Consider the following 44,128-nt stretch of genomic DNA (forward strand, 5'->3'; position numbering starts at 1 on the left):
ACTCATAAATTGTGCAGCAGCCTTGGCCGGAGCGCTCGTCTCCGTGATACTTGCTTTCGCGGGTTTTAAAGCCAACAGCTTTGCATGGGGCGCAGTTGCGTCCGCATGCACCGGTACGCTGATTTATCTTGCCGTCATTCGCAATTTTTCAATTTACAAGCCGTCGCTGAGCGATTGGCGAAGTGTTATCGGCTTTGGTGCCTACAGCAGTGCGACTGCAATTCTTGGCCGGATCGCGGAGGCCGTTCCGATCCTGATATTCGGCAAGTTGCTGACCGCCGCAGAGCTGGCGATCGGGCATCGCGCTATCCTTCTTTGCTTGTTTCCGGAGCGGCTGTTGCTCGCCGCGGTCGGAACGGTGGCATTACCCGAACTCTCACGCCGATCCCGCGAGGGTGGGGATTTGAAAAGCGCCTACCTCAAGGCGCTGTCGATCGTCACTGCCATATATTGGCCGTTCATGATCATGCTGGCGATATTCGCCCAACCGGTTGTTGAATTGATTCTCGGGCACCAATGGCTTGCTGTCGTGCCGTTGGTCCAAATTCTCGCACCGGCGTTGTTGCTTGCTGTTCCAATCGTCCTGCAGTTTTCGATCCTCGTTGCGGCCGATAGCGTGCATATCCTGCCGCGACTGCTCACGTTGCAAGCCGTCGTCACCGGGACGGCTCTCTTGGCGACGGCCGCGCACGGGTTGCACGCGGCCGCGTTGAGCATGCTCGTCGCCATGCCGATCAATGCGGGACTGTCAGTAATCACCGTCCGCCGCATCCTAAAATTCCGATGGGGTGAACTCATTGGAATTTGTCTGCGCAGCGCGACAGTTACGGCGGCGGCTTGTGTCGGACCGATCATGCTCTGGCTTGCGTCGCCAGATGAAGGGCCCTTCGTCGTTCTTGCGATTGTCGGCGTGCTCGGAAGCCTGGGATGGATTTCAGGGCTTCGCGCCACCAATCACTGGCTTTGGAACGAGATTTTACAGGTGATGGCTGCATCGCGCAGGTTGACGGTCTTTCGGCGCGAGCGCTCGGACCGCAGATAGTCAAGTGTGCCGGGAGCGCCGTGACGTTGCTTCTGCTGCAAAGGGCATCGTGCCGGTCCAATCAAGCACAACTTTCTTCAGCCGCTCGCGCTGGCTGGCTGACGTGAAGGTATGATCTGAATCTTCGAAGTGCTCGAGTACCAGTGCATCATCGAAGGGTACGTTCGGGAAAGCCTCCAGGAGCTGTTCGCGGTAGCTTTGACGTCCCTGCATCGATCCGCCGGTCAGGACCACGAGGAGTCGGGTGCCGCGTGTCACGAGCGCCTTGTAGACCCGTTCGAGTTCGCCGCGGATCTGGGGATCGATGACGCTTGATCGGCCTTCCTGCGGTCGTGCCGTGAACAACAGTCTTGCACGCTCGATCATGTCTTGCCAGATGCGTCCGCGTCCGCGAGCGAATGTCAGCCAGCTCCGCGATCGCATCAGCCGCCGACCGATGTAGTGGGCATAAAAACGAACAGTCGGCGGAATAGTCGGATCAAGAAGCACGAGCCCGACCACGCGTTCGTCCGAAGGCCCATAACGCAGCGCGATATCCGCACCCGAGCACAGGCCCACGAGAATGAACGTGCCGCCCAAACCTAAATCGCCAAGGTAATTGAGCGCTTCGGAAACATCTTCCAGACAAGCCGCAGTTGGGTCCAAGACGCCATCGCGACTGCGGCTATCGCCGATCCCTGAAAAATCGAAGCGCAGAACGGAGTGGCCGCTTGCCGCAAGCTGGCGGGCTAATGTGACATACATCCTATGATGTCCGACCCGGTGGATGATCCCGGTATTCAAGATGACGACCGTCGGCCGTCGAGCCTGGCACTCGGAGGCCGGCCGCACCAAGATGCCGACGAGAGATCTCGAACGGCCAAACATCAAAGCCTGCTCGGTAAACCCGTTCATCACGTCAGCCATTTCACGATTCCTTGCAGCGCTTCCAAGGGAATCGTGCCGGTTGCCGTCCGCTCCTCGATCCACGGCGAGACACCGGCGAACCGCGCAACGGAAAGGCGTTCCAATTTTTCCGATCGCGACGACGGCCCAGTCAGAACGACGAGCGTGCGTGGTGGCAAATCGTCGGCAAGCAACGACAGATCGAACTGATGAAAATCGTCACCTGACTGACTTTCGACGAAGAACTCTTGAGCGGCTGTCACAGGGTCCCAAAGAACGACATCGGCAACTTCATTGGGACACTCGACGGCAACGCGCGCGGCCATGTTCGCCCCGCATCTCAGTCCGACTAACGACACGTCGACAGCCTGAGTCATATCCTTGAGTTCAGCAATTGCGGTTCTGATGTCGTTGCACCATCCCGCAATGCTGCTGTCTCCGGTCTCGCCTGCCGAGTCCCCCGTTCCGTAGTAGTCAAATCTCAGAACATGAACGCCGACGGCCGACAGCCTGGAGGCCAGCTGCCGCATCGTGCGATAGGCGTGGACGTGTTCATCGCCTGAAGGATGACAGAACACGGCCGCCCGCACTTTGCCTGCGGGATTGCGGGCCGGATCGTACAGGCCGAACAAGCGCCGTTCCGGGCTACCAAAATAGAACGGTGTCATTGGTTCCAGATCTCAACGTCAGGTAGGGCTGCCGCGATTTGACGTAGTGTCTGGAAGAACAGAATGCGTGGATCCAAGCGCGTTCCAGTTCGCTTCTCGATCTGAGCGACGACGCGCAACGCCAGCAACGAGTGGCCGCCGACATCGAAGAAATTATCATCTGGGCCTACGCGGTCGATCTTGAGCAATTCACGCCAAATGCCGGCGATCAGTTCTTCCTTGCCGGGCGCCGGCTCGTCGCTCGCGCTCGACAGTAACGAGACACCCGCGAAAGGGTTGGGCAGAGCGTTGCGATCGATCTTTCCATTCGGCGTCAGCGGCAGGCGATCGAGCGTGACGATCAATGAGGGGACCATGTAGTCCGGCAGTTGCAGGCGAAGGTATCCGCGCAACTCACTGGTCGTTGGTTCATGGCCGCGCGCGTAGATGACGTAGGCAACGAGCCTGGTATCGGACGGACCAGCATCGCGGGCGGCGATGATCGCCTCGCGGACCGCAGGATGTGCGCGGAGCACAGTCTCGATCTCGCCGAGTTCGATACGGAATCCACGAATTTTGACCTGGTGATCCATGCGGCCCAGGTGATAGAGCCGGCCGTCTTTCCCCCAACGACCCAGATCGCCCGTCCGATAGATGCGTGCCGTCCCGCCCTTTACAAATGGATCGCTTTGAAACCGTGTGGCCGTCAGCTCCGGCTGTCCGTGATAGCCGATCGCGACCCCGTCGCCGCCGATGCAAATTTCGCCGGCACTCCCTATTGGCGCGGGGGTATCGCCGCTCAGGATATAAACGCGCGTATTGTCGATCGGTTTGCCGATGCTGATTGGATCGTCGCCCGTATGGATGCGCTCAACCGTCGACCAAATCGTCGTCTCGGTCGGTCCATAGAGATTCCAAAGTTCGCCAACGCGCGCAAGCAGAGCACTTGCCAGTTCCGGACGTAATGTTTCCCCGCCGCACAAGGCCCGGAATTGGGGACCGCCTTGCCAGCCTGCGTCCAAAAGCATCCGCCACGTTGCAGGTGTTGCCTGCATGACGGTGATGCCGCTCGCGTCGAGCAGTTGCGACAGAGCGTAGGCGTCGCCAGTTTTCTCAGATGGCACGAGTTCGATACGAGCGCCAACCAAAAGCGGGACGTAGAGTTCAAGACCCGCGATGTCGAATGAGATCGTGGTCACTGCCGCCATTGCATCGGTCGCGCCGAGCCCCGGCTCCTTTTGCATTGAGCAGAGCAGGTTGGACAGCGCGCCGTGCGAAACGGCGACCGCCTTCGGCTTGCCCGTGGAACCAGATGTATAGATGATATACGCGGGATCTGATGTGAGTGCGGAATGTGCGAGGCTCGGTGTGAAAGCGGTATCCAACGAGGCCGATGCCTCGGGATCGACGATCCTCACATGCGGCGGCAACTTGAATGTTCCGATTGTGCTGTCAGTCGCGATGATGAGATCCATGCCGCTGTCGGTGGCCATGTATTCCAGGCGCTTCGGCGGGAGCTGTGGGTCGAGAGGCACATAGGCGCCGCCTGATTTCTGGACCGCGAGAAGTGCGATCAACATCTCCAGCGATCGGTCAAGGCAAATGCCGATGACCGATCCCCGGCTCGCGCCAAGTATATTGAGTTTGTGGGCAAGCGCATCGGCCCGAGCGTTCAAGTCGCCATATGTCAGGGTGGTCGCCTCGAACGTCACCGCAGGCGAATTCAAGGATCGCAATGCGCGCTCTTCGAACATCGCGATAAAAGGCCGTTGCGGAGCCGGCGCGCTTGTTGCGTTCCAGGTTTTAAGCACGAGCTGGCGTTCGCCGGACGGGAGAATATCGAGTTCGGAAAGCTTCGTGTCAGGAGCCGTGACGGCGCTCTCGAGAAGGCGAAGATAGCGCGCGATAAAGCGTTCGACCGTTGCGCGCTCGAACAGATCGCTGTTGTATTCGACCGTGACGGTTCGAGTGACTTGGCAGTCAACCGACATGCTCAGTTCGAACTGCGCCCCCTGCCGGTCGATGAAAACCGGCTCCCACTTAATGCCGTCCAGATCGATGCCATGCATCGGAGCGTTCAGCATATTGAACATGACCTGGACTAACGGCGGACGACTGGTGTCGCGCGTCGACAGGATCTCCTGCACGATTTTGTCGAACGGTACATCCTGATGCGCGAACGCGTCCAGGGTCGTTGCGCGCACGCGCTGGAGCAGAGCACTGAAGATGGGATCGCTGGCAAGATCGACACGCAATGCCAGGGTATTGACGAATGTGCCGACAACATTTTCCACCGCACTATGCGTGCGATTGGCCACCGGCACGCCGACGGCAAAATCGGTTTGATTGGAAAGACGATGCAGCAACGTGGCAAAGCCCGCGAACATCGTCATGAACAGCGTGGTCGACTCGCGACGCCCGAGCTGCTCGAGTTTATCGAGAAGCTCGTAGGGAATCTCGCAAACGCAATAGCTCCCCTTGAGGGTTTGAATCCTCGGTCGTTGCCGGTCGCTTGGCAATTCGAGAGCGGGAACGTTTTTAAGGGTCCGCCGCCAGTACTGCAGGTGCGAGGTCATTTCCGGACCGTCGAGCCAAGTCTGCTGCCAGCGCGCGTAATCGAGGTATCGGATCTGCGGAGAGGGTAGATCGAGGGTATGACCGCTTCGCGCCGCGTTATAAAGGGCTGCTAGCTCGCGCCCGAGAATTCCAAACGACCACTGGTCGCCAGCGATATGATGGACGGTCGTTTGAAGCACGTGCTCATCTGCGCTTATGCGCATAAGAACGCAGCTAAAAACGGGGCCTGCGGCGAGATCAATCGGCGCGGCGGCGATATCGTTCGCGCGTCGCACGGCTTCCGTTTCGGGATCATCAAACCCGTGGGTCAGATCAATGATCTGGAGTGGCTCGCGTTTCCAATCCTGCACGCGCTGAACGATCGTTTCCTCAGCGATCTCGTATGTTGTTCGCAGAATTTCATGGCGGTGACGCAGCAAGTTGATGGCTTCGGAAAGGGCCGAAACATTGAGATTTCCGATGAGCTTCGTCGCGCCGGACATGTTGTAGGCGGAGTTGCCAGGGTCAAGCGAGTGGATGAGCCACATACGATGCTGCGAAAACGACAATGGCGCGGGTTCGCCATCGGCGACACGACTTATCGCTAGCGGAGGTGCCGAGTCGCCTTTCTCCTTGGCGGCCGCGTCGATGCGCGTGGCAAGAGACTCCAATGTCGGCGCTTCGAAGACAACACTGAGCGGTAAATTGAGCTGGTAGACCTTCCGGACGCGCGTCATGAGCAGATTCGCGAGCAGGGAATCGCCACCTATGTCGAAGAAATCATCACCTTTGTTGACCGTTCGGCAGTGTAGAATGTCGCGCCAAATTTCAGCGAGACTGATTTCCGTGACCGTGCTTGGCGGCGCTGTGCGATGCGCGTCTTGTCTCTCGATCTGATTTTCGCTTGGAGTTTGACTGACGCCGTCTGGTTCCCTGCTTCCGAGGAGCGCCGCCGGTGTCCTGACGGCGCTGACAGGTTCGTCTCCGGCAAGCGATGCCACTTCGGTCAGCAGCTCTATGAAGCGATTGCAGTGAGCTGCGACGTCGTCCTCGCTATAGTGTGCGGAATTTGCGATAAAATCTATCCGCAGGCCTGAAGGATGGCGGCCGCCGTAGAAAACGATCTGCATGTCTTCCACCCACCAGTTGCCAAGTGGGTTGCGCAGAATACTTGCGTTTTCGAACGTCACGTCATCGTCGAGCGGCGTGAAATTGACGAGAGTACCGGCAATCTCGCCGTCGCGCGGGCCAAGGCCAAGGTCGCGTCGCATATCCTCCAGGCGATAGCGCTGGTGGCGCATGGCCGAGCGAATGCTGCGAGCCGATTGCTGAACGATATCGCCGATCCGATCGTCAGGAGAAATCGATAATCTTAACGGCACGGCATTCGCGGCCATTCCGACGATCGAACGCATTTTAGAGCCGACCCGGGCTCCGACCGGCATGGCCAGCATCATGTCGCGAGCGCCCGTTACGCGATGCAGGTAGATGGCGGTCGTTGCGAGTAGAACGGCCGGTGCGTTGGCACCATAGCGCAGTCCCGCATCGTCCAGATCGAGCGAGTGTGGAATCCAGCCGACGATCTTTTGGAACCCAAGGGGTTTGCGTGCCGGCTTTCCCGAGAGCGTGACGCGTGGCGGCAGTCCGGCGAGTTGGGTCGTCCAGAAAGTCCGGTCGCGCCGGTAATGACCGGAATTTCTATAGGCGAGTTCCTCGGCAAACACGTCATTCCAGGAGCCACCGCTTTCGATATCGATCGGCATGTCTTTCGCGATCGCTGTGTATGCGGCGGCAACCCTGCCAAGGAGGAGCCTCCAGCCGACTCCATCGTTGATGAGGTGATGATTGACTGCATACCAAAGGTAGCGATTGGAGGAAATTTTAAGCAATACGAAGCGGTAGAGCGGGCCGAGATCCAGTAGGAACGCGCGGGCCATGTCCGTGCGCATCCACGTTGCCGCCGCAGCGTCCGGGTCGGCGGTGGCGCTGAAGTCGATATCGGTCAGCTCCCAATTTGGTTCGTACTTAAAGTATTGGCGGGGACCGCTTTCGGTTTCGACAATTCGCAGGTGAAGCGCATCCGTCTTCTCCACGACGTGGCGAAGCGCCAGCTCGAAGCGCTGGGGATCAACGGGTCCAAGGATCTCGACGCATTCACCGATGTTGAATGCGGGACTTTCCCTATCGAGCATCTGCGCCAGCCAGAAGCTCAACTGTCCTTGAGTTAAAGGAAACAGCTGAGTGCCCTCCAGCCCTTGTCGCGGGCTGTCAGCTAGAATGTTATCTGGCGAGCGAGACATGATATTCATGGGTGCTTGATGAGGCCCGCTCGGCTATTCGGCTTCCATTCAAGATGTCGAATTTGCGTAACCGACCTGCTGCCGACCGCAATCGCCAGCTGTAAATTACGATTCTTGAACGTGTTGAATTGCCAGCGTTCAGGAATTGGCTCGCAGTCTGCGCGACACTGGAGCGATATTCGTCCGTTGTCGTTCGCCAATTCGAATTTTTGAGGCGAGAGGCTGAAGCCCGTCCCGCGAGCTTTGATGTAGGCCTCCTTAAGTGTCCAAAGTTCGAAAAAAGCTTCGCGTTCTTGGTGAGAGCGGCGCGAAAGCCGATGCAGCTCGCGGCTTGTGAAGACCATTTCTGCAATATCGGAGATCTCTACAGGTCTATCGACATTTTCGACATCAATTCCGATCTCCGGAATCAAGCTGACGGCCATCGCGATTAACCCCGGCGTGTGGGAGAGATTGAAATGGATATTGCGGCAAGTGCGCGGCCAATCGACGGCAGGGCGGCCGTGCTCGTTGCTGACAAAGCGCCACGACGAGGCCGGTACATTCGCATACTGCGAAAGAGCGTGGCGAATTAGCGAGCGGCCGACCAGGAAATGCTGTCTCCGTTCAGCGCTTCGCATTTTGCGATATCGTGCGAGATCGCTTCGGCTCAACGCGGCGACATAATTGCGGATCTGGCCACGCTCGATTGAATTCGGATAGCAACGCCAGATGTCGACGCGATTTGCGTCGAGCCGCAACGGTCGAAAATTTTTCCCGTGCCGTGTGCCCCCGGCCGCAATTGCTACTCTCACGTATTCAAACGCCCATCACGTCCAAGGGTTAATCGTTAAAGTGTGTGGCAGCACTCCATCCAAATTTTCCCCAAATTCTAACTTGGACGTTAGCCCTTTCCGGCGAACAAATATGTATGCGGGATACTCGTGAGGTTTCGATAGCGGGGGTTAGATATTCAGTGCGGATAGTTAGCCAATTGCTACCGCAAAGGCGCAAATTGCTTTGGCTGATAAGCAAAGTTAACGATGTCTATCGAGGGGCGGGTAAATAAGGCCGCGATTGTCTCGTTCCCATCCGATCCCATCGACAGCATATGGTTTCGAAGACGCAACCTCAGTGCGATTGGGGGTGTTCACCGGTATTCGTTTTGTTCTGTTGAAATGATCGAAATGAGTGCTGTCCTGCCGAGATGGAACGCTGCACCAATGCGTCACTGCCGTGGGCTGGATGAGGCTTTCCCATGTGTACGCACAACGCAATTGTTCGATGCTTCATCCCCACGTGGCGTCTAGCAGACGAACCCAACTTGAAATAAAATGCCGGTCTTGGGTCGCCGGTTGGGAAACAACAGGGGGTCCGCTCGAATTCTCAGAACAAGGGCAGGGGGCCGTTCGTGAGGCGGATGGTTCAACTCGTCGATAATATCGTCGAACGGGTATTGCCGAGAATACGGCGCAACCCTGTGCTCGCTTATCCGATTGCGGTGGTGATCTTTGTCATCGCGGCGCTTCTGCGCGCCTTCTTGTCGAACTGGCTGCCGACAAGCTTGCCGTTCCTGACATTCTACATCGCAGCGCTGATCGCGGCCTTACTTGCGGGAACGGGACCGGGCCTGCTCGTCATTGCCGCATCCCTGGCGTTTGCGTGGCGATTCTATTTTTTTGCTTCTCATCAGTATTCCGCATTCGAGACGGCGCTCGCTCTTTCAGCGTTTGCACTGATGGCGGGGCTGATCGTGGCGGTCGTGCACCTGCTCAACAGAAAGGTTGAAAGCCTGCTCTACGAGCGCGACCGCAATGAAGGCTTGCTGCAGGACAGTGCGCTCGGGGAGCTGCATTTGGAGCAACTGAACGTCGAGCTGCGTCACCGGCTGAAGAACACGTTCGCGGTCATCGCCGGGCTCGTCAGCCAGTCGGCGCGATACAGCAGCGACGTTCAAAGCTTCGCCAAGTCCTTGTCCGGACGGCTCGCCGCGATGGGCACGGCCATGGATCTCGTCGCGACGCGAAGCTTTCTCGGGGCTTCGTTGAATGAATTGGTCGTCGATACGCTGAAGCCGCTCGTTCCGCCTGGAACGTTGCGGATGACGATCCAGGGGGCAGATGGGATCGTTCCCGGAGACGTCGCGAACGCGCTGGCGCTGACGCTGCATGAGCTTGGAACCAACGCGATCAAGTACGGAGCCTGGTCAGGCGAGAAGGGAATCGTCCGGGTATCCTGGACGTTCGATCGGCTGAACGATGACGACGCGCAATTCGAACTCATGTGGGAAGAGCGCGGCGGGCCGGCGGTATCTCAGCCGGAGCGGCGAGGGCTCGGCTCCCTCCTGATCGACAGTGGATTTCCGAGCGCCAAAGTCGAGCGCGAATTTTCCGCCGACGGCGTGGTTTGCAGAATGAAGGCCGTCATCAAGCAGACGACGACCGGCAGGACGCGCGGACGACGCGCGGTTCATTCGAAATCGTGATGTCATGCGCGACGCTGAAGCGTTTCTGCCGTTTGCGTCGTCGTCGGGTCGGCGGCGTCCTCCAGTCGCGCCGGATGTGGTGACGGAGCCCAGGCATCGTCCCAGCGGCGCGACAGATTCATCGCGGAATTGATCAATCCGGCCATGGAATAGGTTTGTGGGATGTTGCCCCATAGCTGGCCGGTTGCGGGGTGCAGATCCTCGCTCAGCATTCCGAATGCATTGCAATGCTCAAGTAACTCGCCGAACAGGTCTCTCGCGTCGTTGGTCCGGCCGATGAGTGCGAGGGCGTCGATGTACCAGAATTGGCAAGCCAGGAACGCGGACTCGGGTAATCCGAAGTCGTCCTCGGCGGCGTACCGCAGCATCAATCCGTTGCGCATCAACTCGCGGCCGATCGTTTCGCACGTCTTGATAAAGCGCGGGTCGCTCGGTGCAACGAGGCCAAGCTCGGCGAGGAGCAGAACGCTCGCATCGAGTTCGTGGTTGTCGAATGCGCCTGTGAAAGCACCGCGCTTTTCGCTCCATGCGCGTGTCAGGATTTCCGAGCGAATTTTATCGGCCGATTGCTTCCAGTAGACGGCGCGCTCCTGAAGCCCGAGCAGACCGGCGATCCTCGCCAGGCGATCGCAGGCGACCCAGCACATCGTCGCGGAGTGCGTATGAATGCGCTCGCGTCCGCGATACTCCCAGATGCCGGCGTCGGGCTGAAGGTAGAGCCGCCGAGCCTGCTGGCCCAGATGCTCGAGCTCGTGAAACAGGCTGGCATCGCCCATCCGCGGCAGCCGCTGGTCGATAAACATCTGCGCGGCGCCGAGAATGACGCTGCCATAGGCATCGTGCTGCAGCTGTATCGATGCAAGATTGCCGACGCGGACAGGCCCCATGCCGAGAAATCCCTGCAAACCTGGCGCGATACGCTCATCGATCGTGTCGTTATGAACAATTCCGTAGAGCGGCTTCAGCGGGTTCTCGGTGTCGGCGATAATGGTGGTGATATAGCCGAGGTAGTTTTCCATCGATTGCGTCGCGCCGAGGCGGTTCAGCGCGCGGATGACAAAATATGCGTCGCGCAGCCAGCAGAAGCGATAATCCCATGTGCGCGGCGTATTCGGTGCTTCGGGTATCGACGTTGTGAGCGCCGCGGTGATGGCGCCGGTTTCCTCGAACGTGCAGAGCTTCAGGGAAATGGCGGCCCGTATGACGTCGGGCTGCCATTCGTATGCGATGGCGAGCCCGCGCACCCACTGTACCCAATAGTCGCGCGTCTGGTCGAGGAATTCGCGCGACATCGCGTCGATCGAACTTTCTATCGGCTCGTCGCTGCCGAGGACAAGCGTGACGGGATGCGTCAGTGCAAATGGCGTCTCGTGCACGACGTAAGATACGGCGAGGTCGGTCGTGACACGAATGGCCGTTGAGCCGGGACTGCTATAGCGAACGTGGTTGGATCCTTGCGAAGCAGATGCGGTCGACTCGCCATATCCGAATGTCGGCCGTACGCGGCAGGCGATACGAGGCAAACCGTTCAACGGCTCGATGCGGCGGATGAGTTGAGTCGGATGAAACGACCGGCCAAAGCGCACAAAACGCGGCGCGAAGTCGGTGATCTTGACGCGTGCGCCGTTGCTCGCGACGAGGATGGTTTCAAGGATGCAGGTATTGCGCACGTAACTCGATGTTGCCGAGACTTGCCCATCGAGCTGGATATCGCAAAATCCTTTGTCTTCGTTTCCCGAGAGCAGGCGGCAGAAAACCGGATCGCCATCAAGTCTCGGAAAGCACCACCAGACAATGCGGCCACCGGATTCGATGAGCGCCGCTATGCGGCCGTTGCCGATGGCCGCGACGTCGAGGGATGAACGGTAGGGCGTGGCGGTTTTCAGAGTGGTCATCGGATCGATCCCCCCGCGGGAAAGCACATCAACGCAAAGTCAATTAACGTGCGATCGGAAATATTTGTTGCGATCGTCAGTCTAGAGAGGATTGCCGTAGTCATCGTTCGGCGCGTCAAGTAAAGGGCGTCGCGTCAAGCGACCTGGTTTGCGTCGTCGTGCGATGGAGCGGCACGTTCGAAGGCTTGACGCTGAAGTTCCGCGACGAGATCCTTCACATCGGCGGGATTGTAAGGCTTGGTCAGATGCGGATAGTCACGCAAAAGCGGCGGCATGAAAATCAGGTCATTGTAGCCCGTGGTAAAGGCGAAAGGAATGTGTCGCCGATCCAGGATTTCTGCGACCGGCGCGCTGTTGTCGGCTCCGAGATTGATGTCGATCAGGGCAATGTCGAATTCGGAATCTGCCGCGACGCGTAGTGCTTCCGAGAGTTGCGCGATCGGTCCGATGACCACGTGCCCATATTCTTCAAGGTCGAGCTTCAGCTGCATCGCGATCAGGGCTTCGTCCTCGATAAGAAGAATCTTGCAGCCTGAGGACTGCGGTGCCGCGGCGGTGGCCGGAGCGGTTCTTGGTTTCTGCACGATCGAGATATGGCGCTGGCTGACCATCTGCGTGCGCGCCGAGAGGTCGCCTTCGAAGCTGAAATCGAACCCTTCCTCGGACAATTCCATGTTTGCTTGACCGCCGCATTCGGATGAGGCGCTGCGGATGACCGTCAGGCCGAAGCCCTTTCGGATCGGCTTTGCGCATGGTGGGCCGCCGCGTTCCTTCCATCCGAATTTAATCTTCTCGCCGTCGGGTGTGTTGACGCGCGACCAGCCGACGGAAACCCTGCCGCCGGATGCCGATAGCGCTCCGTGTTTCACGGCATTGGTTGCGAGTTCATGCAGAACGAGCGCCATCGACTGAGCGAACTTCGATGTCAGGCGCACGCGCTCGCCCTCGATCACGATGTCGTTGTCGGTCCGGGACCTGAAGGGTTCCAATGCGCCGGCAACCAGTTTGTGGAGATCGACACCGGTCCAACTGCTCTGGCGCAGGAGATCGTGAGCTGCCGACATTGCGTGAATTCGCCCATCGAGAGCCGATGCGAAGGTGTCGATCGATGTGGCGTTGGAGCTTGAAAGCCGGGCAATCGCAGCGACGTTGGCGAGGATGTTTTTTACGCGATGATCAAGCTCGGCCATCAGAAGCTGTTGATGGCTATCGGCTGACTTCCGTTCGGTAATATCGAGGAGCGTTCCAATGACGCGCGTGGCCCCGCCGCTGCCAGTTTGGAACGCGCGTGCGCGGGTGAGAACCCAGGTGACACCGCGGATTCCGTTGATCCGGAACTCAAGCTCAGCGGTCGTCTCGGCGAAATTCGCCGCTCTGAAATAGCTGCGCACGGCGTCGCGATCATCGGCATTTACGAGATCGATGAAGTTCTCGAAGCGCTGGTGTTCAGGTACGGAAACATGGAGAATTTCAGCTATATTCTGCGACCATTGAAGATCCTGCTCGGACTGGTCGTATTCGAAGGTCCCAAGGCGCGCTGCCTCGCTGGCGAGGCGCAACCTCTCTTCGCTCTGCTGCAGCATGGCATGGGACTGTTCAAGCTGTTCGGTACGCTGCCTGACGCGCGCCTCGAGTTCGGCGTTGAGCGTATCGAGCTGCCGGCTTTTGCGGTGCAATTCGACGAAAATCTGCACTTTCGCTTTGAGAATTTCGGGAACGACGGGGACGGGCACGTAATCGACGGCGCCGGTGCGATAGCCCTCCAAAAGATCGTCGGTTTCGAGGCGAACGGCTGAGATGAAGATTACCGCAGTTTTTTCATGGCGAGGATGGTTACGGATCATTGCGGCAAGTTCGAACCCGTCGAGGTCGGGCATGCAGACATCCATCAGGATGACGGCGATTTCGGTTTTGAGAAGCGCTGTCAATGCTTCTTCGGCGGTTGTGGCCTTGATGAGGTTTGCGTTGACGCCATCGAGGATGGCTTCATAAGCAAGAAGTTTTCCAGGCTGGTCGTCGACAAGCAGGATGTTGACGGTTTCATCGAAAATTTCTAAAGCCACGGTTGTCCCCCTCACCGATGTAGCCACATGCGCAACGCCGACAACAGTTGTTCCGTATCAACGGGTTTTGCGAGATAGTCCGAAGCGCCGGCTTCAAGGCATTTCTCGCGATCGCCTTTCATCGCCTTCGCGGTCAGCGCGATAATGGGCAAGCGCTGATGTTTGTCGCTGCCGCGAATGCGCTGCATCGTCTGATAGCCATCCATTTCCGGCATCATGATATCCATCAGCACGATAGATACATCCGTCGAATTCAGCGTTTCTATGGCTTCGCGCCCTGTCGTCGCCGTTAAAACGTTCATTCCCCGGCGTTCCAGCAGGCTGCTTAACGCAAAAATATTGCGGGCATCGTCATCTACGAGCAGAACCTTACGCCCGACGAGATAGTCGTCGGTGCCGTGCAGCCGGGACAGAAGCTCACGCTTTTCGGCGGGAAGAGCCGCGATCACGCGATGCAGGAACAAGGCCGTTTCATCCAATAGGCGTTCGGGCGATTCGACGCCTTTGACGACGACGGTGCGCGCCAGCTGGCGGATTTTGTGGTCTTCCTCGTTGGAAAGCTCGCGACCGGTAAACACGACGACGGGAATGTCGCGCATGGCGGGTGATCCGCACATTTGCTCGAGAATCTCGAAGCCGGACATGTCCGGCAACTTCAGATCGAGCACGACGCAATCGATAGAATGTTCCTTCAGCGCCTTGAGCGCGTCGGCGCCATCGGCGGCCGTCAGGATTTCGACGTCATCGTTTTTCAGCAACTCGGCGATGCTCATGCGTTCGGCGGAATCGTCATCGACGATGAGAAGCCGCTTGCTCGGGGCCTTCGCAAATTCCGCGATGCGCCGCAACGCGGCTTTCAGTGTCTCAGGCTGAAGCGGCTTCGTCAGATATGAGAAGGCGCCGCGTGCGAGGCCGTGGTGGCGATCGTCATCCAGCGTCACGACCTGTACCGGGATGTGGCGCGTCAGTGAATTGTGCTTGAGCTGGCTCAAAACCGACCAGCCGAGAATGTCTGGCAAATGGATGTCGAGAGAAATTGCGGTCGGATTGTAATCCGTCGCGAGCGACAGGGCATCGACGCCGCGATGGCAGACAATGCCTTTGAAGCCCGTCTCGCGCGCCGCGTCGATGAGAATTTTTGCATACCTCGGATCGTCCTCGACGACGAGAAGAACTTGATCTCCGGCGACGATTGCGTCGCGATCGTCGTCGATCGATTCCGTCTTGGTCGGCTGAATTGGAGCCCGCGCCGGGGATGTTTGATCCGCCTTCGATCGCGTTTCGACGGCGGGAGCGGCATAGCGAAGGGGAATATAGAGTGTAAACGTGCTGCCTTTGCCGGGCTCGCTGCGCAGCTGGATTTCGCCGCCGAGAAGATGCGCCAGCTCGCGGCTGATCGCGAGGCCGAGGCCGGTGCCGCCGTATTTGCGGCTCGTGCTGGCATCGGCCTGCTGGAATGCTTCGAAAATAATCTTCTGCTTGTCTGCTTGAATGCCAATGCCAGAGTCGTCGACCTCGAAGGCAACGACGGTCTGCGCGTCGGCGAGTGTCGGATGATCCGGCCCCCATTTGGCCGTCGCTGGCTTGACCGACAAACGTACGTAGCCTTGGCGAGTGAACTTGAATGCGTTCGACAGCAGGTTCTTCAAAACCTGCTGCAGGCGCTTGGAGTCCGTATAGAGCGTCCGTCCGAGATCGGGGTCGAAGTTCATCTCGAAAGCAAGATCGCGGCGTTCGGCCTCGTGACGGAAGGGCCGCGCGATCGCTTCGAGGACGCCATTAAAACTTACTTCCTCGGCGTCGACGGAAACCGTTCCCGACTCGATTTTCGAGAGATCGAGAATGTCGCTGATCAGGTTCAGAAGGTCCGTTCCGGCACCGTGAATGGTGCGAGCGAACTCGACCTGACGTTCGGAGAGGTTGCGGTCGGGATTATCGCTCAGCTGCTGGCCGAGGATGAGGATGCTGTTCAGCGGCGTTCGAAGCTCATGCGACATGTTTGCGAGGAATTCCGATTTGTAGCGCGATGTCAGCGCAAGCTCGGCTGCCTTTTCTTCGACGGCGCGGCGGGCCTGGTCTATTTCCTCATTTTTGCGTTCGACTTCGACGTTGCGCTCGGCAAGCTGCTGGGCTTTCTGGGCCAGCTCCTCGTTGGTTTTTTGCAGCGCCTTCTGCTGCTCTTGAAGCTCGCCGGCAAGCTCCTGCGATTGCGTCAGGAGTTCTTCGGTCTGCATCGTCGCCTCGATACTGTTCAAGACAATACCGATGCCCATCGTCAGTTGTTCGAGGAATGTCAGGTGTGCCGGCTCGAAGTCGTGTAGCGAGCTCAGAGAAATGACGGCCTTGATTCGATCCTCGAACGTGATCGGCAAAACGATGACGCTGCGAGGAACCGCTTTGAATACAACGGTGTCGATGGGAACCGCAGTCTCCGGAATTTTACTCAGCAGGCGGCGTTGTTTTTCGAGTGCGCACTGACCGATGAGGCCCGATCCGAATTCGAGCCGATCGGGGTAGCCGGAACCCAAATCGTCGGCATACCTCGCGAGCAGCTTCAGCTGATTTTCGGTGGTCGCATCGAACTGATAGATCACGCCCTGGTGTGCGTTGACGAGAGGGACAAGCTCCGAGAGGAGTTTCTTGCCGACCGTTACGAGATCGCGTTGGCCCTGCAGCATGCTGGTGAAGCGCGCGAGGTTTGTCTTCAGCCAGTCTTCTTCCGTGTTGCGCTCCGTCGTGAGACGGAGGTTGCCGATCATCGTGTTGATGTAGTCCTTCAGTTCGGCCACTTCGCCGCGTGCTTCGACCTGGATGGAACGGGTGAGGTCGCCTTTCGTCACGGCCGTCGTCACCTCGGCGATGGCGCGCACTTGGTTGGTGAGATTGTCGGCAAGGAGATTGACGTTGCCGGTCAAGTCTTTCCACGTACCTGCCGCGCCTGGAACGCTCGCCTGTCCGCCAAGGCGTCCTTCGACGCCGACCTCGCGCGCCACCGTCGTTACCTGATCGGCGAAAATCGCGAGCGTTTCGGTCATCGCATTGATGGTATCGGCGAGTGCTGCAACTTCGCCCTTCGATTTGACGGTGAGCTTCGGCTTCAAATCGCCTTCGGCGACCGCGGTCACGACTTTGACGATGCCGCGAACCTGTTCCGTCAGATTGGCCGCCATCACGTTGACGGTATCGGTCAAGTCTTTCCAGGTGCCACCAGCGCCGGGCACCGTGGCCTGTCCGCCGAGGCGGCCTTCGGTGCCGACCTCGCGGGCGACGCGCGTTACCTCGGACGCAAAGCCGTTCAACTGATCGACCATCGTGTTGATGGTGTTCTTGAGTTCGAGGATTTCGCCTTTGACGTCGACGGTGATCTTGCGCGAGAGGTCGCCACGCGCAACTGCGGTCGTGACTTCCGCGATGTTGCGGACTTGCGTCGTCAGGTTGGCGGCCAGCAGGTTGACGTTGTCCGTCAAGTCTTTCCATGTTCCGCCGACGCCGGGCACGACGGCCTGTCCGCCGAGCCGGCCTTCGGTGCCGACCTCGCGAGCGACGCGCGTGACTTCGGCTGCGAACGAGCGCAGCTGCTCGACCATCGTGTTCAGCGTTTCTTTCAATTGCAGGATTTCGCCGCGCACGTCGACGGTGATCTTTTTCGAAAGATCGCCCGAAGCGATGGCGGTCGCGACCTCGGCGATGTTGCGCACCTGTGCGGTCAGGTTGCCGGCCATGAAGTTGACGTTGTCGGTCAGGTCTTTCCAAGTGCCAGCAACGCCCGAGACCTGCGCCTGACCTCCGAGGCGGCCTTCCGTTCCGACCTCGCGTGCGACGCGCGTCACCTCGGATGCGAATCCGTTCAGCTGGTCGACCATCGTGTTGATGGTGTCTTTAAGCTCCTGGATTTCGCCTTTGACGTCGACGGTGATCTTGCGCGAAAGGTCGCCGCGCGCGACGGCGGTCGTCACTTCCGCGATGTTGCGGACCTGTGCCGTCAGGTTCGAGGCCATCGAGTTGACGTTGTCGGTCAGGTCTTTCCATGTTCCCGCCACACCCGGAACCTGCGCTTGGCCGCCGAGCTTGCCGTCGGTTCCAACTTCGCGGGCAACGCGCGTGACTTCGCCAGCGAACGCGTTCAACTGATCGACCATCGTATTGATGGTTTCCTTCAGTTCGAGCACCTCGCCGCGCACGTCGACGTCAATCTTCTTTGAAAGGTCGCCGGATGCGATGGCAGTCGATACCTCGGCGATGTTGCGCACCTGCGTTGTCAGGTTCGAGGCCATCGAGTTGACGCTGTCGGTAAGATCTTTCCATGTCCCGGCGACGCCACGCACGTCGGCCTGACCGCCAAGCTTGCCTTCGGTTCCGACCTCGCGGGCGACGCGCGTCACTTCCGACGCAAAGCCGTTCAGCTGATCGACCATCGTGTTGATGGTTTCCTTCAGCTGCAGAATTTCTCCGGAGACGTTGACGGTGATTTTCTTCGACAAGTCGCCGCGTGCGATGGCGGTCGCGACGTCGGCGATGTTGCGGACCTGGCCCGTCAAGTTGCCGGCCATCGAGTTGACGTTGTCGGTCAGGTCTTTCCATGTGCCAGCAACTCCGGGCACGGTTGCCTGGCCGCCGAGGCGTCCCTCGGTTCCGACCTCGCGTGCGACGCGCGTTACCTCGGATGCAAAGCCGTTGAGCTGATCGACCATCGTGTTGATGGTGTTTTTCAGCTCGAGGATTTCGCCTTTGACGTCGACCGTGATCTTGCGCGAAAGGTCGCCACGCGCGACGGCGGTCGTCACTTCCGCGATGTTGCGGACTTGCGTCGTGAGGTTGGCCGCGAGCAGGTTGACGTTGTCGGTCAAGTCTTTCCACGTACCGCCGACACCGGGCACGACGGCCTGTCCGCCGAGGCGGCCCTCTGTGCCGACTTCGCGCGCGACGCGCGTGACTTCCGCTGCGAACGAGCGAAGCTGCTCGACCATCGTGTTGATGGCTTCCTTCAACTGCAGAATTTCGCCGCGCACGTCGACGGTGATCTTTTTCGAAAGGTCGCCGTTGGCAACGGCGATCGTTACCTCGGCGATGTTGCGGACTTGCGCCGTGAGATTTGACGCCATCGAGTTCACGCTGTCGGTCAGGTCTTTCCAGACGCCCGTCACCTCGCGGATTTGTGCCTGGCCACCGAGCTTGCCGTCCGTCCCGACCTCGCGCGCCACGCGCGTCACCTCGGACGTAAAGATCGAGAGCTGCTTGATCATCGTGTTGACGATCGTTGCCGAGCGCAGGAACTCACCTTTAAGAGGGCGTCCATCGACGTCGAGCCGCATGGGCCGCAGCAAATCGCCTTGCGCGACGGCGGCGATCGTCCGGGTCACCTCGGCCGTTGGGCGCAGCAGATCATCGATCAGCGAATTGACCGAGTCCTCCATTTCGCCCCAGGCGCCATGGGCGAGCCCGAGCTTGACGCGCTGGTTCGTCAACCCTTCCTTGCCGACGACCTGGCCGACACGATCGAGCTGGCCGGCCATGCGCTGGTTGGTCGATACGATATCGTTGAAGACGTCGGCGATCTTGCCCGGCAGTCCTTCCCAGTCGGTTCGCAGCCTGACGGTGAAGTCTCCTCCTCGTACGGCTTGCAGGGCGTGAAGCATCTCTACAAGCACCGCATTGGATCCGGTTACGACGTGTTCGACTCCGACCGTACCGATCTGATCCGACATTCCTTATTCTTCCCCTCAGAACCGCAGCCTAAACGTTCTTGAACGCCCGTGGCGCGGATTAGTTCCCATGCGATTTTAGGTATACTCAGTTACGCCGACAGTATTTGTCCGGCGGCTGGATAAACCTTGAAGAAGGCGGCGGCAGTGGGGCTTATTGGATATTGTGATAAATGCGTATTTTGCCTTGCTTAGCGGCTTGAACTTTTGGCCGGGGGCGTATTTCCGGGGCGATGTTGCTCCGCATGTTCTTTCATCGGCGATTGTCCCGACGTCTCGTCGACCAGTCGGCTTCTGGCGCGATTGACCCGGCTTTTCATTGTGCCCACCGCGCAGCCGCACACGCGTGCAGCGTCTTCATATGAGAAGCCCTCCGCCGTAATGAGCAACAGTGCTTCCCGATGATCGGGGGAAAGCCGCATCAACGCGCGACGCATGTCGTCGAATTCGAGCTGAGTGAGCTGTGTCGGCGGTACGCTGGCGTTGAGCGCGGCATGATCCTGGTCCAATTCCTCGCGCTGAGATTTTCGATAATGCGTAAAATATGTGTTGCGCAGAATGGTGAACAGCCAAGCCTTGAGATTTGAATCGGGCACGAAGGAATCCTTGTGCGCCCAAGCTTTAAGCAGTGTTTCTTGAACGAGATCGTTCGAGAGCTGAGCGTCGCCACAGAGGGAGTGCGCGAACGCCCGCATATTGGGCATGGCCGCGATCAGTGCATCTCCGAAGCTTGGAGTTTCCGTCACTCGGACGCCTCCTTGGCTTCGAGCTGGCGGATGAGATTGAGGAGGTCGTCGGGAACCGGCTCGCGCACCATCGAGGCATACATGGTGCGCATGCGCTCTCCGATGAGTTGCGTCGCGATTCCTGGCAGACGGGTGATAGCATCCCGTGCTTCGGGCTCGGCTGGTGGTTCCTGCTCGCAAAAAGTATCTTGGTTTCGCGTCGGTCCGTCCGGCGCGCTCAAGCGCTGTTGCATCATCAAAAACCTGACGTCACTGATTTTTCCGGCCTCGCTAGAGACAAAGTTGTTTCCCATATTCGAGGCGCTCCTGATTGGCCAACTCAAGCCAGAAGAATTTGTTCCGCTTCGGAACTATCGCTGCGGACAGACGTTGAGGTAGTGGTGCAGTTTGGCCGCGGGAACGGATCGGTTGATCCGGCTCTTCACCTGTAGGTCGGCTCGGGAGGTGCAGTGTTATGTCGATTGCCCAAACAATCCGTCCTCATTTGCCATATCTCAGGCGCTTCGCGCGGTCGCTGACGGGAGCGCAGGAGAGTGGGGACGCTTATGTTGCCACTTTGCTTGAAAGTCTGGTGTCGACACCGTCAGATTTCCCGACGCACGTGCCGCCGCGGGTAGCGCTCTATCATTTGTTTCTGAGGGTGTGGAATTCCGTCCGGCTATCGCCGGCGGACGCGGAAGAAGCGCAAGCGTCGGTGGCTGTCGCGCAGCGCCGCATCAACTCAATCAGCTCCTTGCCGCGCCAGGCCTTTCTTCTCGTTGCGGTCGAAGGGTTCACCGCGGCGGAAGCTGCGACGATTCTGGAAGTCGGAGAACGGGACATCGAGAGCTTGCTCGATATCGCGGGCCAGGAAATCGCGCATCAGGTTGCGACGAATGTCCTTATCATCGAGGACGAGCTATTGATCGCGATGGATCTGGAAACGATCGTTACAAGTCTCGGCCATTCGGTGCAGGATGTCGCGACCACCAAGACGGAGGCCCTTTCAGCCGTCAAACGTCAGAAGCCTGGGCTTATCCTCGCGGACGTCAAGCTTGCGGACGGCAGCAGCGGCCTCGACGCGGTGAAAGAAATCGTCGCGGAAGGGGAAGTGCCCATCATCTTCATTACGGCGTATCCGGAACGCGTGCTGACAGGGGCGCGACCCGAGCCGACGTTTCTGATCTCGAAGCCGTTTCAACGGGAAACCGTAATGGCGATCATCAGCCAGGCTTTGTTCTTCGATACGAAGGCACATCTGCGCACGGCGGCGGCGTAATTCGCGCCGAACCGTCCTTCCATAACCGTTGTTTCGCTAGGCCATGATGACCTTCTCGCCGCCTCGCTAGGCGGTCACGCCGGCAATGACGGATCTGTATTTTTTTTCACGACAAAGTCGGCAGAGCCGCCTCCTGCCCGCAATCTGCGAATTGTTCAGTCGCGGCAATCGACGGTGGATTTCGATTCGCGAAACGGATGCCTGGGAGAACTTCGCAGCGAGCTCAGCCGAGATCTTTCCGCGAGGGTGGGGGAATTTGGCAACTTCGTGTCAGCGCGTACAGGGCGAGAGCCCGATTGCGGTGGAATCTCTTGAGGGCGCTCACAAAAGCGGGTGCCGAATTGCCGCTTGACGCGTGTTTGACCGCAAGCTCCAATGCGGTCTGCGCAAGGCGCAGACTCGGGGGATTACGGATAGATGAATTGTGCGCGGGGGGAAGCTCCGGGCCCGGTGATGGGTCTGGCTTTACTATGGATTGGGCTTCTTGCCCTAACATTCGTTCCATCGGCATCGATTTCGTCCGAGCGCATGTTCGGTGCATTCGGCCCCGAGGGCTCGCGCATGCGCGAGCAGCTTTGGGTCTTGCCGAGCGGCGACGCAAACGTTGCGATGCGCGCGACAGTCTTCCGTCCCGATGCCGATCCCTCCGGCGAAGATAAACGGCGGCCGCTCGTCGTGATCAATCATGGCACGGATGAAGCGACGCGGCTCTCGGTGTCGATGCCCGTTTATTATTATTTGTCGCGTTGGTTCGTCGATCGCGGTTATGTCGTCGTGTTGCCGCAACGGCGCGGACACGGCGCGACGGGCGGACCATTGGCGGAGGCGATCGGCAACTGCGCGCATCCCGATCACTACGCGTCGGGAAATGTCGCGGCGGATGATATCGAAGCGGCGGTCAACTACATGACCGGGCAGCCGTTCATTGCGCGTGACGGCGTCATCGTTGTTGGCGTGTCGACAGGCGGGTGGGCGTCGCTCGCGTTGTCGGCGCGCAACCTGCCGCAAGTCCAGGCGATCGTGAATTTCGCCGGCGGCCGGGGCGGTCATGCTTATGGTGAGTTGAACGCGATCTGCGATCGGGCCGCGCTGCTCTCGGCGGCGCACCGCTATGCAAGCCATGCACAGGAGCCGACCATCTGGTTCTACGCCAGGAACGATAGTTATTTCGGTCCTAAGCTTGCGGAAGATCTGGCGCGAACGTGGAGCAATGCGGGCGGCAGCGTCGAAGAGCACATTCTTCCGCCTTACGGCAACGAAGGACATTCGATCGCCGACGATCGCCAAGGCTGGGACATCTGGGGGTCGAGCCTCGATAGCTTTCTTCAGCGCGTGCGCGATGAGGCGCCGAAGAGCGTCGAGATGGCGGCCGATCCCGGTCCGCGAGCGCCGTCGATGATCGAAACCTCGACCATCACGCCAAGCGCGAAATAGCCCGCGTATCGTTCCGATTGCGCGGTTGCTCGAAGGCATGCACCGCGCGGTCTATTTCGGCTGGATCTGCTGATTGCCGCCGGGCTCGCCTGGTGGAACGATCACCGGCATGCGATCGCCCGTCTCGGCAGGCGGGTCTATGTGGATCTTGGGATCAACGCCGCTGGGTGGAACCAGCACGCCCTCGTTCTTATCCAGCTTCTCGCTGAGCGGCTCGTCGGGTTTAGCGGGCGTTTGCTGTTCCGCAGCTGGGTTATGCGCATCAGGCGATTTCGGGCCAGGAGTCTGAGCCAGGCTTACTGCCGACGCCGTCAACAGAGCGAAGCCTGCGAGCGTGGTCGCAAACGTCCATCGAAAATGGTTCTGCATGATCTGCTAGCCTTTCGGAACGACACCGCAGGCGATGCGCGCTTTGCCGCCGCCGTTCTCGGGATGATCGGTGTAATTGTCTCCGCCCTCGTGCACCATGAGAGTGCGGCCACGGACGTCGGCCAGCGAAAGATGGGGTGCCGATACGACGACGTTGATGCCTTTATCGGTCGCTGTCAGAAATGGCAGATCGCCCTTGTGACCCCTGCCCGTCGGACCTTTGTGGCTCTTTGAGGAAGCGGGATCATAGTGAGGGCCAGCAGCAAGTCCGGCCTGCGCTTTTCCGTCTTTTGTCTGCGCTGCGCAGTCGCCGGAGGTGTGAACATGGAAGCCATGCTCTCCGGGCGTTACGCCAATCATGTCGACTTTGATTTGAAGTCCGCCGCCTGACTTTTCGGAAATGGTGGCTGTGCCGAGCTTTTCCCCAATGCCGCCGGGTGTGATTTTATTGATATCGACGGTGACGTCAGCGGCATAAGCGGCAGCTGGAAGCGCGATGGCAAGAACGCTTGCAAAGACGATGGGGCATGCGTGGCGTTTCATCATTCCTCCAAAACTGGCGACCAAGATCGCGCAAAATTCGCGGCCTTTCCCTTAAAGAAAGAACTGATGAAACAGTCGCGAGTTCCAAGGTGAGGCCAGAACGGGCTACTTAGGTTTTTGACGTATGATTGAAACCCTTTGCGCCGCTCGCCGGTATCACACCAGCCACAGCACGCACTTCCCCTGAGTGCGACTGCCCCCAATGCTGTGGTGAAAAGCAGGAGCGCCCCGGTTTCGCAGGGATCGGGATCGGGGTAGCTCCGCTTTTTTGCCGGCCGTTATGGCTTGGCGGGAAATAGCTCCCTGATCTCCTCGCGTGCGATGCTTGTTCTGCGGTTTCATTGTAATAAAGTAACGCGGTTGTGAAGCCGCGTTCTGGCGCTTTTCTCGTAAGAGCGAGCGAGCAAAAAAAATGGGAGTGGCACGATGAAGTTTGTTCAGGGCATCGCGGTTGCCGGTGTTGTGGCGCTTGCGGGTGTGTTCTCGGGTCTTCCGGCTGCGAACGCCGCCGCCGTCGCAGTCGGTAAAAAGCTCGAGCTCAAGGTTGATCCCAAGAAGATGGATGAGGAGCGGACGCGGCTCTGGACGCAGTTCGGCGGATGGTGCGCGTTGAAGGATTGGCATCCGGCCGTCGCCAACTGCGAGGAAAGCACGGAAGACGGCGCGAAGATTCGCGTTCTGACGTTGAAGGACGGCGGCAAGATCAAGGAGAAGCTTCTTGATGAAAAGCCGAACTTCTATCGCTACGAAATTCTGGAAAGCCCGTTGCCGGTCAAGAATTATCAGGCTCAGTTCGCGCTGACGCCGGATGACGACGATGAGGACGAGATCAATTTCGCATGGTCGGCGACGTTCGATGCCAACGGCAAGACTAACAAGGAAGCGCACGACGTCATCGAGGGGATTTTCAACGCAGGCCTCGACAACATCAAGGCGACGGCTGGAACCAAGTAAATCGTTTTGCCGTGAGTTCATTCCGGCGCCCGCATCCCTTTTCAAGTTTTGGAAAGGGGATGCGGGCGCCGGTTTTTTGAACGTCAGGTTTTCAGCGTTTCGATGGCGAGACGGATAAGGTCGGCTGTGCGGTCGACGCCGAGCTTGACCTTCATCTGCGTGCAGATGTTGGCAACGGTCTTGTAGGCGATGCCGAGACTTTCCGAGATGGCCGTCATGCTCTTGCCCTGACCGAGCATGCGCAGAATTTCGACTTCACGGATCGACAAGGACTGCAGCGGATCGTCGGTTGAGATCTGGCTGACGGCGATGCGCGAGGCGAGGTCGCGGTCGATATACTGTTCGCCGCCACGCACCTTCTTTATCGCAGCGATGAGTTCTTCGACGGGCGCGCTTTTGCTGACGTAGCCGCGGGCGCCGCCGCGGAGCGCGCGAACCGCATAGATCGGCTCATGGTGCATGCTGAACACGACGACGCGCGCGCCATTGTCGATCGATTGCACGCGCCGCAGCAACTCGAGCCCTCCGGCACCTTCGAGGTTCAGGTCGAGGACGACGATATCGGGACGTTCGCGCGCATAGATGGCGAGCCCTTCTTCGATTTCCACGGCTTCAAAGACCTGCGCATCGAAGTGCGCGACAAACAACCTTTTCAGGCCTTCGCGCACAACGCCGTGATCGTCGACAATGAGTATTTTCATGCTGCACTCGTAGCTTTTTTGTTGTCATCTGTTTTTGCGCGGCGCTCCGCGGGAAGCGGGATTTTGGCGATCAGCATGACGCCCTTTTCCTCCTTTGAGGTTGTGATTTCCAACGTGCCATCGAGAGCCGCAACGCGTTCGCGCATTCCGACGAGACCGAACCCGCGCTTGGCGCCAGCCGTGATGCCGGTCCCGTCGTCCGAGACGACGATGCGCAGCGCGCCTTCCGGCGTGCGGTTCGCGTACAGGCCGATTTTTGACGGTTTGCCGTGACGAATGGCGTTGCTCGTGCCTTCCTGCAGAATGCGAAACGCGGCTTCTTCGATGTGCGCGGAGAAGCGCGCGTCGTCGATATCGGTGTGGAAGGCAATGGCGGGGCGGCGCGTGCGCCAGAAGGCCACGAGGTGTTCGATGGCGTGCGTCAAACCCTGATCGATCAGCATTGCGGGACGCAGGCGGCTGAGAATACCGCGCAGATGCACCTGCATGTGCTGGACCGATTGCCGAATCGCGCCCGCCCGGCCTGCAACGTCGTCGGTGGCATTGCGAGCGAGCAGAATCGGAATGGACTGCGCATCGACGTCGACTGCGAACAGAAACGGCCCGATCTCGTCGTGAAGGTCGCGCGCGATCTCGGACCGCTCTTCCTCCTGGACGGTCGAGAGCTGCTCGTTGAGCCGTTGGTTCTGTTCTTCCGATGTCCGCAGTCGGTCCGCCATGCGATTGAAAGCGCGATAGATCAGATTGAGATCTTCCGGTCCTTCCTCGGCAACGTGGGCGGAATAATCGCCTTCTCCAACACGGTTCAATGCCGCCGACAGATCTTCGAGCGGTTTGAGCGCCCGCCCGAGGCTCGCATAAATCAGGGCGAGCACGACGCCGCAGAAGCCCGAAATTATGAGAAACTTGAGCTGCAGATCTTCCCACACCTCTCCGACCTCGTTGTGAGGATCGGCTTCGAGCGTGATACTCCCGAGATGGCGAAGGTTATCCGGCAGCGTGAATGTTTGAGTGTGAATGTTTCCCTCAAGCAGTTTGTAGAGCCAGGCAGGCGGCGGATCGACCGGGGCCTTCAGGTTTGACACCGACTTCACCGTGCCATCCGGAGCAACGAGGCGGGCAACAAGGTGGCGGTCGCCATCGAACGCGCCGACGATGCGGATGACTTGCGTTGCCGGATCGCTGCTCGTCTCGATCGATGAGAGCGCGTCCATGACGGCGCTGCTGCCAACTGCAATCGCCGACGACATTTCGAGCTCGATTTTGCGCAGGCCCGCCCAATACGTCAGCGCACCACCGACGAGAAGGCAGGCTCCGAGGACGAGCGCGACGAGGACGAGCAGGCGGCGTCTCAACGGCATCGGTCAATGCTCACCCACGTAGTGTAATAATGTAACTTTTTGGAGCAGAGCCTTGATGGCGTCAAGGTTTGTGGCCGTTCGTTTCGATATTTGGCAAGCATCCGCGCGGCCATGAGGGAGCCGAGAGCGGTCCGTCCGGCAATGCTGGATGTCCGGATCCAAGAGGCGAGCCTTAGGCAGATATGGCTTGCCGAGCTTATCGATCGTCCCGCAACGCATCTGCGTCATAGCGAAGTATGGCCTTCTTTCGTGGTTCATGCGCCGAGCGGACTTCCGTATGCCGAAAATCGGTCGACTGCGAACGGCAGCCATGGCTCGCGCAGCCAACCGCTCTGGGCGTCCGGCATCCTGGACGTGGTGTCGATTATAGCCCGGGAGATTTTTCCGGATCGGCGCTCACACCGGTGCAATAATCCGACCGCGTTCCGGGCGCCATCCGGGAATTTTTCCCGCCAAATTTCTATTGGGGCGAAGCGCGGCGATGTTTTGCGAAGCGCCAGTGATGCGCGGCTGCCGCCGCGACTGTGGAATGAGCAGCAGCTTTTGCAGCAAAACCGGACGCCGGTCGCGGAGGAGGCGCGCAGGTCTTTCTCGGCGAGGGCTCGCGGCCATCATGCCCCACACGATCGCAAGAAGCAGGTAGAAGTGCCGCCAGTGATCGCTGTCGATCAGCACGCCCTCGCAGATATTTCCGGCGAGTGCCGCGAACGCGACGAGGAAGAGCGGCGACGTCGCCGATTTCCTGAATGCGTGCCGCAATCCGGCGATGAGCGTGCCGACGCACGTCATCAGATAAAGAAGTCCGCCGATCCAACCGGAATTCAGGAACATGCTGAGGTAGACGTTGTGAACTTCCTCGTGATGATAAAAGCGCGTGAAATTTGCCGAGCCGATGCCGAGCGGATTTTCGAGCGTCAACGCGATCGCCTTTGCCTGTCCGCCGAAGCGACCGTCGGGACCTTCGTCGTAGGACTGAGTAAGGGCGGCGCGCTGTTCGAGGAGATCGGAGATTGCGTCCGACTGCAGCGCGGCAGTCAGGATCACTCCCAACGCCGCCATGCCGAACAGCACGAGCGCGGCCAGCTTCACGCGCTGGCGGTTGGTGTCCGCCGTGATCGTGTAGACGTATCCGTAGATCAGGACGCCGATCGCCGCCGCGGCCCACGCGCCGCGCGAGAAGCTGAATAGGATGCCGACGGCGAGCAGTCCTGCAGCCAGCAAAGGAAACACGCCGCGCCGCAACGGCGAGACGAGCCAGAGATGCAAGGACATCAGCAGAGGCGCGACCAGGAAGGGTCCGAAAACGTTCGGGTCCTTGAATGGCCCCGACGCGCGCCCGTAACGGGTGAACAGGTCGAAGGCGCCGGGAAAGAGATTGAGATAGCCCGCGACGCCGCACAGCGCCGCGAGAATGCCCGTCAGAAGATAGGCGTTGAGGATGAGGCGGGTGTGCTTCTCCGGTTCCTTGGCGACGAACGCCGCGAACAGAAAGCACGCCGCCACCAGGTACAGTGAAACCGTCATGTGCGATACGGCGATGCCGGTTTCACGCGCCATCGCCGCGCTGATCTCGCCGCATGCCGTGATCGTCAGGAGCACCGCGAAGCCCGCCCAGAGCATTGGCCGGGCGTCGACCAGTCCAACGGCGGGAAGCAGAAACATCAAGCCGATCGTCAGAGCATCGACGGGAGCGGGTTCGGTAAAGACGATCGAGCTTGCGACGATCGTCAGCCAGACGAGCGCCAGCGCGATCCGGTGCGCGGCGCTTTTGCGATGACCGGTTCGCAGGTTGAAATTTTGGAAGGCTGGAGCCAAGGCGGTCATCGTCGAGGACATTTGAGCCGTATTTCCATTTCGTCGGGACTGATCGGGCGGGCGCGCAAAACCCTCAGTATGCGCGCTCGGTGTCGAGCAGGGCGAACGGCGTCTTGAGCAGAATGTAGAGATCGAGAAACACGCTCCAGTTTTCGATGTAGTAGAGATCGTGCTCGATGCGCTTCGTGATCTGCTCTTCAGTATCGGTTTCGCCGCGCCAACCGTTGATCTGGGCCCAGCCGGTGATGCCGGGCTTGACCTTGTGGCGTGCGAAATATCCGTCGACGACCTCGTCGTAGAGATGGCCAGCGGCCTTCGCCTGAAGCGCGTGCGGGCGCGGGCCGACGAGGGACAGGTTGCCTTTGACGACGTTGATCAGCTGCGGCAGCTCATCAAGGCTCGATTTGCGCAGGAAGGCGCCGACGCGGGTGACGCGCGGGTCGTTCTTCGTCACGAGCTTGGAGGCTGTTGCATCGCAGCTGTCGACGTACATCGAGCGGAACTTGAAGACCTCGATCAGCTCGTTATTGAAGCCGTAGCGCTTCTGGCGGAAGAAGACCGGGCCACGGCTGTCGAGTTTGACCGCCAGAGCAACAAGCAGCATCAGCGGCGCCAGCGCGATCAGCGCGAGCGTGCCGATGATTTTGTCGAACAGCCATTTCGAGACGTAGTCCCAATCTGCGATGGGCTTGTCGAAGAGATCGATCATGGCAACGGATCCAACGTGAGAGTACGTCCGTGGCGAAAAGCGCAAGTCGGTTGCGCGGGCGGGCATTTTCACGTCCGCAGGAAGAACCGACAGACGGCCGGCGACGCTCGAGAGGCGATCCTCGGCGGCGAGCGGCAAGGACACGACGACGAGGTCGAGCTGCTTCGTGCGGCTCATGGTGATGAGGTCGTTCAATCCGCCGACGCGGGGGTAGCCTGCGATCTGATAGGGAGCGCGGGGATCCTTGCGGTCATCGTAGATGCCGGCGATGCGGACGATCGAATTGCTATCGGCTTCGAGGTCCTTGATGAAATTCTCGGTGAGGGGGCCGGCGCCATAAATCGCGACGCGCTGATAGAGGCGCCCCGAGTTCGCGGCGTTGCGAACGTACCATCCCGCGACGAGCCGGCCGGTCATGATGGCGGCGGCGCCGGCAACAAACCAGACGGCGAGCCAGACACGGGAAATGTCTTCGCCGATTTTCAGAAAGAAGATCGCGGCTATCAAGGTCGCGAACGCGGTCGTCCAGCCGAGCATCACGGCAGGCAAAGACTTGATGGACGCCGACAGTGCGCGAAGGCTGTAGAGATCGAGCAGGCCAAATACGAGGATCGTGGCGGTGCCGACGAGCGTGGTCGCGAAGAGGTAGGCCGGGTGGCCGAGAACGGTCGTCTCTTTCACGTACAGGTGTGCGATCGCGAGGCCGAGCAGCGTCGACATCAGCAATTCCGCGCAGCGAATGCTACCGCTCACCAAAACCGGCGAGAGCGTGCGCGCATGATCTGCCCTGTCGGCCAGCTTGCCGCGGACGAAGGCTAGCGGGCGCGTGACGATCCCGGCATCCGCGATCTGATCTGCCGGCGAATTCTTGAACTGGAGGGTCAATGACATGGCTGCTGCGCGTCCCGTTTGGATAACGTGAACGCTTAGGAAGCAGGCTTCATGCCACCCGGGTTAAGCTCCGTTAACCGCGATGGTCGCGCAGAGCGGGGACCGCATAGGGCGCGCGGGCCGCCGTAGGGGAGGGCGTGGCGTAGAAATCCAGAACCGCGTCGGTCATGGCGGCGACCGTGAACTTTTGGGCGACGGCGTTTTTGAGCCGCGCAGCGCGGGCTTTCGCGAGGCCTGGCGCGTCGAGGGACGCGGCGAGCGCTTCCGCCAACTGGCGGACGTCGTCAGGAGCGATGAGCCCGGTGTCGGTGCCTGCGACAATTTCCGGGATGCCGCCGACGTTGGTCGCGATCAGCGGCAGTCCGGCGGCGGCCGCCTCGAGGACGACGTAAGGGAAGCTCTCGGCGCGGGATGGAACAACCATGACCCGGCCGAGCGAGAAAGCGTCCCGAATTGGCAAGGCCCCCATGAAGCGCACGCGTCCGTCGAGGTCGAGCGACGAACTCAAGGCCCGGAATTTCGCTTCGTCCGGACCCGAGCCGACGATCGTCGCAGTGACGGCGCGCTCGTGCAGTTCCGCGAGCGCTTCGAGCAGAACGTCGACGCCTTTGAGATCGCGCAGCTCGCCGACGAACAGGAGATCCGTTGCATCGCTCAGTGGCGTTGCTTCGGAAAAGTCGGACGGTCTGAGACCGTTCGGGATGATGCGTTGCGGTGCGCCGCTCGCGCGAATGCGGGCGCGATAGGTGCGTGCGGCGTAGGCGCTTTCGAAAATCAATCCGGTCGTGACGCTTTCGAGACCGCGCTCGACCCGCATCAGGACGCGTTGTTCGAGCGAGCCCGGCTTCAAATTCAAGCTGCCGCCATGTGGCGTGTAAAATGACTTTATGGATCGCCCCCGGATCGAAAGGCTGCGTGCCGCCAGTCGGGCGTAGGCGCCGCCCTTGGCGCCATGGCCATGCAACACATCGAGGTTGAGCTTTGCAGCGCGGCGGCGAACCGCAGCAACGGCTGCAAGATCGCCAAGGCCCGGCTGGCGGTGCATGGGGATGCGCGCGATTCCGAGTGTCAGTTTTGGCGCGATTGCGGCGAACTTCGATGCCGTCAGCCTGTCTTCGGCGTTGCTGTCGGCGAGGATGCCAACGTCGTGTCCGCGACTGGCCTGTTCCTCAGCGAGATCGAGGACGTGGCGGAACAGACCACCAACGGGAGCACGAAGACAGTGGAGAATACGCATTCCGGACATGTCTGATACGCGGGCCTGAGAGTTGGCCTGATACGGCGGGAAAGGTCCGATGCTTCTCAGAAATATCTCTCGAAGACGTAAACGGTGTCGCCGGGCCGGACCGCCGCGATGCCCGGGGCTTCGATTTCCTGCACGACGCCGTCGATCTTGCGCGTGATGCGGAAGCTGCGATCGCTGGCGCGTTCGGTGTAGCCGCCGCCAATGGCGACCGCCGTCTCGACCGTCATGCCGGAGACATAGGGATACTGTCCGGCATTGCGGACTTCGCCGAAAACGAAGAAGGGCCGGTTCTGCTGGATGTCGACGGACACCTGCGGGTCCTTGACGTATTCGGAGCCGAGGCGCGAGCGGATGATGCCTTGCAGTTCCGTCGTCGTCTTGCCGCGCGCCGAGATCGTGCCGATGAGGGGCACGGAAATCTTGCCATCGGGATCGACAATGTAGAGGCGCGACAGGCTTGGCTGGCCATAAACGAAGACACGGATGCGGTCGCCTGAATCGAGCCGGTACGGGCCATTGCGCTCGGCGAGCGTCTCCGACATGACGGCGGGAATGACGACCGCCGGGCCCCAGTCGCGCGGGCTTGCCGAAGCGGTGGTTACGGGAACCGGGTAGCCGTCGACCACGGCCCCGTCGATCTCGCCTTGGATCTGGGGTCCAAGTCCGGAAGCGCAGCCCCCAAGCATCAGCGAGGCGGCCGTCGCGGCGAACAAAAGGTGGCGTAGCGACATCGGCGCAAAATTCCCGCATGCGAATTGACGTCCGGACGTTAGGTGCGTCGAGGTTAAAAAAGCCTAACGCCGCGTCTTTTTTTGATCCGCTTAAGGAGATGCTAACCGCGCTGGGAGATGACTTAGCTGTTTGAAACCCTTTGATTTGAGCAAAGTGATGCAGTCACGCGTGCACGCGTCGCCCGACGACATCGACATGAGTTCGGTGTTCGTCGCCCTGAAACGGAGTCTGCGGTGGCTCATTCCGCTGGCTTTGCTGCTGGGCGGCCTGACTTATACGGCGCTCTCGCTGATCGCACCCCGATATCAGAGCGAAGCGGAACTGGCGATTGTCGCGAAGGGCGTAGACGGCACGTTCTCTGACCGGAATGCGGCAGGCGGGCCGGACCTCATCACGACGCGCATGGACAAGGAAGCGATCAACACGCATGTCCGCGCGATGCAGTCGCAGGAACTGCTCGAAAAGATCGCCAAGGATCTGAAGCTCGAGGATCGTCCTGAATTCAACAATGCCCTCGGGCCGGTCGATAAGCTCGACGCGATGATGCGCATGGTAGGTCTCGGCGGACCGCGCAAGGGCGAGACGACGCGTGACCGCGTGCTCGATGCGCTACGCGCCCGGCTTGAGGTTTATGCCGCGAAGGAAAGCCGGTTCATCGGCGTGCGCGTCACGTCGAATGATCCCGCGCTTGCCGCAAAAATCGCGAACGCGCTTGCCGAAACCTATCGCACTTCGCTCGCCGAACACGGCGTGACGGAAGTCGATGATCTTCAGGCGGTGCTGCAAGGCAAGATTCAGAAGCTGACGGCGGAAGTCGCCGACGCTGAAACGCAGGTCGACCGTTATCGCGGCAAGATCGATGGGTTTCGCGGCGGGGCGCAGAATACGGGCCTCAATGAACAGCAGATGTCGGAGTTGACGGCGGAGCTGACCAAGGCCAAGGCGGCGCGCGGCGAGGCGGACGTGCGCGCGAAATCGGCGCGCGAGATGATCGCGCTCGGATCGGCCGATCAGCTGGCGGATATCCAGAAGTCGCCGCTCATTCAGAATCTCGTGCAGCAGCGCGTGCGCATCGAACGGCAGATCTCGGAGCTTTCCGCGACACTGCTGCCGGGCCATCCGCGCATGCGCCAGCTTAACGCCGATCTCGCCGGACTCAAAGTCCAGATCGGGAAGGAAATCGCGAAGATCGTCGATAGCCTTGAAAAAGAGGCCACGGTTGCGAAGGGGCGCGAGGACAGCATCGCGCAGAGCCTTGCCGACATCAAAGCCCGGGTCGTGACCAATGCTCCGGAAGAGGCGCAGCTCCGGCAGCTCGAAGCGACGGCCAAGGCGAAGCGTACCGAGCTCGACAACATCCAGGCGCAGCTTGAATCGAACCGCAAGAAACTGGATGCGCGGGCGCAACCCGTCGCGGCGCAGATCATTTCCAACGCACAGCCGGAAAGCGTTCCGGTGTTCCCGCGCAAGGGTGCGCTTTCGGCGCTGATCGCGATAGCATCGCTGATGCTCGGTACGGCATGGGTCGTCACGAAGGCCTTGTTCCAGGGTGCGCGAAGCGGGTCGCAGGCGATGGCGTCGCGTCAGCGGTCGAAGCCGCTCAGCTTGCAGCGGGAGCCGGATTTTCCGCCTTATCGCGAACCGCTTCTGCGTGAGATCGTTGATGATGAAATTGCGTCGCCATCCTACACGCCGCCACAACCACAACCACAATCACAGGCGCCATCGCACGAGGCGCAGCGTCAGCCGGCAGCCGTTGCGGCCAGCGCGTCGGATATCGGAGCGCTGGTGTTGCGTCTGATGCAGAAGCGGCCCCAGAACGGTGGCCAACGCACGATCCTGACCGGCGAGACCGACAACATCGACGCGTCAAAGGAAGCGCTGGGCCTCGTCAAAGCGCTGGCGCAAAGCGGCGAGCAGGTCATTCTCGTCGACTGGAATCCGGACGGGCAGGATCTGGCATCGTCGATCGGTCTCAATCCGAGCGCCGGGCTCAATGATTTGCTGCGTGGCGAGGCGAGCTTCGGCGAAATCATCCAGCGTTTGCCTGGTTCCGACGCCCACGCGATTGCCAGCGGCAACGCGCTCGATATTCCATCGGCGCCGGTCGACCCGGATCACCTCAATCTCGTGCTCGATGCGCTCGACGAAGCTTACGACTACATCGTCGTCACGGGGCGGCATGACGCGGCGCGCCAGCTTTTCGAAACGATCGAAGGCCGTTTCGATACCGGCATCGTGGTGGTTGAGCCCGTTAAACAGGCCCCGGCCGTCGCCGATCCGGCCAACACGTTCCTTGGGTTCGAGGTTGCCGATATCGATATCGTGCGTTTCGAGCGGCGTATCCCGACTGCATCGCCCGTGCAGCAGCGCATCGCGCGCGCGACGCTCGTTCGATCCGCGGAAGCGGCGCGTCCGACCTAAGCACGCGTTCGCCACAACCGAGGTTCGTTTTCGATGTCCCGGCGTACGACCAAGGTTCTGAAGGTGGCGCTTTCGGCGCTTCATTACAGCGGCGCTGATCGTCTCGCGGCGCCGTTCACGCGCGGCGACGGCGTGATCTTCATGCTGCATCAGGTGATGCCGGGTGCGCGGCGCGAGTTCGATCCCAATGGCATCCTGAAGGTGACGCCGGAGTTTCTCGATGGCGTCATTCGCCAGGTGCGCGACAGTGGCTTCGAGATCGTTGCGCTTGATGACGTCAAAGCGCGCTTGCGCGGCGGGGCGGTCTCGCGCAAGCCGTTTGCGGTCTTCACGCTCGATGACGGTTATAAGGACAATCGCGACTTCGCTTATCCCGTGTTCAAGCGCCACAATGCGCCGTTCACGATCTATGTGCCGACGGCCTACGCCGACGGGCATGGCGAGCTTTGGTGGCTGGCGTTAGAAGACGCTTTGCGGCGGCTTTCACATGTCGAAGTCGAGCGCGACGGAGTCGTGCAAAGCTATTCGCTCGCGACAGATGCGGAGAAGAGCAGCGCGTTTTACGACATCTACTGGTGGCTGCGGAAAATTCCGGAAGATCGCGCACGCGCTGTCGTGCGCGAGCTGGCCGCGAAAGCCGGGTTCGATGTCGCCGCGCTGTGCCGTGAATTGGTGATGAGCTGGGACGAAATCCGGTCGCTTGCGGAAGATCCCCTCGTTACGATCGCAGCCCATACGACCAACCACTTTGCGCTTGCCAAGTTGCGTCCCGAGGAGGCGCGACGCGAAATCGCCGACAGCGTCGCGCGCGTCGTGAAAGAGCTTGGCAAGCCCGTCAGGCATTTCAGCTATCCTTATGGCGATGACGGCAGCGCTGGAGAACGCGAATTCGAGATCGCGCGCGACCTCGGCATTGAAACAGCGGTGACGACGCGCAAGGGTTTGCTGCGTGCGGCGCATGCGGATGCCATGACGGCGCTGCCGCGTCTCTCGCTCAACGGCGACTATCAAGATGCGCGCTACGTGAAGGTGCTGCTTTCGGGGTTGCCGTTCGCGCTTCGCGACGGTGTGAAAGCGATCCTGCGGCCGCTCGCGGGTAGCGGCGACGGCAAGCCTTCGCGCGCACTCAAGTATCCGGCTTCTGCATCCACGAGATGAGAAGACCCGCCGGCAACACCCAGAGCAGACCGGCGACCACATAATAAATCAGCTCTGTGAATTTGCTCGCATTCTGGACCTGGAGCACAATGGCCACGCCGACGGCGATCACGGCATAGACCGCGATCAGCAGAATAAGGGCGATCGTGCCTAGGAGTTTGCGTCGGCGCTGGGTCATGCTGGCTCGGGTTTTATGGTTGATTTCGGCTGGCAACCGCGCCGCAAAGGCGCATTGTTCCCTGCGGGGGATTGCGTATCACACCGCCGGTGCCTTCGTTTAGGGATATTTGCCGCAAATGACGTTGCTCCGTGCCGCAGTTGATCGGCAAAGCACATCCGACGCTCGCCGTGTTGCCGGAGACCGTGCCGTCGCCATCTGGCTATGGCTGGTCGCGGCGCTCGTCATCGCGATGGTCGTTGTCGGCGGCGCGACGCGCCTGACGGAAAGCGGGCTGTCGATCACGGAATGGCAGCCGCTGCTTGGTGCGATACCGCCGTTGACTCATGCCGACTGGATCGCCGCTTTCGAGAAGTACAAGCAGATCCCGCAATATCACATCATGAACCACGGCATGTCGCTCGAGGAGTTCCGGGCGATCTATTGGTGGGAGTGGAGCCATCGCTTTCTCGGCCGGATCATCGGCGTCGCCTTCGCGGTTCCGTTGATTTTCTTCTGGCTCACTGGACGCCTGAAGCGCGGCAGCGGCGCGAAGTTTCTCGGTGTTCTGGCGCTCGGCGGTGTGCAGGGCGTCATCGGCTGGTACATGGTGAAGTCGGGGCTCGTCGAACGCGTCGACGTTAGCCAATATCGGCTGGCGTTGCATCTGACGACGGCGTTCGCCATCCTGGGTCTGCTCGTCTGGCTGGCGCTTGAAGAATGGCCGGATGTGGCGCGGCGTGCGCCCGGCTCCGTCACGCCACTGATCCGGTGCATGGGTGCGATCATCGTCGCGTTCGTGATCCTGCAAGTGGTCCTCGGAGCCTTCGTTGCGGGTCTCAAAGCAGGATTCATCTACAACACCTGGCCAACGATGAATGGTCAGTGGTTTCCGAATGACTATTGGACGACGCCTGCGTATCTGACTTTCTTCGAAAGCCACGCCGCGTCGCAGTTCAACCACCGGATCATGGCCTACATTGTCGTGCTGATCGTGTTGACGGAACTTTGGCTGGTGATGCGTTCGTCCGTCGACAGCCGCACAAGGACGACCGGGGTTCTGCTCGTGCTGGCGGTGTTCGCGCAGGTCGCGCTCGGCATCGTGACGCTGCTTGCGCATGTGCCGCTCGAACTTGGCGTCGTGCATCAGCTCGGTGGCGCGATCGTGTTCGTGCTGGCGGTCGTGCACCTGCACGCGATCCGGCGCGCGGCCGTTTCGGCATAGACCGGCAACGTCAGCCGAGGCCGAGCATCAGCTTGATGTTCTGGACGGCGGCGCCGGCCGCGCCCTTGCCGAGGTTGTCGAGGCGGGCGACGAGCACGGCCTGATTCAAGGCCGCTTTGCCGAAGACATATAATTCAAGCTTGTCGGTGTTGTTCAACGCTTCCGATTCGAGACGCGCGATGTGTGCCGACGGCTCGTCAATGACGCGCACGAGGTCGCTGCCGCGATACCGCTCGGCGAGCACGCGCTCGAGATCGCGCAGGCGCGGCTTGCCGGGAAGCGTGTCGAGGTGTAGCGGAACCGAGACCAGCATGCCCTTGTGATAGTTGCCGACGCTCGGAACGAAAATCGGCCGCCGTTCCAGACCGGCGTATTTCTGCAGCTCGGCGACGTGCTTGTGCTCGAGGCCGAGACCATAAAGTTCGAACGACGGGGCTTTTCCGGCCTCGTAGGCTTCGATCATGCTGCGGCCGCCGCCCGAATAGCCCGAGACGGCGTTGACGGTGATGGGGTAGTCGGCGGGAATGATGCCGGCATCGATCAGCGGCCGGAGCAAAGCGATGGCGCCTGTCGGATAACAGCCCGGATTGGAGACGCGGGTCGCGCCGCGAATGGCATCGGCCTGGTCCGGCGCCATTTCGGCGAAGCCATAGACCCAGCCGGGGGCGACGCGGTGAGCGGTCGACGCGTCGATGATTTTGGGCGCATCCGTTCCAAGGGTGTCGGCCAGGGCCACGGCTTCTTTCGCGGCGTCATCGGGCAAACAGAGAACGGCGAGGTCTACGCCGCGCATCATGTCGGCGCGCGCCGTCTTATCCTTCCGACGCTCGGGATCGATGCTCTTGACGCTGATCGCCGGGATGCCGGCGAGCCGCTCGCGGATTTCGAGACCGGTGGTGCCGGCCTCGCCGTCGATGAAGACCGTCGCGGTCTTCGCTTTTTGAGCCACCTGTGTCGTCATCTCAGCCGCCAATTCCAAGCCTGTGCTTGATGCCCTGCCATATCGTCTCCGAGCAGCCGACGCCATACTGCGCGCAAACGATGCGGTGGCTGTCACGGTAGATCATGTCGAGCGCGACATAGAGGATGATCAGCAGGCCGACCCAGGCGATCCATGGATAGCGCGCCAGAAGCTTGGCGATGTACGTCGATGCGACGGCCATCAGGATGATCGCAATGGCAAGGCCGATGACGAGGACGAGCGTCGATTCACCGGCGGCACCGGCGACGGCCAGCACGTTGTCGAGCGACATCGAGAGGTCGGCGAGGATGATCGTCCAGAGCGCCGACCAGAAGGTTGTTTCGTTCGGGTGGGACTCGGTCGAGGCGAGGTTTTTCTCGACTTCGTGGATCGAGTGCGTGTCGGCTTCGACGATCTGTTTATACATCTTCCAGCTGACGAACAGCAGCAGGATGCCGCCCGCCAACGTCAGTCCGATCACCTGCAGCATCTGCTGGGCGATGCTCGAAAAGATGATGCGAAGGACAACGGCGCCTGCGATGCCCCAGAAGATGACTTTTGCTCGCATCGATGGCTGGACGCGCGATGCCGCCATGCCGACGACGATGGCGTTGTCGCCAGCGAGCGTCAGGTCGATCATCAGAATGTTGAACAGTGGAACGCTGTGGGTCCGCCACCACTCGGGCGACGTGAGATAGCCGATGTCCAATACGAGCGTTGAAAACAGCTCGTGAAGGCCGTTCAGCAGCCAATCCATTTCTTTCTCCGAATAACCGGCTGCGCGTCGTTACGGCCGTGGGGCAGGACTAGGGCGGTATTTGGCATCGCGTCGTCGTGTCGACAACCCTTTGGCGGCCACAAACACAAACAAAAACAGCCCGCCGAGGGGCGGGCTGTTTGGCATTTCGTGCTGTTCCCGGCTTAGCGCTTCGAGAACTGGAACGACTTGCGAGCCTTGACCCGGCCATACTTCTTGCGCTCGACGACGCGGCTGTCGCGCGTCAGGAAGCCCTGCTTCTTCAGGACACCGCGAAGCTCGGGCTCGTAATAGGTCAGAGCCTTCGAGATGCCGTGGCGGACGGCGCCGGCCTGGCCCGAGAGACCGCCGCCTGCAACTGAAATACGAATGTCGTACTGCGTCGCGCGGTTGGCGAGGTTGAGCGGCTGCTGCAACAACATCTGCAGAACCGGGCGGGCGAAGTACGCCTTGAAGTCTTTCTTGTTGACGGTGATGAGGCCCTTGCCCGGCTTCAGCCAGACGCGTGCGACGGCATTCTTGCGCTTGCCGGTGGCATAGGCGCGGCCGAGCTTATCGAGCTTCTGTGTGCGAACGGGGGCCGCTTCAGGCGTCGGGCCTTTGACGGCCGCGAGATCAGCGAGGGTCTTGGTTTCGGTGGTCATCGTCTTAGACCCTCACATTCTTACGGTTGAGTTTCGCAACATCGAGCTTCTCGGGATTTTGCGCCGTGTGCGGATGTTCGGTGCCTTTATAGACGCGCAGATTGCGCATGATCTGGCGATGAAGCGGACCGCGCGCGAGCATACGCTCGACGGCTTTCTCGACGATGCGCTCGGGATGCTTGCTGTCAAAGATCTGGCGCGGTGTGCGCTCCTTGATGCCGCCCGGATAGCCGGTGTGCTTGTAGTAGATTTTGTCTTCGCGCTTGGCGCCGGTGAAGACGACTTTCTCGGCGTTGATGACAACGATGTTGTCGCCGCAATCGACGTGCGGCGTATAGATGGCTTTGTGCTTGCCCTTAAGGCGCGTCGCGATGAGAGCGGCGAGGCGGCCGACAACGAGCCCTTCGGCGTCGATGAGCACCCACTTTTTCTCCACCGTGGCCGGTTTGGCGACATAGGTAGACATTGGAATTCAGGCTCCTTGGCGGAATGAATGGCACGAGACGGCGACATGCGCCGCCAGCTTCAGCCTATCCGGAAAGTGCAGGTGATACTGAATCCATTAGATTATGGCAAGGTCAAACATGCATATTTTTAAAAACTCATCTTTTTCAATGCAGTAGAATTGAGGTATTGGGTTACCGTAAGGAGGTATTATAATACCTCCTTGGTGAAATCCATCGTGGCGTCATGATACTTCAACCAGATAGCGCGGGGTTTCCCAGACGCGGATCGTGGGCTTGATGCCGCCTTTGACTGCGATGCGGTCGCGGAGCCAGAGGGCCAGAATTTCGCTCGTCGGATTGTCGAGACCGGGGATGTCGTTCAGGCAGCGATGGTCGAGTTCGTCGATGACCGGCTGCACGAGGGCATCGAGCTCAGCGTAGTCGAGGACGAAGCCGCGTGCGTCCAGGCCGCCCGTCACGGAAACGTCGACGCGATAGTTGTGGCCGTGAAGACGGCGGCATTTGTGTCCCTCGTGGACCTTGGGCAGGAAATGCGCGGCTTCGAACGTATAGGTCGCCGTTATGCGGATGGTCTGTCCTGCCGTCTCGGTCGCGTCGTGGATAGCGGTCACGTCCCAGTCTCCTTTGCCGGTCGATGCGGGGGCATTGCCGTGTCGTGAAAAATCGTCGTTCCGTGGCGCGGGCTCGGCTCGCCCGGCCCTCGCGGCTTCCGGGCGTATCCGGGGCCGAACGGCAATCCCGGAATTTTCGCTCCGCAGATCGCCATTTACTCCGCCGCATCACGTCGCGCCTTAACATTTCTCGACGCCTGCGGCCTCCCGGCCGTGGCTTGGAAGCGGCCAGGCGGGCTTTTATAGCTGATCGTCGCGCGAGATTGAGAGCTTGCAGCCGGATTTCTCCGGTTGTCCGTTATCCGGTGGTCCAGCGTGACCGCTCGGGGTAAGGGAGGCCTCGCGCGCCATTTCCTTGTGGCGATTTAATCTCTCGGCCTATCGCTTTTCTTAATCTTGTCTTAGTCGCAGTATCAGTCTCCCGCCGGAATGGGTTGGGGTGGGTTCAAAGCGGAGAAAGCCGATGCTGGTCTCGATGGCCAAAACGACGGGGCGTGTTGGAGTGGTTCTGGTCGCCCTGTGGGCTGGGCTTGCGGCCGCCAACGCGCAAGAGACCCCTGCGGCGCCCGCCGCTGAAGCGCAAGATAAGGCCGCACCCAATGCTGGCGCCGCTGCTCCTCAGGATGACGTCAAGCAGGTCAAGCTGACGGATGATCAGGTGAAGCGGTTCATCGCGGCACAGGCGGATCTGGCGGCGATCGCGTCGAAGATTCAGGCCGCGGGCGACACGCCCGATCCGGCGCTGCAGACAGAACTCGAGGGCATCGCGAAGAAGCACGGGTTTGGAAATTTCTCGGAGCTTGACGACGTTGCCGCGAACATCTCAATCGTGATGGCGGGGCTGGATTCAGCCACGGGCAACTTTGTCGATCCGGTCGAAGCTCTGAAAAAAGAGCGCGACGACGTTCAGAAGGATTCGAGCATTCCCGAGGCCGACAAAAAGCAGTTGATGGATGAGTTGACGGAAGCCATCGGCACGACGCCCAAGCTCGAATACAAGGAAAACATCGAGATCGTGAAGGCGCACAAGGCCGAGATCGAGAAGGCGCTGCAGTAGGCTGCGGTCGCGTATCGGTTGCGAGGCGCAGCTTCAGGCGCTAACACTTTTGCCATGCAAGATCGTCTGTCTGATGCCGCGCCGCTCCTCCTCATCGAAGAGGTTGAACCGGGCGTTTCGCTCATCACGCTCAACCGGCCGCAGGCGCGCAATGCGCTGTCGCGCGAGCTGATCGCGGCGGTTCATCGCGAGATCGAGCGTTTGGGTCGCGATCCGAAGACTGCCGCGATCGTGATCGCGGCCAATGGCCGAGTGTTTTCGTCCGGCCACGATCTCAAGGAAATGATTGCGCATCGTTCGGACGCCGACGGCGGCCAAGCGTTCTTTCGCGAGACGATGCAGGCCTGCTCCGCCATGATGCAGGCGATCGTCGCCTGTGCGAAGCCGGTCATCGCGGCGGTCGAAGGCCGCGCCACCGCAGCCGGATGTCAGCTGGTTGCGACCTGTGATCTCGCCGTCGCGTCGGACGCGGCGGATTTTGCGACGCCCGGCGTCAACATCGGTCTTTTCTGTTCGACGCCGATGGTTGCGTTGTCGCGCAATGTTCCGCGGAAGCGCGCCATGGAAATGCTGCTGCTTGGCGAAGCTCTTACGGCGGCGGAGGCCGTGTCCTATGGCCTCGTCAACCGTGTCGCCGTGAACGGAGAGACGCGCGCGGAGGCCATCGGCATGGCCCGCAAGATCGCCGAGAAATCGAAGGCGACGGTTGCGATCGGCAAGGCAGCCTTCTACCGGCAAGCCGATATGCCGCTTGGTGACGCCTATGCGTTCGCCAGCGAGGTGATGGTGCAGAACATGATGAAGCTCGACGCCGCCGAAGGGATTTGCGCCTTCATCGAGAAGCGCGCGCCCGACTGGAAGGATGCCTGAGTTGAAGCTTTGCCGCCGCTTCGCAGTCCGCAACGCCGAGACGCTTCGATGAGTATCGACGGACTGAATGACGACGACATTCGCGCCATCCTGGAGCGCGTCAAGACGTTCGCCGTTGTCGGCGCGAGCGCCAAGCCGGAGCGGCCGAGCTACGGCGTCATGGGGTTTCTCATCAACCGGGGTTACAGCGTGCGGCCCGTCAATCCCGGCATCGCGGGCAAGGCTATTCACGAGCAAGAGGTTTACGCGAGCCTCGCCGATGTTCCGCCGCCGGTCGACGTCGTCGATATCTTTCGCGCGCCCGCCGATGCGCTGCAGGTCGTGCGGGATGCCATCGCCCTCAAGGACAAGCTCGGCGCGACCGTCATTTGGATGCAGCTTGGCGTGATCAACGAGCAGGCGGCCGCCGAAGCGCGAGCCGCAGGCTTTATGGTCGTGATGGATCGGTGTCCGAAGATCGAGCTGTCGCGACTCGCTGGAGGCTAAATTCAGGCCGGACCTTCGCCGGCTGGCCTGCGGCATCCTGACGATGTGCTTTTAATCGATGCCGTCGCCATTTATGCTGTCTAACCCATGTCTGGCAGCGGTGGCGGTTTCCCGGTAAACGGGATGACCCGGCGGCGGCTAGATTTTGCTTTCCTCCGGGCGATGGAGCATATGCTCGGGGAACCCCGGAGCTATTCAACGATGAAGTCGGGTGCCTTGACGTCCGTAAAGCTGCCAGCAGACTGGTCGGTGGAAACCATTCTTCCGATCGAATTCGAGGGGCGCGAGCTCACGCTCGAAGCCCACGCCTATCAGGGCGAAACGGACGCGGAGCAAATCGTCGTTCTCGTCCATCGCGATCCGGCAGCTGCAAACGGCGCGCCGCCAATCCCTGTCGTGCGCGTGCACTCCGGATGTGTGACCGGCGATATTTTCCATTCGCTGCGATGCGATTGCTATCAGCAACTCCAGGCGGCGCTGAAGGTCATTACCGGCGTTCCGTGCGGCGTCATCGTTTACGTGCCCTATCACGAGGGGCGCGGCATTGGGCTTTTTAAGAAGATCCAGGCCTACGCCTTGCAGGACCAGGGACTGGATACGGTCGAGGCCAACATCGAGGTCGGGGCGCCGATCGACAGCCGCGACTATAGTTTAGCGGCCCGCGTGCTCGAGGATCTCGGCATGACCGAGATCAAGCTGCTGTCGAACAATCCGGCGAAGGAACAGGCGTTGAAGGCGCACGGCATTCGTGTTGTCGAGCGGCTGCCGCTGGTCATCAAGCCGAACAAGTTCAACAAGCGCTATCTCGAAACGAAGCGCGCCCGCATGGCGCATAAACTGTAATTCCGCCGTTCGAGCCCTTTCGGGCGCGCAGTGGCCGTGGCTGGACGATCATTGGCGCGCGACGTCATTGAGCGTCCGGAGGGGTTGCGTCCGGCGCCTCGTGGCGATAGGCCGGGGTCGCAATCAATGAGAGATTTCCCGGCCGCCGAGAGCCC

At 60.2% G+C, this 44,128-nt stretch carries 35 protein-coding genes (1 of these 35 running past the window's edge); 12 read left to right on the plus strand and 23 right to left on the minus strand.

Features of this window, described 5'->3' with window-relative positions:
- Nucleotides 1-1,042 carry the 3' portion of an oligosaccharide flippase family protein gene (locus tag WC026_RS05890; RefSeq protein ID WP_372709904.1) on the plus strand. It extends 425 nt beyond the left edge of the window, so the window shows 1,042 of its 1,467 coding nt (coding positions 426-1,467); the start codon falls outside the window, past its left edge; it ends in the stop codon at nt 1,040-1,042.
- Here the strand turns inward: WC026_RS05890 and WC026_RS05895 are convergent, their stop codons facing one another.
- From WC026_RS05895 to WC026_RS05910, 4 genes are read right to left on the minus strand one after another with little or no spacing between them, the layout of a single operon-like run.
- Nucleotides 1,043-1,948: an alpha/beta fold hydrolase gene (locus tag WC026_RS05895; protein ID WP_372709905.1), complete on the minus strand. Its 906-nt coding sequence runs from the start codon at nt 1,946-1,948 to the stop codon at nt 1,043-1,045.
- Nucleotides 1,936-2,595 (minus strand): serine aminopeptidase domain-containing protein, encoded by a 660-nt coding sequence (locus tag WC026_RS05900; protein WP_372709906.1) that lies wholly within the window; start codon nt 2,593-2,595, stop codon nt 1,936-1,938. The genes WC026_RS05895 and WC026_RS05900 overlap by 13 nt, the downstream gene beginning before the upstream one ends.
- Nucleotides 2,592-7,430, minus strand: coding sequence for an amino acid adenylation domain-containing protein (locus WC026_RS05905; protein ID WP_372709907.1), 4,839 nt, complete (start codon nt 7,428-7,430; stop codon nt 2,592-2,594). The genes WC026_RS05900 and WC026_RS05905 overlap by 4 nt, the downstream gene beginning before the upstream one ends.
- Before the next feature lie 5 nt (nt 7,431-7,435).
- Nucleotides 7,436-8,170 carry a 4'-phosphopantetheinyl transferase superfamily protein gene (locus WC026_RS05910; RefSeq protein ID WP_372709908.1) on the minus strand — a complete coding sequence of 245 codons (735 nt, stop codon included), beginning with the start codon at nt 8,168-8,170 and terminating at the stop codon, nt 7,436-7,438.
- Between the two features lie 659 nt (nt 8,171-8,829).
- Here WC026_RS05910 and WC026_RS05915 point away from each other — a divergent pair.
- Nucleotides 8,830-9,894, plus strand: a complete 1,065-nt coding sequence (locus WC026_RS05915; RefSeq protein WP_372709937.1) for an HWE histidine kinase domain-containing protein — start codon at nt 8,830-8,832, stop codon at nt 9,892-9,894.
- 2 nt (nt 9,895-9,896) lie between these two features.
- Here the strand turns inward: WC026_RS05915 and WC026_RS05920 are convergent, their stop codons facing one another.
- From WC026_RS05920 to WC026_RS05940, 5 genes are all read right to left on the minus strand, one after another.
- Nucleotides 9,897-11,789 carry a glycoside hydrolase family 15 protein gene (locus tag WC026_RS05920; RefSeq protein ID WP_372709909.1) on the minus strand — a complete coding sequence of 631 codons (1,893 nt, stop codon included), beginning with the start codon at nt 11,787-11,789 and terminating at the stop codon, nt 9,897-9,899.
- A 134-nt stretch (nt 11,790-11,923) separates the two neighbouring features.
- Entirely contained in the window at nt 11,924-13,852 is a 1,929-nt protein-coding gene (locus WC026_RS05925) for an HWE histidine kinase domain-containing protein (RefSeq protein WP_372709910.1), read from the minus strand.
- A gap of 11 nt (nt 13,853-13,863) precedes the next feature.
- Complete coding sequence (locus WC026_RS05930; RefSeq protein ID WP_372709938.1) at nt 13,864-19,488, minus strand: HAMP domain-containing protein; 5,625 nt, start codon at nt 19,486-19,488, stop codon at nt 13,864-13,866.
- A 257-nt stretch (nt 19,489-19,745) separates the two neighbouring features.
- Nucleotides 19,746-20,300, minus strand: a complete 555-nt coding sequence (locus WC026_RS05935) for a sigma-70 family RNA polymerase sigma factor (protein WP_372709911.1) — start codon at nt 20,298-20,300, stop codon at nt 19,746-19,748.
- Nucleotides 20,297-20,593, minus strand: coding sequence for a NepR family anti-sigma factor (locus WC026_RS05940; RefSeq protein ID WP_372709912.1), 297 nt, complete (start codon nt 20,591-20,593; stop codon nt 20,297-20,299). Before WC026_RS05940 ends, WC026_RS05935 begins: the two co-directional genes overlap by 4 nt.
- Nucleotides 20,594-20,754: 161 nt before the next feature.
- Between WC026_RS05940 and WC026_RS05945 the strand changes: the two genes are divergently transcribed.
- Together WC026_RS05945 and WC026_RS05950 are read left to right on the plus strand one after the other, a co-directional pair.
- On the plus strand, nt 20,755-21,558 hold the full coding sequence (locus WC026_RS05945) for a response regulator (protein WP_372709913.1): 804 nt from the start codon (nt 20,755-20,757) through the stop codon (nt 21,556-21,558).
- Nucleotides 21,559-21,975: 417 nt separating this feature from the next.
- Nucleotides 21,976-22,992 carry a dienelactone hydrolase family protein gene (locus WC026_RS05950; protein ID WP_372709914.1) on the plus strand — a complete coding sequence of 339 codons (1,017 nt, stop codon included), beginning with the start codon at nt 21,976-21,978 and terminating at the stop codon, nt 22,990-22,992.
- A gap of 51 nt (nt 22,993-23,043) precedes the next feature.
- On the opposite strand, the gene WC026_RS05955 is transcribed toward WC026_RS05950, so the two are convergent.
- Together WC026_RS05955 and WC026_RS05960 are read right to left on the minus strand one after the other, a co-directional pair.
- Nucleotides 23,044-23,361 carry a hypothetical protein gene (locus WC026_RS05955; protein WP_372709915.1) on the minus strand — a complete coding sequence of 106 codons (318 nt, stop codon included), beginning with the start codon at nt 23,359-23,361 and terminating at the stop codon, nt 23,044-23,046.
- A gap of 6 nt (nt 23,362-23,367) precedes the next feature.
- Complete coding sequence (locus WC026_RS05960) at nt 23,368-23,904, minus strand: superoxide dismutase family protein (RefSeq protein WP_372709916.1); 537 nt, start codon at nt 23,902-23,904, stop codon at nt 23,368-23,370.
- A gap of 426 nt (nt 23,905-24,330) precedes the next feature.
- Between WC026_RS05960 and WC026_RS05965 the strand changes: the two genes are divergently transcribed.
- On the plus strand, nt 24,331-24,858 hold the full coding sequence (locus WC026_RS05965; protein ID WP_372709917.1) for an SRPBCC family protein: 528 nt from the start codon (nt 24,331-24,333) through the stop codon (nt 24,856-24,858).
- A gap of 83 nt (nt 24,859-24,941) precedes the next feature.
- Here WC026_RS05965 and WC026_RS05970 read toward each other — a convergent pair whose 3' ends face one another.
- The 6 genes from WC026_RS05970 to WC026_RS05995 all read right to left on the minus strand — a co-directional run bounded on the left by WC026_RS05970 (nt 24,942) and on the right by WC026_RS05995 (nt 32,312).
- Nucleotides 24,942-25,559, minus strand: coding sequence for a response regulator (locus WC026_RS05970; RefSeq protein WP_372709918.1), 618 nt, complete (start codon nt 25,557-25,559; stop codon nt 24,942-24,944).
- Complete coding sequence (locus WC026_RS05975; protein WP_372709919.1) at nt 25,556-26,920, minus strand: HAMP domain-containing protein; 1,365 nt, start codon at nt 26,918-26,920, stop codon at nt 25,556-25,558. Before WC026_RS05975 ends, WC026_RS05970 begins: the two co-directional genes overlap by 4 nt.
- A gap of 396 nt (nt 26,921-27,316) precedes the next feature.
- Complete coding sequence (locus tag WC026_RS05980) at nt 27,317-28,756, minus strand: O-antigen ligase family protein (protein WP_372709920.1); 1,440 nt, start codon at nt 28,754-28,756, stop codon at nt 27,317-27,319.
- 52 nt (nt 28,757-28,808) lie between these two features.
- Nucleotides 28,809-30,335: an undecaprenyl-phosphate glucose phosphotransferase gene (locus tag WC026_RS05985; protein WP_372709921.1), complete on the minus strand. Its 1,527-nt coding sequence runs from the start codon at nt 30,333-30,335 to the stop codon at nt 28,809-28,811.
- 73 nt (nt 30,336-30,408) lie between these two features.
- Nucleotides 30,409-31,572: a glycosyltransferase family 4 protein gene (locus WC026_RS05990; RefSeq protein WP_372709922.1), complete on the minus strand. Its 1,164-nt coding sequence runs from the start codon at nt 31,570-31,572 to the stop codon at nt 30,409-30,411.
- Nucleotides 31,573-31,637: 65 nt separating this feature from the next.
- Nucleotides 31,638-32,312: a polysaccharide biosynthesis/export family protein gene (locus WC026_RS05995; RefSeq protein WP_372709923.1), complete on the minus strand. Its 675-nt coding sequence runs from the start codon at nt 32,310-32,312 to the stop codon at nt 31,638-31,640.
- 157 nt (nt 32,313-32,469) lie between these two features.
- Between WC026_RS05995 and WC026_RS06000 the strand changes: the two genes are divergently transcribed.
- Complete coding sequence (locus WC026_RS06000) at nt 32,470-34,737, plus strand: GumC family protein (RefSeq protein ID WP_372709924.1); 2,268 nt, start codon at nt 32,470-32,472, stop codon at nt 34,735-34,737.
- Between the two features lie 33 nt (nt 34,738-34,770).
- Entirely contained in the window at nt 34,771-35,895 is a 1,125-nt protein-coding gene (locus WC026_RS06005; RefSeq protein ID WP_372709925.1) for a polysaccharide deacetylase family protein, read from the plus strand.
- Here WC026_RS06005 and WC026_RS06010 read toward each other — a convergent pair.
- Entirely contained in the window at nt 35,864-36,073 is a 210-nt protein-coding gene (locus tag WC026_RS06010; protein WP_372709926.1) for a DUF2842 domain-containing protein, read from the minus strand. The two genes, WC026_RS06005 and WC026_RS06010, sit on opposite strands and share 32 nt — an antisense overlap.
- 118 nt (nt 36,074-36,191) lie before the next feature.
- On the opposite strand from WC026_RS06010, the gene WC026_RS06015 reads away from it, so the two are divergent.
- Nucleotides 36,192-37,277, plus strand: a complete 1,086-nt coding sequence (locus WC026_RS06015) for a COX15/CtaA family protein (RefSeq protein ID WP_372709927.1) — start codon at nt 36,192-36,194, stop codon at nt 37,275-37,277.
- 10 nt (nt 37,278-37,287) lie between these two features.
- Here WC026_RS06015 and argC read toward each other — a convergent pair whose 3' ends face one another.
- From argC to queD, 5 genes are all read right to left on the minus strand, one after another.
- Nucleotides 37,288-38,238, minus strand: a complete 951-nt coding sequence (gene argC, locus WC026_RS06020; protein WP_372709928.1) for an N-acetyl-gamma-glutamyl-phosphate reductase — start codon at nt 38,236-38,238, stop codon at nt 37,288-37,290.
- 1 nt (nt 38,239) lies between these two features.
- Nucleotides 38,240-38,995: a TerC family protein gene (locus WC026_RS06025; RefSeq protein ID WP_372709929.1), complete on the minus strand. Its 756-nt coding sequence runs from the start codon at nt 38,993-38,995 to the stop codon at nt 38,240-38,242.
- Between the two features lie 164 nt (nt 38,996-39,159).
- Complete coding sequence (gene rpsI / locus WC026_RS06030) at nt 39,160-39,639, minus strand: 30S ribosomal protein S9 (RefSeq protein WP_372709930.1); 480 nt, start codon at nt 39,637-39,639, stop codon at nt 39,160-39,162.
- Between the two features lie 4 nt (nt 39,640-39,643).
- On the minus strand, nt 39,644-40,105 hold the full coding sequence (gene rplM, locus WC026_RS06035) for a 50S ribosomal protein L13 (protein WP_372709931.1): 462 nt from the start codon (nt 40,103-40,105) through the stop codon (nt 39,644-39,646).
- A 222-nt stretch (nt 40,106-40,327) separates the two neighbouring features.
- Entirely contained in the window at nt 40,328-40,717 is a 390-nt protein-coding gene (queD, locus tag WC026_RS06040; RefSeq protein ID WP_372709932.1) for a 6-carboxytetrahydropterin synthase QueD, read from the minus strand.
- A 463-nt stretch (nt 40,718-41,180) separates the two neighbouring features.
- Here queD and WC026_RS06045 point away from each other — a divergent pair, with 463 nt between their 5' ends.
- From WC026_RS06045 to WC026_RS06060, 4 genes are all read left to right on the plus strand, one after another.
- Nucleotides 41,181-41,774: a hypothetical protein gene (locus WC026_RS06045; protein WP_372709933.1), complete on the plus strand. Its 594-nt coding sequence runs from the start codon at nt 41,181-41,183 to the stop codon at nt 41,772-41,774.
- 54 nt (nt 41,775-41,828) lie between these two features.
- Nucleotides 41,829-42,644 (plus strand): enoyl-CoA hydratase, encoded by an 816-nt coding sequence (locus tag WC026_RS06050; RefSeq protein ID WP_372709934.1) that lies wholly within the window; start codon nt 41,829-41,831, stop codon nt 42,642-42,644.
- A 48-nt stretch (nt 42,645-42,692) separates the two neighbouring features.
- Nucleotides 42,693-43,130 carry a CoA-binding protein gene (locus tag WC026_RS06055; protein ID WP_372709935.1) on the plus strand — a complete coding sequence of 146 codons (438 nt, stop codon included), beginning with the start codon at nt 42,693-42,695 and terminating at the stop codon, nt 43,128-43,130.
- Nucleotides 43,131-43,331: 201 nt separating this feature from the next.
- Nucleotides 43,332-43,973: a GTP cyclohydrolase II gene (locus WC026_RS06060; RefSeq protein ID WP_372709936.1), complete on the plus strand. Its 642-nt coding sequence runs from the start codon at nt 43,332-43,334 to the stop codon at nt 43,971-43,973.
- Nucleotides 43,974-44,128: the final 155 nt, after the last annotated feature.

It is taken from the genome of Hyphomicrobium sp. (genome assembly GCF_041674905.1).
In the GTDB taxonomy this organism is placed as follows: domain Bacteria; phylum Pseudomonadota; class Alphaproteobacteria; order Rhizobiales; family Hyphomicrobiaceae; genus Hyphomicrobium_B.

Excerpts from the sequence above, each read along its gene's own strand:
- WC026_RS05895 (WP_372709905.1), bottom strand. The coding sequence starts at position 1,948 with ATGGCTGACGTGATGAACGGGTTTACCGAGCAGGCTTTGATGTTTGGC.
- WC026_RS05900 (WP_372709906.1), bottom strand. The coding sequence starts at position 2,595 with ATGACACCGTTCTATTTTGGTAGCCCGGAACGGCGCTTGTTCGGCCTG.
- WC026_RS05905 (WP_372709907.1), bottom strand. The coding sequence starts at position 7,430 with ATGTCTCGCTCGCCAGATAACATTCTAGCTGACAGCCCGCGACAAGGG.
- WC026_RS05915 (WP_372709937.1), top strand. The coding sequence starts at position 8,830 with ATGGTTCAACTCGTCGATAATATCGTCGAACGGGTATTGCCGAGAATA.
- WC026_RS05920 (WP_372709909.1), bottom strand. The coding sequence starts at position 11,789 with ATGACCACTCTGAAAACCGCCACGCCCTACCGTTCATCCCTCGACGTC.
- WC026_RS05930 (WP_372709938.1), bottom strand. The coding sequence starts at position 19,488 with ATGCTTCACGCCCTGCAAGCCGTACGAGGAGGAGACTTCACCGTCAGG.
- WC026_RS05940 (WP_372709912.1), bottom strand. The coding sequence starts at position 20,593 with ATGGGAAACAACTTTGTCTCTAGCGAGGCCGGAAAAATCAGTGACGTC.
- WC026_RS05945 (WP_372709913.1), top strand. The coding sequence starts at position 20,755 with ATGTCGATTGCCCAAACAATCCGTCCTCATTTGCCATATCTCAGGCGC.
- WC026_RS05950 (WP_372709914.1), top strand. The coding sequence starts at position 21,976 with ATGAATTGTGCGCGGGGGGAAGCTCCGGGCCCGGTGATGGGTCTGGCT.
- WC026_RS05955 (WP_372709915.1), bottom strand. The coding sequence starts at position 23,361 with ATGCAGAACCATTTTCGATGGACGTTTGCGACCACGCTCGCAGGCTTC.
- WC026_RS05960 (WP_372709916.1), bottom strand. The coding sequence starts at position 23,904 with ATGAAACGCCACGCATGCCCCATCGTCTTTGCAAGCGTTCTTGCCATC.
- WC026_RS05965 (WP_372709917.1), top strand. The coding sequence starts at position 24,331 with ATGAAGTTTGTTCAGGGCATCGCGGTTGCCGGTGTTGTGGCGCTTGCG.
- WC026_RS05970 (WP_372709918.1), bottom strand. The coding sequence starts at position 25,559 with ATGAAAATACTCATTGTCGACGATCACGGCGTTGTGCGCGAAGGCCTG.
- WC026_RS05975 (WP_372709919.1), bottom strand. The coding sequence starts at position 26,920 with ATGCCGTTGAGACGCCGCCTGCTCGTCCTCGTCGCGCTCGTCCTCGGA.
- WC026_RS05980 (WP_372709920.1), bottom strand. The coding sequence starts at position 28,756 with ATGTCCTCGACGATGACCGCCTTGGCTCCAGCCTTCCAAAATTTCAAC.
- WC026_RS05985 (WP_372709921.1), bottom strand. The coding sequence starts at position 30,335 with ATGTCATTGACCCTCCAGTTCAAGAATTCGCCGGCAGATCAGATCGCG.
- WC026_RS05990 (WP_372709922.1), bottom strand. The coding sequence starts at position 31,572 with ATGCGTATTCTCCACTGTCTTCGTGCTCCCGTTGGTGGTCTGTTCCGC.
- WC026_RS05995 (WP_372709923.1), bottom strand. The coding sequence starts at position 32,312 with ATGTCGCTACGCCACCTTTTGTTCGCCGCGACGGCCGCCTCGCTGATG.
- WC026_RS06000 (WP_372709924.1), top strand. The coding sequence starts at position 32,470 with ATGCAGTCACGCGTGCACGCGTCGCCCGACGACATCGACATGAGTTCG.
- WC026_RS06005 (WP_372709925.1), top strand. The coding sequence starts at position 34,771 with ATGTCCCGGCGTACGACCAAGGTTCTGAAGGTGGCGCTTTCGGCGCTT.
- WC026_RS06010 (WP_372709926.1), bottom strand. The coding sequence starts at position 36,073 with ATGACCCAGCGCCGACGCAAACTCCTAGGCACGATCGCCCTTATTCTG.
- WC026_RS06015 (WP_372709927.1), top strand. The coding sequence starts at position 36,192 with ATGACGTTGCTCCGTGCCGCAGTTGATCGGCAAAGCACATCCGACGCT.
- argC (WP_372709928.1), bottom strand. The coding sequence starts at position 38,238 with ATGACGACACAGGTGGCTCAAAAAGCGAAGACCGCGACGGTCTTCATC.
- WC026_RS06025 (WP_372709929.1), bottom strand. The coding sequence starts at position 38,995 with ATGGATTGGCTGCTGAACGGCCTTCACGAGCTGTTTTCAACGCTCGTA.
- rpsI (WP_372709930.1), bottom strand. The coding sequence starts at position 39,639 with ATGACCACCGAAACCAAGACCCTCGCTGATCTCGCGGCCGTCAAAGGC.
- rplM (WP_372709931.1), bottom strand. The coding sequence starts at position 40,105 with ATGTCTACCTATGTCGCCAAACCGGCCACGGTGGAGAAAAAGTGGGTG.
- WC026_RS06045 (WP_372709933.1), top strand. The coding sequence starts at position 41,181 with ATGCTGGTCTCGATGGCCAAAACGACGGGGCGTGTTGGAGTGGTTCTG.
- WC026_RS06050 (WP_372709934.1), top strand. The coding sequence starts at position 41,829 with ATGCAAGATCGTCTGTCTGATGCCGCGCCGCTCCTCCTCATCGAAGAG.
- WC026_RS06055 (WP_372709935.1), top strand. The coding sequence starts at position 42,693 with ATGAGTATCGACGGACTGAATGACGACGACATTCGCGCCATCCTGGAG.
- WC026_RS06060 (WP_372709936.1), top strand. The coding sequence starts at position 43,332 with ATGAAGTCGGGTGCCTTGACGTCCGTAAAGCTGCCAGCAGACTGGTCG.